This is a genomic window from Algoriphagus sp. UBA3586 (assembly GCF_002376385.1).
Lineage (GTDB): Bacteria > Bacteroidota > Bacteroidia > Cytophagales > Cyclobacteriaceae > Algoriphagus > Algoriphagus ornithinivorans.
On record NZ_DFMT01000042.1, the window covers coordinates 1 to 57,671 of the forward strand.

Genomic DNA, 57,671 nt, shown 5'->3' on the forward strand with positions numbered 1-57,671 from the left:
TTTGCATGTCAACACTAATTTAATTATTCAGCCTAAGGAAGGAAGCCTAGGCTTCCTTCCTTAAACTATTAGTATTGCAATTATTACTTGAATCTGGGAAATAATAAGTTGTGATAGAAAGTTGATTTTCTAAGTTTTGGATATGGAGTGAAACCAAATCTCCAAGGCTGTCATATTCTTGAACAGTTTTTTCTCGATATCCTCCATCAGGATTATATCCGATGGTTTCCTTTTTGATTATTCGGTTTGATAAATCGTAATACCGGATGATTTTCAGACTATCGCTTAACTCGGTGCTGATTTTCAAAAATGCGATGTTAACTGAATCTTCTGGGGCTATATTGATAAAATGCCGATTTAATGGCTCGATTGATCTTGTTTGGGCCTGAACAGCAGGAGCGATTATTAATAAGCTGCTTACTAGGAGAAAAGGCTGAAAATAAATAGAAATTTTAAAAAGCATGAGTAGATTTTGAATACTAAACATCTAAGTAAAGAGGTTTTTCTCTTGAAGCAAAATCCAAGCAGTTCTTTTCCTATCGAGGATAAATCTTAATTTTGTTCCTCATTCCTAAAAACCTATACATGAAGGCAATCAACCCAACCTCCACTTCAGCCTGGAGGAGACTACTTGACTTAGCTACCAAATACAAAACACTGCAGATCCAATCTCTTTTTGAGGAAAAGGGGCGCTTTGATAGATATAGTATTTCTTTGGAAGATATCCTTGTTGATTTTTCAAAAAACCGCGTAAATGACGAAATCAGAAACGCTTTATTGGAATTAGCCAAAGAAACTGAACTTCGTCAAGCTATTGAGGCAATGTTCGGAGGGCAATCTATAAATGAAACTGAAAACAGGGCTGTTTTACACACTGCCTTAAGAAACCGTTCCAATCGGGCTGTGACTGTAGATGGCAAAGATGTTATGCCAGATGTAAATGCTGTTCTGGAAAAAGTGAAATCCTTTGCTGATAAGGTGAATCAGGGCAAATGGCTAGGCTACACAGGTAAACCCATCACAAGCTTGATAAATATAGGTATCGGAGGATCTGATTTAGGTCCTGTGATGGTTACAGAGGCTTTAAAGCCATACCAAGCCGAAAACCTTGAAATCTTTTTTGTGTCCAATGTGGATGGAACTCACATTTCCGAGACTTTGAAGAAAGTTGATCCGGAAACTACCCTATTCTTCATCGCTTCCAAAACCTTCACTACTCAGGAAACCATGACCAATGCGCATTCTGCAAGGAATTGGTTTTTGGATCATGCAAAGGATGAGTCTGCTGTTGCTAAGCATTTTGTGGCTCTATCTACCAATCTCAAAGGAGTTGAGGCCTTCGGAATTGACCCCGCCAATATGTTTGAGTTTTGGGATTGGGTAGGAGGAAGGTACTCACTGTGGTCTGCAATAGGTCTGCCTATTGCCTGCGCTATTGGATTTGAAAATTTTGAAAAGTTACTTTCCGGAGCTTATGCCATGGATGAGCATTTCCGAACATCTGATTTTGATCAAAATATCCCGGTGCTTTTAGCCTTAATAGGCATTTGGAATACCAATTTTTTGGGAGCGGCATCCGAGGCTATTTTGCCTTATGATCAATATTTACATCGCTTTGCAGCGTACTTCCAGCAAGGCAATATGGAAAGCAATGGAAAATATGTGTCAAGATCAGGTGAGAAAGTAAATTATAGCACTGGTCCAATCATTTGGGGAGAGCCAGGAACCAACGGTCAGCATGCTTTCTATCAGCTCATTCATCAAGGAACTCAGTTGATCCCTTGTGACTTCATAGCTCCGGCTATATCGCATAATCCTCTTGGAGATCACCATCCAAAACTTCTGTCTAATTTCTTTGCTCAAACAGAAGCTTTGATGAAAGGGAAGTCTTTGGAAGAGGTAAGAAGTGAAATGAATAAGGCGGGGAAATCTGTGGAGGAAATTGATAAAATTGCCCCTCATAGAGTATTCGAAGGAAATAGGCCTACCAACTCTATCTTGGTTAAGCAAATCACTCCATATACCCTCGGAATGCTGATTGCCATGTACGAGCATAAGATCTTTGTTCAGGGGGCGATTTGGAACATTTTCAGTTTTGATCAATGGGGGGTTGAGCTTGGAAAAGTGCTGGCAAATGGAATTCTTCCGGAATTACAAAATGAAGAAGAAATCAACTCTCACGATGGATCAACCAATGGATTGATCAATGCCTATAAAAAAATGAGGAGTTAAAAAGAATGGCCTCCAGATGGAGGCCATTCTTATTTTAAAATTTTGATTCCTGCAGACTCAATCCCAGGTAAATTTTCCTGACGCATATATTGTAGCAAGACAATTGATTGTGTTCCTTCCTTCAATTGGAAAGGCATGGTGTCAAACTTGGTATAAGTGCTCCCAAATCCGGTTCCCAATGGTTCGCCTGACTTGGAATCAAATAGGGGGATATTGATCAGGCGATTTTCTGTAATCTGACCGGTAGAATCCTTGGAAATTACCCTCATATAAAAGTTAGAAAAAGGGTAGTTTTCTGTAAACCGGATTCCAATGATTGGTTTTTTGTCCTGAATAGGTAAATCACCGATCACAAAACTTAAGCTATCATATTGATTCCAGCCTGAAGTTTCATTGACAGAAATGTAATCTTCATATAGCCTGTCTCCAGAGCAGGAATATAGACAGAGGGATAAACCGAGAAAACAAAGAATTCGCAAGCTATTCATTACCCGAGTTGTTGTTTGGATTTTGATTTTTTCTAGGTGGAAAGCGTCTCTTATTTTCTTTTTTTGCAGGCCCTTGTCCAGTATTAGCTCCCTGATTATCCTGCTTAGCTTGTGGGTTAGCAGGATTTGGAGCCTGATTTTGTGGATTTCTAGGCTTCTTTCTATTCTTATTTCTTCTCTTTCTATTTTCTGGATCTCCTCCATCTTGCTTAGGACCAGCCTCAGGATTTCTAGGTCCTTTGTTCCTGTTCTCCCTGTTTTCCGGAGCTGGTCTTGGACTTGCTGCCTGGGGACTATTGGAAGTTTGCTGTTCTCTGCTTCTATTTCTAGGTTTTTTCTTCTTTTTCTTCTTAGCAAATTTCTTATCCAGCAACTCTAGCTCTCTGGTAGATTGAGCTGCCAAATCTTCCAAATCAGAGGATTCATTGTGTTGCAGGTTGAAAACCTTAACACCTTTCGCATTGAGTTCCTGAATTTCCTTTACCCTTTCACAAGTAATACTGTGCCAATCGTTATCATTGTTGTAACTGAACCACATCAACTTTCTGAAAATATCTGTTTTCTGAAGTTTGGCGATTCCGGCTTCAGTTTGAAGGGGTTTTTCTACCTCGGGGATATCCTTAATGGCATCCATATAGGTATCCAGTTCATAATTTAAGCAGCATTTCAATCTTCCACATTGGCCGCTTAATTTGCCTGGATTCAAAGAGAGATTTTGATATCTGGCAGCAGAGGTACTAACATTTTTGAAGTCAACAAGCCAAGTAGAGCAACAAAGTTCTCTACCACAAACTCCAATTCCTCCCAATCTGCCTGCCTCTTGTCTCAGACTGATCTGTCTCATTTCTACTCGGATTCTGAACTCACCCGCCAGAACCTTGATCAATTCACGGAAATCTACCCGTTCATCAGCGGAATAATAAAAGGTGGCCTTAGAATTATCTGCCTGATATTCTACATCAGACATTTTCATCTTGAGCCCAAGCTCCTCAACAATTTGTCTACATCGGTATAAGGTGGGAATTTCTCGGTTTTTGGCTTCCTCCCATTTTTCAATGTCCTTCTGGTTTGCAATCCGATAAATTCTCAGGATATTATCATCATCCCGAACTTTCCTTTTTTGCATTTGAAGGCGAACCAACTCTCCTTGCAGGGATACATACCCAATATGATGTCCGCTGGGCACATCTACTACCACAGGATCTCCTGTTGTTAAGCTTAAGTAGTCTACATTTCGAAAGTATTCCTTTCTACCGCCTTTAAACTTAACCTCAACAATATCAAAATTATCAACTTGAGGAATTCCCATATGGCTTAGCCAATCAAAGGAATTCATTTTATTACAATCGCTCGTTCCGCAGGTGCCGTTGTTTTGACAGCCTCCGGTACCTCCAGTTGAGGTGGAGCAGCTACTACATCCAGACATATATCTATAAGGGCTTTCGCCCTGAATTTTTGGGTTTATTTAATCAATTTGAGAATATCCTGACCAATATCCTTACGGTGGTAGGACTTATTCCACTTGATTTGATTAACGGCGGCATAAGAGTTTTTTAGAGCCGTTTCCAAATCTTTTCCTCTTCCAGTCACAGCTAATACTCTTCCTCCTTGATTTACTAATTTGCCTTCTGAGTTGCTGGAAGTTCCCGCATGAAAAATCGTAGCCCCTTTTACTGAAGCAGGAAGAGAAATTTCAAATCCTTTTTCGTAAGAACCCGGATATCCTCCGCTTACCATCACAACGGTTGTAGCATAATCAGGAGAAATAGAAAGCTCATAATCCTTCAGGTTACCCGTTCCAATGGCCCAAAGTAACTCAAGAAAATCGCTTTCAATTCGTGGTAAAACCGCTTCGGTCTCTGGGTCACCCATCCGCACATTGTATTCAATCACATATGGATTTCCATTATTATTCATCAAGCCAATGAATAAAAACCCTTTGTAAGGAATATCTTCTGCTGCAAGACCGGCGACAGTTGGCTGAACGATCAGCTCTTCCACCTTATCCATGAAAGCTTTATCTGCGAAAACAACAGGAGTAACAGCTCCCATGCCACCGGTATTCAAACCAGTATCGCCTTCCCCAATTCTCTTGTAATCTTTTGCCTCAGGTAAGATTTTATAACTTTTGCCATCCGTGGCAACAAATACTGAAAGCTCTATTCCTGTCAGGAATTCTTCAATCACTACTTTGGAAGAGGCTTCACCGAATTTTTGATCCTGAAGCATTTCCTTCAAAGAAGCCTTAGCATCTTCTAATGTCTCACAAATCAATACACCTTTACCGGCTGCTAGACCATCGGCTTTGAGTACGATCGGAAGACTTTGCTTTTCTAAATATGCTAAACCTTCTTCCAACTGATGAACGGAGAAGGTTTCATAGGCAGCTGTAGGGATATTATTCCGCTGCATAAAGCGCTTGGAAAAATCCTTACTACCTTCTAAAGTCGCACCTAATTGGGGAGGTCCGACTACAGGAATTGTTTTGGTCTCATCGAAAGAAAGAAGATAATCTACCAAACCCTCCACTAAAGGAGCTTCTGGCCCTACTACCACCAAGTCAATCTTTTTATCAAGGATAGCAGCCTTAATTGCTTCAAAGTCTGTAACGCCTATGGAAAGGTTGATTGCTATTTCAGAAGTCCCGGCATTACCCGGTGCAACATAAAGCTGACTGCATTTTGGGCTTTGTACTATTTTCCAAGCAAAGGCATGTTCGCGACCTCCGCTACCCAATAGAAGTATATTCATTGAATTAATTCAGTTTAATTGGCATGCTCTGAGATAAACTTGATTCGATAAACACGGAGTTCGTCCTCCGCAAAATCCTCATCTTCAAGTTCGTCAAGCGCTGCCTTTATACTATCGTTTTCCGCATTCATAAAGTAATCATGAAGAATATCTTCTCTTTCCTCATCCATGATGTGATGAATGTAGTAATCGATATTTAGTTTAGTTCCGCTGTAGATGATTTGCTCTATTTCCTGAAGCAACTCACCCATACTCATATTCAAATTTTCTGCGATTTCATCCAGATCAATCTTGCGGTCGATTTGCTGGATTATTGAAATCTTCACTTTTGATCTTGTGCCTGAAGATTTGACGACAACATCTGAAGCTGTTTCTATTTCATTTTCCTCCACATAGGAAGCGATCAATTTCAGAAAAGATGACCCAAATTTAGCCACTTTTCCCATTCCTACCCCGTTGATTTGAGCTAATTCCTCTCGGGTGGTTGGATAGACCGTTGCCATTTCCTCCAAAGATGGGTCTTGGAAAATCACATAAGGAGGGAGGTTTTTCTGTCGGGCTACTTTTTTTCGCTCGGCTTTGAGTAACTCAAATAGTTTTTCATCATAAGCTACTCCACCTGAGGAAACCTCAACCTCCGGTTGTTCATTTTCCAGCTCTTTTTCGAAATCGTGATCGTTATGCAGCTGTACTGAGTAAGGCTCATCCAGAAACGCCTGGCCTTTTTTGGTCAGTTTCAGAACACCGTAATTTTCGATGTCTTTTTCCAGTAGATTCATGACCAAAGCCTGACGGAAAACAGATGTCCAAAGCTTTTCTGTTTGGTCTTGTCCTTTTGCGAAGACTTCTAATTTGTCGTGCTTATAGCTTGTGACATAATCTGTTTTTTCGCCTATCAGGACCTTTACCAAGTGCTCCAAACCAAATCGCTGATTGGTAAGCTTGGTAGTTTGTAAGGCCAGGGTTAGAAAATCCATTCCCTCGAAAGTTTCTCTAACGCGCTTACAGTTATCGCAGAAACCACAGTCTTCCTCCATGGTTTCTCCAAAGTAGTTGAGGATAAATTTTCTGCGACAAACTCCCGTTTCTGCATAGGCTGCCATCTCCTGAAGTAGGACTTTGGCATTTTCTCTTTCTGTAACGGCTTTATCTTTATTGAACTTATCCAGTTTCAGGATGTCCTCATATCGGTAAAACATGAGACAATGTCCTTCCAAACCATCTCTACCTGCACGGCCGGTTTCCTGATAATATCCCTCAAGAGACTTCGGTACATCGTAGTGGATAACGTATCGCACATCCGGTTTATCAATACCCATCCCAAAAGCGATTGTAGCTACAATTACATCTAGTTCCTCATTGAGAAAGTCATCCTGATTTTTGATTCTTACTGAAGAATCCAAACCGGCATGATAAGGAGCTGCATTGATTTGATTTACTTTTAGGAGATCAGCTATTTCCTCCACCTTTTTTCGGCTGAGACAATAAATGATACCTGATTTCCCCTTGTGGGATTTGATAAACTTGATTAGCTGTTTTTTGGACTCATTCTTTACTTTTGGCCTAACCTCATAAAATAGGTTGGTCCGGTTGAATGAGGACTTAAACAAATCCGCCTCTTCCATCTGTAAATTTCGCTGAATGTCCTGCTGAACTTTAGGTGTAGCAGTGGCAGTCAATGCGATAATTGGCAGATTAGGAGCAATCTGAGCGACAATAGATTTGATTTTTCTGTATTCCGGGCGGAAATCATGTCCCCACTCAGAAATACAATGCGCCTCATCTATTGCTACAAAACTCAGATGCGCTTCCTTCAAAAAGGCTATGTTCTCTTCTTTGGTCAGTGACTCGGGAGCCACGTAAAGAAGTTTAGTATTTTTCTTTAGTACTTCGGACTTAACCCGATTAGACTCAGACTTACTGAGCGTTGAATTCAGAAAATAGGCATTGATTCCAATTGCATTCAATTGGTCAACCTGATTTTTCATCAAGGCAATCAGAGGAGAAATGACTATCGCGGTTCCTTCCTTCACCACGGCCGGTAACTGGTAGCACAGCGATTTGCCGGCCCCAGTTGGCATGATGACAAAGGTGTTGCGCTGCTTGAGCAGGTTGTCAACTATGAGTTCCTGATTCCCTCGAAAATGACTGAATCCGAATATGTGCTTAAGATCTGCTTTTACTTTTTCTTCCACTTGAACAGGGGCTTTAAGGGTACGTAAAGCTGTAAACAGGAATGATTTATTACTTTTATACCTTTGTACAAAATTAGTGATTAACACAGGTAAAATTGAATTTAGCTAAAAATATTAAAAATACAGCGGCTAGGGTCCTGCAAAATGAATCAGAGGCTATTCTTAGGCTTGTTGATTATTTAGACGGGGATTTTGAGGCCTGTGTGGAAAGGATTCTGACAGGAAAAGGTCGCGTTGTCATCACTGGAATTGGTAAAAGCGCCATTATCGCCAATAAAATTGTAGCAACCTTAAATTCCACCGGAACTCCGGCAGTTTTCATGCATGCCGCAGATGCTATTCATGGGGATTTGGGCATGGTGCTGGAAGAAGATGTAGTCATCTGTATTTCCAAAAGTGGTAATACTCCGGAGATCAAAGTTTTGGTCCCCTTGTTGAAAAAGCTCGGCTCTGTGTTGGTCGCTTTGGTTAGCAATCCCAATAGTTATTTGGCAGATCATGCTGATTATGTGCTGAATGCTTCTATAGGAGAGGAGGCTTGTCCGCATAATCTTGCGCCGACTACGAGCACAACCGCTCATTTGGCTTTGGGAGATGCATTGGCTGTTTGTCTTTTGGAAGCCAGAGGATTCAGCTCCGATGATTTTGCAAAATATCATCCGGGAGGTTCCTTGGGTAAGCAGCTTTACCTGAGAGTTGATGACCTGCTTAGCTCGGAGCAGATTCCTAAAGTAAAAGAAGATGCAAGCCTAGCTGAAGTCATAGTAGAAATTTCTGGAAAAAGATTGGGAGCTACCGCTGTAACCGATCATCTGGATCAACTTTTAGGGATTATTACCGATGGAGATTTGAGAAGGATGCTTCAAAAAACCCTGGATATCCAAAATCTTCAGGCAAAAGATATTATGACTCGAAATCCAAAGACTATTTCAAAGGATGAATACGCCATTCGTGCCTTGAATATGATGCGTAATCATAATATTACTCAATTAGTGGCCATGGATGGGGAAAAAATCGCAGGATTTATCCATATTCATGAATTAATGAAAGAAGGTATAGTTTAACGAATTAATGCAGGAAAAACCCTACATCATCATCATGGCGGGGGGAATTGGCACCCGCTTTTGGCCTCATAGTAGAAGAAAGAGGCCGAAGCAATTTTTGGATATTCTCGGGACTGGGAGGTCACTTCTTCAAATGACCTATGATAGATTTTTGGAAGTTGCGGACAAGGATCGATTCTTCGTGATTACCTATAAAAAGTACGTCAACCTGGTAAAAGAGCAGTTGCCGGAATTGGAAGATCATCAAATCCTCAGTGAGCCGAATAGAAAAAATACAGCTACCTGCATCGCTTATGCATGCTACAAAGTAAACTCTATAGATCCAGGAGCCAGTATGATTGTAACCCCGGCTGATCATTTGATTTTGCAGGAGGGAAAATTCGTTAAAACCATTCAGAAAGCATTAAAAGCAGCGACTATTGAAGGAAGGCTTATTACAGTAGGAATTAAGCCTAACAGACCGGAAACTGGATATGGATATATCCAATATCTGGAATCCAAAAACTCTGAAGAGGCCCTGAAGGTCAAAACCTTTACGGAAAAACCTAATAGCAAACTGGCAAAGACATTTATTGAAAGTGGAGATTTCGTCTGGAACTCCGGAATTTTTGTCTGGAAATGCAGCAGTCTACTGAGTTCATTTCAAAAGCATATGCCTGACGTGGCAGAAATTTTTGACGAAGGTAAAGAGTTCTTCGGCAAGGATGCAGAACCTGATTTTGTGAGCAAGGCATACTTACAGGTGAAAAATATTTCCATTGATTACGGCCTGATGGAAAAATCCAGTGATGTCTATGTGATTTTGGGCGATTTCGGATGGTCAGATCTCGGGTCCTGGTACAGCCTACATGAGTTGAGAGATAAGGATGAGCACAACAATGTGGTGGAGGCCAATGCTATGTTGTATGACACTGAAAACAGCTTTATCAAAGTGGACAGTGAAAAATTGGTTGTAGTGGAAGGACTCAAAAATTACCTAATCAATGAAACAGAGAATGTTCTTTTGATTTGTCCTTTGGATGGGGAGAAGAAGTTTAGGGACTTTGTTTCCAATGCCCGGAAAAAAGGAGAGGACTTCATTTGAAGTCCTCTTTTTTTTATGCTTTTCTCTGTCTTATTGCTTCGTAAATTGCTACACCGGCAGATACTGAGACATTTAAACTTTCAATGTTTCCTGCCATAGGGATTTTGACTTTGTCATCTACAATTCCGAAAATTTCCTGAGAGATTCCATCTTCTTCTGAACCCATTACCATAGCTACAGGGCTTGAAAAATCTGCTTCATACATGGATTTTTCGGTCTTTTCGGTGATGGCGATGAGACTTAAGCCCATTTTTTGTAAATCCCTGCAGGTGTAAAATAGATTTCTTACCCTCACTACGGGAAGGAAGTTTAAAGCTCCAGCAGATGTTTTGATGGCATCTGAGTTGATCTGCGCACTTCCCTTTTCAGGGATAACTATTGCATCTACTCCCGCACATTCTGCTGTTCTGGCGATGGCTCCGAAGTTTCTCACATCAGTGATATGATCCAAGACCAAAATCAGGGGAGACTTTCCAACTGCATAGCAATTGTCAATCACATGGTCCAAAGAAGCATACGCGATGGCAGAGGTTTGTGCTATGACTCCCTGATGATTTTTGCGGGTGATGCGGTTCAATTTAGCTTCAGGAACCCTCACCACAGGTAGGCCTGAGCCTTTGCATAGCTGAAGTAATTCCTTGATCAGGTCATTGTTCAGTTCCTTCTGAACCAATACCTTATCCAGTTCTTTGCCAGCATGGATAGCCTCCATGACTGCACGTGTTCCAAAAATAAAATCTTTGTCTTGAGCTCCTTTTTCTATTAGAAAGCCATCTTTCCGCTTCTCCATTGGGATATGTTTTTAAACCAGATCGGCTGATAGGCCCTGGATCGGTTTAAGGTGTAATAATGTGGGTTGAGAATATTTTTTACGCGGGCAAAGGTAAATCTAATTTTCGAACTCTCGTCCAATCCTTGATAGCTCCACACTTCACGGTCTAGATAAAAGTTGACTTCTTGCGGTGGCCCCATGACTATATACACCATCCCTTTGTCTGTTTTCCAACCTTCTTTGAAGTCTGTGAACAAAATATTGGCAAACTCAACTTGTCTAAAATACTCCCGAATGAGTTCTTTGGCGATCTCTGGGTTTCGGGTCAAATTCAACCAATATTGATCCAGGGCTCTTTTCTTATCCTCCGCTATCAGTAGGGATTCATGCTCTCTTCTAGTAGAAATATATGTCACCATGTCCACCATTTCATCCCAATCTTTCACTTTAGGATAAGCATCATGGGTAGTTCGGATCAAAAGCCCAGTGGACTTACTCGTATCCTGCTGGAAAAAGTAATATCCCTTTTCATCAAGTTCATGAGGAACATTGGATAGAAAATCCCCTTTGTCTTTGACTTCTAATTCCCTTGGAACCGGTGCCGGTTTGGTTTCCATGGGAGGATAAGGTATTTCAAAATCCATAGGATAAAAGAAATTATGGATGCTAGGCCCTGCTAAGCTTTTAAATAACAACGCTTCACCAGCGGGTAGATAGTTTTGATCAAAAGGAACTCCATTTGCATAATATGCGCCAAAACTGGGATGATCAAAAACAAATGGGCTTTTGAGATCTATATGATAATTATATTCATCTCCCTGCCGGGTGTCTAAGGCGGTGAAAAGCAAAATGGCCTGTTCTTGACTCTCAGGAATCTGAATTTCTTTCTCAAATACCCAATGCCTGTCGGTGTCATATTTCAAATCTTCAGCAATCAGGATATTTACTTCCTCAGGTTTGATTGCTGTTTGATAGCCATCAGCCAAGGCATATGAAAAGCTGTAAGTGTTAAAATTCGGCTGATCTTCGATTTTCTCTACTACCAGCTGAGCCAAAAAAGTGGAGGAACTCTTTTTTTGAGGGATGATTTTCAAAGCCAACCTAGAATATCTGGAATATCGAAGCGCTTGATTATAATCAGCTAATCTTTTCTGGGAAAATGAGGGTATGGCACAAAGAAATGCCAGCGCGAAAAAAATTGAAAGTTGAATGGTCTTTTGCTTCATCGGGTGTTATCTCTGGTTTTAAAAATTAACCTTACTTTTGCCAAAATAGTAAAATTTTACATGGCTACCTATACAACGGAAATCGCCTCGGACAAGTTGGTTAGCGATAATCCTATTCACCAACGATTATTGAAGGCATACATTGCAGCAAAACCCTGGATCAGTGGAAATCTCCTAGAAATAGGCTGTGGAGAGGGCAGAGGGGTAGAGACTTTATTGCCTTTGGCGGACAGTTATGTAGGCTTGGACAAGATAGGTGAAGTGATCGCAGACTTGCAAAAGAAATTTCCGGGGGTTGATTTTAGGCAGGCAGTAATTCCCCCTTTCCAAGGTTTTGAGGATGAGTCCTTTGATACGATTGTAAGCTTTCAGGTGATAGAGCATATCCAGAATGACCGATTGTTTTTGCAGGAAATCTACCGAATGCTAAAGTCTGGAGGTAAAGCCATTATTTCAACTCCAAATAATACCCATACACTTTCCAGAAATCCATGGCATATCAGAGAATATGTGCCTCAACAATTGATTGATTTAAGTGCTGGAATATTTGATAAAGTGGAGGCAAAAGGAATTGGTGGCAATGAGAAAGTTTGGACCTATCACGAAGCCAACCGTCAATCTGTACAGAAAATCATGCGTTTTGATATTTTTGACCTTCAATACAAATTACCTGCATGGATACTCCGAATGCCTTATGAAATCCTCAATAGGATGAATCGGAACAAATTGCATCAACAACAAGGTGATTCAGTAGTGCAAATCACTCATGAGGATTATCCTCTGGTAGATGATCCTAAAAAAGGGTTAGATCTCTTCTATATTTTATGGAAAAAATAAAAATGGCCGGGTTTTTCAAGATCCCGGCCATTTTTTTTTAATCTCTTCGCTGCAGTCTGCTAGGACCACGACTTTCGGTTCCCAACAAAGAGTTAAGTCTTAAACTCAATTCCTGAGCTTTTTCCTGATAGCCTCTTTCCTCCAATAAAGGAATAAAGTACTTGACCATCTCAATAGATATCATCATCTCTCTATCGTAATCTCTATTTTCCGCAGTGTAATATTCTATCATGTCCAGAGATCGGTTGGAGATCTTATCGATAATATCCAGAGCTTTCTCTTCTTCTCCTACTTCAAAGAACAAAGGAACAGACTGCCCACTGGACAGATCATAAGGAATAGCTTCATTTGGCATGACTTCCAAACCATAATTCAAAAGATTAGCAGCTTTTTCCATATCATCCTGATCCAATAAGGCCATGACAATACCGTTGATGGCACTTCTATGGTTGGAGGCAAATCTTCTGTACTCTTCATCCAAATAAGCATCTGGATTATTCATGCCACGGAAGGCAAATTCGTTCATGTAATTTTCATAAGCCAAATCAGCGTTGACCAATTCCTCTCTTACATAGCCAGGCTTGCGTATAGGCAGTAGACGATAGGTCAAACCTTCCATCACCACATGCTCTTCCAAGTTAACTCCAATTGTTGCCAAAGAGGTATTGTTGAAATAAATCGGGCGTTCCCAATTATTGGTAACTATCAGATCAATCAACATCATGGTTCCTTTGGTCACATAGTTTCCTTTGACCTGAAGATTAATCTGCGGAGCGAATAAAGGTTCGAATTGCTCTGGAATGATATCCTTGCTGAATACCTTTGCGCTATCTACTTCTAAAATTAAATTTCTGGATGGAACCATGTTGACTTGGCTTTTTCCTCCTGTCTTCATTTTCAGAAGGTCAGAACCTGAGTTCAACAATTTGAGATATTCTCTGGCACTGATAGCATCCAGTCCATCTCTTTCCATGACAAATAGCACATCATTGGTTCCTTTTTGGTATCGCTCTGGAGCGAGAGAGAAAGGAAGCGCCTCGGACTCATTCACTGGACGGTTCATTTGGTCCACATACCAATCCGTATCGAAGTAACTCAATACGATAACTCTGACATCAGTTCTGAATCCTTCTACTTCCTGCACATACCAAAGCGGGAAGGTGTCATTATCTCCCCCAGTAAATAAAATCGCGTTTGGAGCGCAGGAAGCCAAGAAGTTTCTTGCTGCATCCACAGAGAAATAGCGTCCTTGTCGGTTATGGTCATCCCAGTTTTCTACAGCCATTAAGCCCGCAACCGGGAGGGTAATCAATGTTGCGATTATTCCGGCAGTTGCCAGGTTTTTGGTGAATTTACCGATTCCATGAGCAATGGCTAAAACTCCCATTCCCGCCCAAATGGCAAAAGCATAAAAGCTACCCACATAGATATAATCTCTTTCACGAGGCTCAACTGGTGGGGAATTCAGGTAGAGTACCAATACTACCCCCATCATCAGGAATAGCATAAGGTTGACATAGAAGGATTTAGGATCAGCTTTAGCTTGGAAAAATAATCCTATGATTCCCAGTAAGAGCGGGAGCATCAAGTAATTATTATGTGCTTTGTTTTCTGTGATGTATTCCGGGAATTTATCAGAAAATGCATCAGTGATTCCAATCCAAGGAGCATCCGTAAAGTCACTTTCTCTTCCGGAAAAATTCCACATGAAATAACGGAAATACATATGTCCCAGCTGATGGCTGAGCATAAAGTAAATATTGTCTCCGAATGTAGGTTGTTGCCCTTCTCTAAGCCCAAGTTTTTGTCTATAAATTCTTTTGTGGTTTTCCTGTGTAGAGTAAATCCTAGGCAGAATGGTTGTCTTTTCAGGGTTATAAGTGTTTTTCAACTCATAATCAGCAATCTCATATTTGTCTTTGCCTTTTCTGTATACTGGAGCTCCTTCTTCCTGATCGATTAGCTCAGCAGTAAAATATTGTCCGTGAATCAAAGGTCTATAGCCGTATTGCTCTCGCTTGAGGTAAGAAACGTAGCTAATAATATCTTTTGGAGCATTTTCATTAATCACTGGATCCTGATTAGCCCGGATTACAATCAAAGCATAGGAACTATAGCCAATGAGGATAAATATCAATGATAGCAAAATGGTATTTAACCCTGCTAGAGCCTTGTTTCGAGAGTATCGATAAGCCACAAAAAGGATAGCGAAGAAGGCTAAGGAAAAGAAAATGATTCCTGAACCGAAAGGAAGGCCTAGGCTATTGACAAAAAAGATCTCCGTGGAACCTGCCAAGCTAGGAAGCCCGGGTATGATAAAATTATTGATTACTACCAATGCTACACCGCCGAAAAAGAATGCGATGGCAGCCCCTTTCAAGTTGGGCTTTTCGTACTTTTTGAAATAGTAAATCAATGCCAAAGCCGGTAGTGTCACCAAGTTAAGCAAGTGGACCCCGATTGAAAGACCCACTAGATAGGCGATCAAAATCATCCATTTGTTCTCCTCACGAGGATCTTTGACCACATCCCACTTCAATACAGCCCAAATTACAATCGCCGTGAAAAAGGATGACATGGCATAAACTTCTGCTTCTACCGCTGAAAACCAGAAACTGTCCGAAAATGTGTAAATGAGTGACCCTACGATGCCTGCACCCATCAAGCTGATGGTTTCCCCTTTAGACTCTTGACCTTCCTGTATTTTGAAAAGTTTTCTTCCAAATAGCGTAATAGACCAAAACAAGAATAAAATGGTGAAACCTGAGAATACAGCACTTCCCACATTCATCCAGTAAGCAATTTCCAGTTCGTTACCGAATGCCAGAAAGCTGAACATTCTATAAACCAGAAGGAAAAAAGGAGCTCCTGGAGGATGGGGAACCTGAAGCTTGTAGGATACAGCTATAAATTCTCCCGGATCCCAAAAACTTGCCGTCTCCTCGACGGTCAACACGTAAACCAAAGTGGCTACCAAAAAAACCACCCAGCCGGTGACATTATTGATTTGCTTGAAATTGAGCATTAATAAGGTAATTTTGACGGACGAAAATATAAAATTTATTCCCAAGTCAGGGTTTTTTAGCACTTTTTAAAAGTCTGACCTGTTTCTTCTAAGTGATAAACATTACCGACTTTGACAAAGCGGTCATTTTATCTTTGTTTAGAAATTTAAAATAGCGCTGATATGACTAGCAAACCAAAGACATTTCAGGAATTAATCAATGGAGAAACTCCTGTTTTGGTGGATTTTTTCGCTACTTGGTGTGGTCCTTGTAAAATGATGCAACCCATCTTAGAAGATACAGCCAAGCAAGTGGGAGAAAAAGTGAAAATAATCAAAGTAGATGTGGACAAAAATCCTCTTGCAGCCAGTTCTTATCAGGTAAGAGGTGTTCCCACTTTGATCCTATTCCAAAAAGGCCAAATCCTTTGGAGGGAATCCGGAGTAGTTCCTGCTCACCAATTGACTCAAATTATTGAAAAAAATGTCACAAAAACTGCCTAAGCCAGTGTGACAAAAGTCATTTTATACCCATGATTGGATCTCTAATTTTGATCCATCATTTTAAAAAAGAACAAAAATAAAATTATGAAAATAGAACAGATTTATACCGGATGTCTAGCCCAAGGGGCTTACTATATCGAATCTGATGGTGAAGCAGCTGTGATAGATCCATTGAGAGAAGTTCAGCCCTACATCGAAAAAGCCGAGCGCAGAAATGCTAAAATCAAATATGTTTTCGAAACACACTTTCATGCTGATTTTGTGTCGGGACATAAAGATTTAGCTGCTAAAACAGGAGCGAAAATCGTCTATGGTCCAACGCCTATGAAAATGGGTTTTGAGGCTATTATTGCGGAAGACAATCAGGAATTTCAGATTGGGAAGGCAAAAATTAAAGTTATTCATACTCCGGGTCATACATTGGAGTCCTCCTGCTATTTACTATTCAACGAGGAAGGTAAGCCGGAGGCTATTTTTACCGGGGATACCTTGTTTATCGGTGATGTAGGAAGACCAGATCTCGCCCAAAAGGTTGTGGAGGATTTAACTCAGGAAAAGTTGGCAGGACACCTTTATGAATCTTTGAGAAATAAAATCATGCCACTACCGGATGATTTGATTGTTTATCCCGCTCATGGGGCAGGATCTGCTTGTGGCAAGAATATGAGTAAAGAAACATCTGATACCTTGGGAAATCAAAAGAAGACCAATTATGCGCTTCAAGAAATGACCAAAGAGGAATTTATCAAAGAGGTTATTACTGGTTTGACTCCGCCTCCTGCCTATTTCCCTCAAAATGTGATGTTGAATATACAGGGATACGATAGTATTGATGAGGTGTTGGAAAGAGGTATTAAGCCACTTTCTCCAGAGGAGTTTGAGACAGTGGCAAATGAGACAGGAGCATTGATTTTGGATACAAGAGCTCCACAGGTGTTTAACAAAGGATTTATCCCCAATTCCATTAATATTGGAATAGATGGTTCATTTGCTGTATGGGTTGGTGCCATGATTCCTGATGTGAAACAGGAGATTCTGGTAGTTGCGGAAGAGGGCAGAGAAGAAGAAGTAATCACTAGACTGGCAAGAGTAGGCTATGATTATTCTTTAGGATACTTAAATGGCGGATTTGCCAGCTGGAAAAAATCCGGTAAAGAAATAGATAGCATCACTTCCATCAGCGCAGCTGAATTGGCAAAAATCCAAGAAGCTGACCCTAATGTACCTATTCTGGATGTGAGAAAGAATTCCGAATTCCTTTCAGAGCATATCAAAGGTGCTGAAAATACTCCTTTAGATTATATCAATGAGAGCATGTTGAAAGTAGATAAGAATAAAACCTATTATGTACACTGCGCAGGAGGTTATAGATCTATGGTATTCAACTCTATTTTGAGAGCCAGAGGCTATGATAATCTGATTGATGTGGATGGTGGTTTTAAAGCTATCAAGGAATCAGGAAAATTTGAAGTATCAGACTATGTTTGCCCAACTACCTTGTTGTAAACCAGTCTTTCTTCCAAAGAAAATGGCAAGCCTTCGAGCTTGCCATTTTTCATTTAAAGGAAACCCATGTGATCAAAGTCACTGATATATGTTGAGGATACTTAGCAAATTTGTACTGGTTTTATTCTTGGGTCTTCACGCATTTGAGTTAAAGGCTCAACATGAAATCCCATCGGTTGAAACTGAAAAAACAGATCAAAAGCTATTTGGGCAAATCCTGAAGAGTGGCTCTTTTGAATTTCATTTGAGGTCTTTTTACATGACCACAATCAATCAAGGGGCATTGACAGACTATTCAACCTGGGGTACTGGAGCTGGGCTGGGTTATTTCTCGCCTCGATGGAAAGGATTTGGAATTGGATTTAGCGGGTTTTTCGTCTTTAGACATTTCGAAAATAATATCATTGCCAAAGACCCCTTAACAGGAAAGTCAAATCGATATGAACTGCTCCTCTATGATGTGCACCATCCAGAAAACCACAAGGATATGGATAGATTGGAAGAGTTCTACCTTTCTTTCGAAAAAGAAAATATCTCTGCATGGTTTGGAAGACATCACTTTGAAAGTCCATTATTAAATGCTTCAGATAATAGAATGAGACCCAATTTGTTCAGTGGGCTTTCAGTGGATTGGAAAGTAAATAATTGGAAAGTCAGTGGAGCTTGGTTCTCTCATGTGATATCGAGAGGATCTTTGGAATGGCTGCCAGTAGAAGAGTCCTTTGGATTTTTCGATTCAGGTAGGCATCCATTGGAGTCTGTGAAAGAGTATGACCAAGAGGTGGATTCAAAAGGAATTGGTGTTTTGGGGGTTGAATATGAGGGAAGAACCTGGTCCTTAGAGTCTTGGAATTATCTTTCTGAGAATGTGTTTGGGCTCACTATGTTACAATTGAATGGAAAATCCCCTTCTCATCATGGATGGAACTGGATTTGGGGTGTTCAAGCCTTTTATCAGGAAGCGATCAATGATGGGGGGAACCCTGATCCCGATCTTACATACATATTGCCAAATGAAAATTCTTCAGGATTTGGGGCGAGAGCGGGAATGAATTGGCCAAATACAAGTGTTTCCATTAATTATCTGGGAATCTCTAATTCTGGAAGATTTCTTTTCCCTAGAGAATGGGGAAGGGAACAATTCTTTGTTACGCTTCAAAGAGAAAGATTTGAAGGTCTGGGAGGTGCAAATGCAGTAATGTTACAGCTTGATCAGGAAGTGGTGAAAGATAAATTTAAAATGAGCTTTGGGGCATCACATGTCAAAACTCCCGAGATTGACAACCTTGCTTTAAACAAATATGGAATCCCAAATTACATCCATTTCACAGGCTTATTGGACTATAAGTTTGACGGCTTCTTTCAAGGTTTGGACTTACAGTTTCTAGTTGCTTTGAAGAAGGAAAATTCTGAAAAGGAAATCCCCTTAGAATATGTGATCAATCGGATTAATATGGCGAATTTGAACTTGATTTTGGATTATAGGTTTTAATAAAAAATAGATAAAATGAATGAATTTATAGAATGGGTTTCACAACCTTGGCCTTGGTACGTGGCAGGTCCTTTAATCGGATTGACAGTGCCCGCCTTACTTATTTTGGGGAATAAAACCTTTGGGATTTCTTCCTCCTTGCGTCACGTCTGCGCAATGTGTGTGCCTGCGGGAATTCCCTTCTTTACCTACAATTGGAAGAAAGAAATCTGGAATTTACTCTTTGTGATTGGGATATTAATAGGAGGCTTTGTAGCCACTTCTTATTTATCCAATCCGGAAATCATCAAAATCTCTGAAGCTACACAGTCAGACTTGGCTGCTTTGGGTATTACAGATTATTCCAGCCTCTTGCCTGTGGAGATCTTTTCTTGGGAGAATCTCTTTACGGCCAAAGGCTTGGTGTTCTTTGTTATCGGAGGGTTTCTAGTAGGTTTTGGAACTCGCTATGCGGGTGGATGCACCTCCGGACATGCAATTATGGGAATCAGTTCCCTGCAATGGCCTTCATTGGTAGCTACTATTTTCTTTATGATTGGTGGATTTTTAATGACTCATTTGTTACTGGAGCCATTGATGAAAATTGTAGGATTTTAATTGAAAAAAGACATGAAATGCCATGAGGAAAAATCTCACACAACTTGTCCCGTCCGCCGCGGCGGATAGGGAGGGGGATGCCCCGATAAATCGGGGTAGGGCATTCCATCTTACCTTTAAAAAACAAAAAATAAACAGATGAAATCGAGCACGAGGGAAAACCTCACACACAGGCATGCCCCGATGTATCGGGGAACCGGTGCGACCTGCCTGCAGCAGGCAGGGATTCCATCTGGCCACTGAAAAACTAATTATAAACAGATGAAAGTTATAGATAAGAAAACTGTAGTAGAGGATCCCAATTGTGTAGCACCAAATCTACGAGAGGATCATGATAAGGGGTTAGAATTACTGAAATATGTGATTTTAGGAGTGTTATTTGGGATTGTTTTTGTCAAGGCTGAAATCATTTCTTGGTTTAGAATTCAGGAAATGTTTAGGCTTCAGTCCTTTCATATGTATGGAGTGATTGGCTCAGCGATTGTTACTGGAATCATATCTATCCAGCTTATCAAGCGATTTGGGATCAAAACCATTCATGGAGAAAAAATCAATATTCCAACCAAGGAGTTTAGAAAAGGGCAAATTATCGGAGGTTTTATCTTCGGTTTAGGCTGGGCTATTACAGGAGCATGTCCAGGGCCTTTATTCGCACAGATTGGTAGTGGATTTACAGTAGTAGGTATTACCCTTATTTCTGCAATTGCAGGAACTTGGGTTTATGGAAAGTTTGCTGATAAGCTACCTAACTAAGCCCTATATAAATATTAAAAGCCGTGGGAACTGATGTCTCCACGGCTTTTTTATGTCCTATAAATTTCAAATAGTTCTCTCTATAAGACCTTTAATAACTTTATGTTTTAGACTAATATATTTCTGATAGCCGGCGAAATTTTCAATCGAATACTTTTTTAATAATAAACCGAATCATCAATATTATACAGGCTAGGATCGATCCCACTATTACAAATTCCATACAACAGATTTTCACTTTAAACCAAGCAAGTCCTAAATAGTTTTTCCGCTTCTAGGGTTTCCACAAGTTTATTTCTTTGAAACTTCTTTACTTTGGGATGCCTATTCAACTTATTTCAACTCATGAACCCATTGGTTAAACGTAGAATCGCCCTGGGAAGCCTTTTCTTTTTTATAGGGCTTTGCTTTGCTAGTTGGGCGGCAAGGATTCCCGACATCCAAGCAAAATTTGATCTTTCTGAAGGACAGTTAGGGACTTTGTTGTTGTTTTTGCCCATAGGTTCCATTTTGGGATTACCCATTGCTGGATGGTCAGTCCATGAGTTTGGAAGCAGAAGAGTGATTTTAACCGGAAGTTTTATTTACGCTATTTCTCTTCCATTAATAGGATTAAGTCCCACCACTTGGATTTTAGTAATTGTTTTGATTCTGTTTGGTCTAATGGGAAATATCATGAATATAGCTTTGAATACTCAGGCTTTAGACTTGGAAGATCAGATGGGAAAAAGTATCCTGGCTTCTTTTCATGGACTTTGGAGCTTGGCTGGATTTACCGGTGCAGGAATTGGAGCTGCCATGATATTTCTTGATTTCAATCCTACTCAACATTACCTGCTGGTAATGATTCTATCATTTGTCATCATTTTCTTGGCTCATAGTTATGTGGTCAAAGAGAAAAAACGGGATGATTCAGGCGGATTAGTTTTAAAAAAGCCAGATAACCTATTATTAAGAATTGGCTTGATAGCCTTCCTCGGAATGATGACTGAGGGCTGTATGTTTGACTGGAGTGGAGTTTATTTCAAAAAAGTACTGGTTGCGAATCCGAGTTTGGTGAGCTTGGGATATGTGGCTTTTATGGGGACTATGGCATCTGGTAGATTTATTTCAGATAGGCTGGTTCAACGCTTTGGAAAGGTGCCTGTAATTAGAGTTAGTGGCTTGTTGATATTTCTAGGTTTACTACTTTCCGTCTTGATCCCGACATTGCCTTTTGCTACGCTTGGATTCTTTATAGTTGGATTCGGAGTTTCCTCTATCATTCCTGTTTCCTATAGCATAGCAGGAAGGTCCAAGCAGTTTGCTCCCAGTGTCGCTTTGGCCTTGGTTTCTACGATTTCGTTTTTCGGATTTTTGATAGGGCCTCCAATGATTGGATTTATTGCGGATTTATTCAGCCTGAAAATCTCATTTGCTCTCATAGCAATGAATGGATTAGGAATCGCGCTCTTGGCATCCATTAGAAAAGAGGTTTTTTACCCTTCTCAAGTAAACTAGACGTTATGAGTTACCCCGAGAATTTCCAATTCAGAAAGATATTTGAAATCAACTCCTTCATGGTCAGCCCCAATGGTACGCTTCGTGTTAAATCCTTGGCAGACTTACTTCAGGAGATTGCTTGGAAGCACGCTGATTCTGAAGATTTTGGCAGGAATCTCATGGAGAGTCAGCAAATGTGGGCCTTATCCAGGTTTGAATTTAAAATTTTCAAGCTTCCTAAGTGGGGAGATGAAATTGAAGTATTCACAGGTGGAAGAGGGGTTGAAAAGTTTTTTGCCTTTCGGGAATTCTTAGTAAGAGATAAATCCGGGAATATTTTGGTTCGAGCTATGAGTTCCTGGCTGCTTTTAGATCTGCGAACCAAAAGGATACAAAGGCCCGATCAGGTTTTGCCAGCTCAAGTATTTGATCCGCAGTTAAAGCCGGATTGGCAGCCTCCAAAAATACTAGTGGAAGGAGAGGAGATTTTCTCTTGCTCTCTTCAGGTAAAGCACTCTGATTTAGACTTATACAACCATGTGAATAATACCAGCTATATCCGTTGGGTGGAGGATTGTTGTCTGGAATTAGGGATGCAAATTATCGAGGAGCTTAGCATCAATTATCAATCGGAGTGTAAACTTGGGGATCAGTTGAATCTCATGGTTTACGAATTTTCAGGAGAGTTTTTATTGAAAGCCGTACTAGAAGATAAAGTCTGTTTCACAGCGAAGTGTAAGGGAAAGAGAAAATGAGAGGTGTTTTTCAATTCCTTTGCTTAACTTGATTTAGATGTGATGCAAGTCACAGGAATTCAGTGTATAAATCCTGCATTTTTGTAAAGAATCAAGCATCTTATGAATCAGTTAGGAAAACCTTTTTTACAAATCATTTCTCTGTTGTTAGGCTTATTGGCATTGGCTACTGCTTTAGTAGCAATGGTTGGAGGTGTTGTTTTAATTTCTTCAGCAGGAATTCAACTGCCATCTCTGAAAAACTCAAATCCTGAAACTTCCTTGCAGACTGAAGTTGCTGAAGTCAAACCCAAGTATTTAGAAGATCCAGCAGGAATGTGGATGGCTCCTGATTGGTCTAAAGTAGAATTAGAGCCAAATGCTGAAGAAATCAAGTACGGCAGGGATTTGATCGCAAATACTGCTGAGTATTTAGGGCCAAACGGGAAGGTGAGAAAAATGTCCAATGGACTCAATTGTCAAAACTGCCACCTACAGGCAGGAACGGTTCCCTTAGGAAATAACTATTCAGCCGTGGCATCTACTTATCCAAAAGTCAGATCACGCTCCGGAAAATCAGAGGATATTCCCAAGAGGATCAATGATTGTTTTGAGCGCAGTTTGAATGGAGGCACATTGGAATCAGACTCCAAGGAAATGATTGCTATGGTAGCATATATGAATTGGGTAGGGAAGGATGTTCCAAAAGGAGAGAAGCCCAAAGGGGTAGGTTTGTATGAGGTTCCTTTGTTGGATAGAGCAGCAGATCCGGAAAAAGGGAAAAGTATTTACATCAATCAATGTCAAAGCTGCCATGGTCCAGAGGGTCAAGGTTTGGCAAAGCAAGATGGCAGTGGATATATCTATCCTCCTTTATGGGGTTCGAATAGCTACAATCAGGGAGCAGGATTATTTCGACTCTCTAGGTTTGCGGGTTATGTCAGAGCCAATATGCCCTTGGGAGCAACTTTTGAAAACCCGCTTATATCAGATGAAGAAGCCTGGGATGTGGCAGCCTATGTCAATAGCATGGAAAGGCCATCCAAAGATTTAAGTCAAGATTGGCCTGATATTTCCAAAAAACCGATGGATCATCCATTTGGGCCATATAGTGACAGTTTCCCTGAAGTGCAACATAAATTTGGTCCGTTCAAACCTATCACTGAAGCAAAGTCCAAGTCGGAATGAAACTGACCACATTGGTTTTATTTTGGATTCTTCCATTAGGACTGAATGCCCAAGGTTCTGCCCAAAAGCTGAGTTTTCAGCCAACTATTCATGCTCGAAGTTTTTGGATGAGTACTTCTTACCAAAAAGACTTTAAAGATGATTTTGCATGGGGTAATTCTCTGAGTCTGGGCATAAAGTCCAATTATCTTCAAAAATGGTATTTCCGAGCATCTATCAGAGGTTTTTTGAATACATGGAGCTCGGATATATATGCCAATGATCCCTTGACCAATAGAGATAACCGATATGAAACTGGATTATTTGATCTATTAAATAGGGGAGATAAAGCCTTTTTATCTTTTGAAAATCTATCCTTAGCTTATAAGTCTACCAAATGGGAGATTGAAATTGGAAGGATGGGAGTCAATACTCCATGGATCAACCCTCAAGATGGTCGATTGGCACCTACTCTGATAGAAGGTTTAAGGCTTGGTTTCAATCCAAGTTCCGATTGGAAAGTTTCTGGCTGGTTTATTCATAGATTGAGAGTTCGTGGAACTAAGGACTGGTTAAGGCCGGGAGAAACTGTCGGTATTTTCCCAGTTGCCCGAGATGTGAATGGTCTTCCGTCTCAATATTTCAATAACACGGAGAGCCGGTCTATACTCATCTCAGAGGTAGAAAAAGAATCCGAATGGGGTACTTTTAATTTTTCGAATACCTGGGCTGCTCATTTATTCTCTACTTATTGGTTCCAATGGGAAAGGGATTGGAATCGAGAGGAAAAGACTTCCTTTTTTTTCACTGGCTTACAGCTAGGTTTCCAACATGGAATCCGAAATGGGGGGAATGATAATCCCTTATTGGCATTCAAAGATCCTTCTGACCAAAATTGGGTAGTTTCTACGAGAGTTGGATGGAAGAATTCCAAAGTAGAAGCACATTTGAATACAAGCATCCTGAGAGGTAAAGGGAGGTGGCTTAGTCCAAGAGAGTGGGGGAAGGATGCCTGGTATACATTTATACCCAGAGAAAGAAATGAAGGCTATGAGAGTTTGGAGGCATTGACAGCTTATTTTTCATTTCAATATCGAAGAAATATCCAACTATTTGGCCATATGGGCTTTCACTGGCTTCCAGATATTGGTGATCCATTAGCTAATAAATACGCTTTTCCTTCCTATAGGCAAGTGAACTTGGGAGTCAAATTCCATCCTAAAAATTACCAAAAATTGGATTTTCAGGTATTGGTCATGAATAAAGAAGCTTTGGGGTCACAAAACCTCAGCCCTACCCAACGCTATAATAAGGTTGAAATGATTCACCTAAATATCATAGCAAATTGGAGTTTAAACTGAATTAAGGTCTGTTCCGGTCAAAAAAACTGAATATCAATATTTTGGATGAATCTACCCAATTGGATGTTTTTCTAATAAATTAGGAAATACCGAAACTTCTCCTCACCTTTGATGCGGATTCAAAAAAGGGACAAGCCCTTTAGAATTCAAAAAAATAATTTAGCGTTGATATTCAACCTGCTTAAGTAGCAAATTTCAGAGTTCCTCCCTTGCAAAGGTTTTAATTCTCTTCTTTCTACTTTTTTAATGGACGGTCATAGGACCGATAAATTAAAACCTGCAGCGAAATTCCCCCGGGAACAACTTTACCTTCTTAATTAACAGTTTATTAAAACAGTAAGATTCTCAGAGTCAGTTTTATCTGAATTCTCCAAAACCCTTCGAAAAAGAGTTTATAACCATTTTGAAACTACCCAGCAGTCCAAATACGGAAATGCTGAGATGGTATTTAAAACCGTTTTTTTACTCTCTCTCTACATTGTGCCCATCGCATTAGTGATTTTGGGCATTGCTCAAACCACCTTTCAACTTTACGCTTGCTTTGTTTTAGCAGGATTAGGGATGGCAGGTGTAGGAATGGGAGTGATGCATGATGCCAATCATGGTTCTTATTCCAAAAACCCTACTGTCAATAAATGGGTAGGTTATACTTTAAACTTGGTAGGAGCTAGCTCCACAGTTTGGAAAATCCAGCATAATGTTTTGCATCATAGCTTTACCAATATTGACGAGCATGATGACGACATTAATGCACCCTTTTTCCTAAGGTTTTCTCCAAGCGCGAAGAAAAATTTCCTGCATAAATTCCAGCATTTGTATGCTTGGATCTTTTATTCTCTTTCCACCATATCTTGGGTTACCGCCAAAGATTTCATTAGACTGACTCGTTATCACAAAATGGGATTGGTTAAGGGAGAGAATGCGTATAGAAACAATATATTCAAATTGATCGCCTGGAAATTGGGCTATTTCATTGTAGCCTTGGGATTACCCTTGCTATTTGCTCCGTTCTCTGCAGGTCAAATCATATTAGCATACATCGTAATGCACGCTGTAACAGGTTTTGTAATTACCATGGTATTTCAAACTGCTCACATTGTGCCTGAAGTTGAATTCCCTCTTCCTAATAGTGAAGGAATCGTGGAAGGTGAGCGTATGCTACATCAATTGGCTACTACCTGTAATTTCGCCCCAAATTCCAGAGTTTTGGAATGGTTTATAGGTGGACTCAATTATCAAGTCGAACATCATTTATTCCCTGATATCTGCCATGTGCATTATCGGGATATTTCAAAAATTGTAAAAGCAACGGCTGAGGAATACCAGATTCCTTACTATTCAAAGCCTAATTTTTTTGGGGCAGTATATGATCATTTTAGAATGCTTTATCTCTTGGGGAATAGCCCTGAGTTAGAGCCAGTAAAAGCCTAACATTATGAATCCGAATAACAGACCAAAACCAAATAGGGACAAGAGCAGAAATGCACGTCCCGTCGGTAGAACATCGCCTAAACAAGGCAAGCAGGCCAAAGTGTCCAAATTGGATCCAAGGCTATTGGTGAAGACAGCTTCACCGAGCAGTAAAACAGATTTTAAATCTGAAACCACTTTCTCTGATCTACCTATCGGTGCTCAGTTGAAGAAAAACCTGACCTTGAAAGGGTATACAACCTTGACAAAAATTCAGGATCAGTCTCTACTTCCACTTTTGGAAAAAAGAGATTTGATGGGAATATCTAATACAGGGTCAGGTAAAACCTGCGCTTTCTTAATACCTATCATTGAGCATGCTTTAGCAAACCCTCATGATTTCAAGGCATTGATCGTGACTCCGACTAGAGAGTTGGCGCTTCAGATTGAGGAAGAGTTTAAGAGCCTGACCAAAGGCATGAATTTGAGATCTGCCACCTTCATTGGAGGCACAAATATTAATTCTGACGAAAAATCCTTGCATAGACATCCGCAGATTATTGTGGGTACTCCTGGAAGATTGTTGGATTTATATGGTAGAAGATTACTCAAACTCAACATGGTCAAAACACTCGTCTTGGATGAGTTTGACAGAATGTTGGATATGGGTTTCGTAAACGATGTGAAGAAGTTGGTAGCGCCTATGAATCAAAGGAGCCAGACTATGCTTTTCAGTGCGACGCTAGACCCGGATCAATCAGTATTGATCAAAAGCCTTTTGAATAATCCAGTTGAAGTAAAAGTAAATAGTGGAGGCAACTCCAGCGAGAATGTAGATCAGGAGATTGTCCATTTGAAAGATGGTCAGGATAAGTTTACTGTTTTGCAAAATATGTTTCAAAGTGCAGAGTTGGAGCGGGTGATCATTTTCACCGAAACCAAAAGATTGGCTGATAGACTGAGTAAAAAATTAAATCAGGCAGGGATTCAATCCGGTCTGATCCACGGCAATAAATCCCAGAACTTCCGCAATAGGACTATTGAGGAATTCAAAAACGGAACCACCAGAGTATTGGTAGCCACCGACGTGGCGGCCAGAGGTATAGACGTGGCTGATGTGACCCATGTGATCAATTATCAGCTTCCCATGTCTATGGATAGTTATATCCACAGAATAGGCCGGACAGGGCGCGCCGGAAAAGCCGGTCGTGCCATCACATTTGTCAACTAAAAATTCTATATGTCAAAAAATCAAAATGCATTCATCAAAAAACAAAAAGCAGAACTTAAAAGAAGAAAACAAAAAGAAAAATTAGAGAAAAAATTAGCCCGCAAAGAACAGCCTAAAAGCGGCGATTTAGAAGACATGATGGCTTATGTCGATGAGTTTGGAAACATATCCGAAACTCCTCCGGAACCGGAGCCACCAAAAAAAGAAAGACCTAAAAATCAATATTTCAATAACAAACAACAAAGTAAAAATTAGTAATCATGAATGAAGGAACAGTAAAATTCTTTAACACAACCAAAGGTTTTGGTTTCATTACACCAGCAGACAACAGTGAAGATGTATTCGTACACCACTCCGGTCTAGTACACGAAATCCGTGAAAATGACAAAGTTACTTTTGACGTAGTTCAAGGTAAAAAAGGTGTTAACGCAGTGAACGTTAAAGTAGTAGGTTAATTCCTCCTGCTTTCAAAATAGAATCCCTGGGGCTATGCTACAGGGATTTTTTTTTGGAAAAATCGATCAGAAAAGGAAACTGGGAGTTTACTTCAAAGCAATCTGATTGCCTAGCCTTTCTCCTTTTTCAAATTGAGTAATATTGTCTAGGGTAGTTTTGGCTATTTGTGCCAAAGCTTCATGAGTCAAGAAAGCCTGATGGCCTGTAATCAAGACATTGGGAAACGTCATCAACCTGGAGATTTGCTCATCTTCCAAAATTTGTTCAGAAAGATTTCTGAAAAATAAGTCTTCCTCCTGCTCATATACATCTATGCCCAAATAGCCTAGTTCCCGGGATTTTAAAGCCTGAATTACCGCCTTGGTTTCGATCAAAGCTCCTCTCGAGGTATTGATTAGCATGCAGTTGTTTTTCATCTGAGAGAGAGCAGCTTTGTTGATCAAGTGCTTTGTGTCCAGAGTTAAGGGGCAGTGAAGGGAAATGATATCAGACTGGGAGAATAAATCCTCTAAATTGACATAATTTACCCCTATGTCCTTCATTTCTTCATTTTTAAATACATCAAAGGCTACAACTTCACATCCAAAACCCAATGCTATCTTACAGAAAGCCCTACCAATGGCCCCGGTACCTATGACCCCGATAGTTTTTTGGTATAAATTAAATCCAGTGAGCCCCTCCAGAGAAAAGTTGGATTCCCTGATCCTGTTGTATGCTTTATGTGTCTTTCTACTTAGTGTCAGAATCAAGGCAAAGGAGTGTTCAGCAACTGCCTCAGGGCTATAGACTGGCACTCTGACTACAGGAAGGTCTAAAGAACTCGCAGCTTCTAAATCTACCTGATTGTAACCGGCACAACGAAGAGCTATTAACTGAACTCCATTTTCTTTGAGGAGAGTAAGAGTATTTTGATCCAAACTATCATTTACAAACGCACAGACAGCTTCATATCCTTTTGCTAAAGGAGCTGAAAATTGGTCAAGCTTCGTCTCAAAATAGGTGATCTCGTGATCATAGTTTGGCAAAATGGAGCCAAAGCTATCTTCATCATATGACTTAGTACTAAAAAATGCAATTTTCATGTGTTTATAATTTGTTTTCAAAGGTCACTACCTGTCCCGAAAATCGGGATGGAATCCCTGCCTGCGGCACATAGGTCGCACAGTTTCCCCGATATATTGGGGCATGCCAATGTGTTTCGTTCTCCTCGTGCTCGATTTCATGCTTTTATATTTTTACCTGATAAATTGAAAAACGCGTAACTTCTTCCTCAATTTCTGAATTTTCAGGCTCTTGAACCAAAAATTTTCCATTTCCCATTCCAAATAAAATAGTTCCGGGCACAGATGGAAGTTCTTGATTCAATTGCTTCTTATTTTTAATAAGGATCAATCTCTTCTCATTAAGGTCTGAAATAGGACTATAAAGAGGATCTTCCGCTTTTCGATTATCATATTCAGATGGTGTAATTCCCGTGAAATAAGAAATCAAATAAAGGTCCTCATCGATTTGAATCAGGGAGATATTCCTCCCAGCCATCATTCTAAGCTGGGTGATCCTTTCATCGTTTTGTGCAATTTCAATAGGGACCGAGTTATAAGTTAAAAACTCCTCATGTTTCAGGGGAATACTTCCTTTGTAATTCAAACCCGGAAGATCATAAACTTCAATTTCATCCTCTAGACCGTGTAAAACCAATAATTCGGAAGTCTTCCGATTAATTTGAAAGGATTTGGTCATCAATTCAGGATAAAAACCTTCCGTTTGTCTGTAAACAGATTGCGCTCTATATGGGACCACAGATTTCATCTCTCCCGACTCCAGATGCAGTTTGTAGAAATTCTTTAATGTATCCCTGCCTTCCTCGTTTCTGATCAGATAATGGGCAGATAAATAATTGCTGGGGCCCACTAAAAAAAAGGTACTGTCATTTGACTCGAAATATTGAGTTTTTCCGAGAGGACCGAATGCACGGATAGGTAATGGAGACTGGATTCGTTGCTGAAATTGGGTTTGATAAGTGGAATCAAAGGCAAATAATGCAAAGGGCAATTCAGCAATCCTTAATCCATCCGGACCAAAACTCATTCCGATAGGATTCCAATTACCATAATTACCCGGACCATCTCCTTTCTTTTTAGCTCTTTGAATAATATTTCCATCCAAATCTATTTCCAGAATTTCATCTTCTGCCGTTGCGTAGCCCAAATACGTTTTTTCCTGCTCGGAATAATCACTGATAATTACCCTTGTGAGATTGTTGACTTCAAAGGAGTCTATTTTCTCTATTTGAAAATCATTTTCTGAAGATTTTTCCTGTTGATTATCAGACGAACAAGCCTGCAAACCCAGTAAAACAAGAAAAATCCATAAGATGTATTTGGGAGATAGAGTGGGATATTTCATTATTTAAAATATAGTTTTTCTACTTATTTATCGTTGAATTTACAATCAATTCTTGACTTTCCCAGCTAATCTTCTTTTTTCCTAATTCTGTCAAGAGTTGCTAACTTAAGCATTCCAAACTCAATCCTAATTCTATGAGAAAAAATCTGCTGTTTTGCTTGTTTATCCTAGTGTTTTCCTGTACGGAAAAGAAAGAGGAAGTAAAAGAAATTGAAAAAGAAGTTTATAAAGAAATTACCATGGACCCTCAACCCGACTCTGTTTTAAGGCATGTTGTTTTGTTTGCTTTCAAGGAGAGTAGCAGTCCGGCCGATATCAATCAAATCATCGAGGCATTTGAAAACCTTCAGAATGAAATTCCTGAAATCAAGTCATTTGAATGGGGGCTCAACAATAGTCCGGAAAATTTGAATAAAGGCCTTACTCATGCCTTTTTTCTGACATTTCATTCAGAAGCAGACCGAGAGACCTACTTGCCTCATCCTGCCCATCAGAAATTCGGGGAATTGATCGGCCCTCATCTCAAAGATGTAACGGTGGTGGATTATTGGACCAAATAAGATAATCTTAATTGTAGGGGAGGCCGGATGAATTCCCCATCTTGCTTTCTCCTACAGTTAGAACCTCGGTAACCACAAAATTACTGGCTCCTCTCCAAGGGAGCATCCCATTATATTCTTTATAGCGTAGCTCCACAAATTTGCCTGAGGCTCTTTCCAATTTTTCAGCAACTTCGGGGTCAGTTACACTAAACCTAAACTCATTGCTTTGGAGTCCGCCTGCAGTTGGACTTTGGAATCCTTCCTGTACCACACGTCCTTCGTAGGTTTTAAACAGGACTCCCTTTTTCACAAAATAATTCAAAGAGCCAGCTTTTACACCTTCACCGAAGACAAATAAAAACTTGTACCAAAAGATAGCTCCTAATATGAGAACAAGGATTAATCCGAAAATCCACCCGAATTTTTTCATAATATTTAATTTTCAACTTCTAATATAAGCAGTGATTTTATCTAAAAAATAGAAAGACAAAATAAAACCTAGCAAGTGTTTTCGTGTTTTTAAATCATGCAGGAGGATTTATTTCAAAAAAGCGGACAAAATTTATTACCCTTTCAAGGTGAGGTAAGGTACTATCCTGACTTTATTCAATGGGAGAAGGCTTCTGAATTGTACCAGCGCTTGGAAAAAGAAATCGAATGGAAACAGGAGCCTATTCGCCTTTTTGGGAAAACAATCCTGCAACCAAGATTAACTGCCTTGTATGGAGATCCCGAAAAATCATATAGTTATTCTGGGATTACCATGAATCCGATTCCGTGGAACGATACCCTTCGTGAAATTAAGTTTCAGATTGAAAAATTAAGTATGGAATCTTTCACACATGTGCTGCTTAATTTTTATCGGGATGGAAAAGACAGCATGGGTTGGCATAGGGATAATGAGGGCAGTTTGGGACGAAATCCGACCATAGCCTCAATCAGTTTGGGGGAAACCAGAAATTTTCAGCTGAGGCATTACGAGGATAAAAAAATAAAATTGAATATCCCTTTAAATTCCGGAAGCTTATTGATCATGGGAGGGGAGAGTCAACATTTTTGGGAGCATCAAATTCCCAAAAGTAAAAAAGTAAGTAAAGGAAGAATTAACCTGACCTTTCGAAAATTAATTTAAAATATTACTTGTTCTTTCAACATGTTGAGATATTCAAACGGAAGTGGCTTTTCGATATAATCTATCACGCTTGAATATTCCATGGCTTTATTTTTATCAGCTACATTGACAGATGAGCTAATCAAAATCACCTTTATTTTTTCGGGAATATTTTTGTTTTCAATGAAATCCAAAACACCCCATCCATCAATTGTTTTCATGTAAATATCCAAGAACAGAAGGTGGTTTTTATCCATGTTCTCTTCCAAGAAACGGATTGCGTCATATCCATCTTCAAATTTCAAAGGAGTTTGATGGAAGTCGGATTTCTTTGCCAAGACATCATGGATGAACAAGAAATTAGGGTCGTCATCTACGATTATTAAGTTAAAATTGGCCATCAAATGGGTAAGTAGTGAAAGGTCGGAGTTGGGTTCCGTGGTGATATTAATAAGATTTATTTATTCAAATAATAAATTATGAAAAATAATTCCGAATTATTCATCAAAAATATAAAAAAAAAGCCCCGATTTGAACGGGGCTGAAGATTAATTAACTAGCCAAATAAACTCGCCGTATCCTTCTTTTTCCATTTGTGACTTGGGGATAAACTTCATCGCTGCAGAATTCATACAGTATCTCAATCCGGTAGGCTCTGGTCCATCATAGAAAACATGTCCTAAATGGCTATTGCCTAATTTGCTTCGAACTTCCACCCGAATCATTCCCAAGGTCTTATCAACTGGTTTATCTATTATCCTAGCATCGATTGGTTTGGTGAAACTTGGCCATCCTGAACCTGACTCATATTTGTCCTTAGAACTGAATAAAGGAGCTCCTGATACTATGCATACATAAATCCCAGCCTCCTTATTTCCATTGTACTCATTTTGGAAAGCATATTCAGTTGCATCTTCCATAGTCACCTCATACTGTAAATCAGTTAATGTAGCTTTCAGCTCTTCTTTTGATTTAGCTGGGTATTCTTCTTGGCTTAATTCTGGCCAATGCTTTTTGATAAAAGCATCCCTGCCACTTCCTGTTCTGTAGGAATAATAATCCTGAGGCTTTTTCTTATAATAATCTTGATGATATTCTTCTGCTTCGTAGAAGTTGGTGTATTTGATAATGGGAGTTGCGATAGGCTTGTCAAATTTCCCGGACTGATCCAACAGCTTTTTGGATTCTTCGGCTACCTTTTTTTGCTCAGCATCATGAAAGAAGATTGCAGACTCATATTGGGAGCCTCTATCATAAAAGGATCCACCTACATCTGTGGGGTCAAAAGTTTGCCAAAAAATATCAACCAACTCTGAGTAACTGATCACTTCCGGGTCAAAAGTAATTTGAACTGACTCACGGTGAGAGGTTTTTCCTGAACTTACCTCCCCGTAGGTTGGATTTTTTTCTTTTCCTCCAGCATATCCGGATACAACGGATAATACACCGTCAATTCCTTCAAATGGGGCTTCTACGCACCAGAAGCATCCTCCTGCAAAAGTTGCAAGCTCTGTTTTACCGGAGAATGAAGTGACTGGATCTGCCTGTTTTTCTGTTTCTTGGTTAGCTGAACCTTGCTCGGATGGAGCACTACAGGCCATCAGTAGGCCTAGTATAAAGCTGAACATAATTGTAAATGATTTTTTAGGTGAAGACATATTGGATGTTTTTTTCACAGCTAAGTGATTTTGGTCTCGTATTTGAAACTGATTTATAAACACTTCAGTTCGCGATCTGTTTGAGTTCCATTCCAATTACGTACTCAGATCCAAAAAAAGATGATTTGTGATTACAACTGAAGCGGCAGGATCGACCAAAACTTAAAAGAGAGAGTTATGAAAAGTTTTCAGCAGCTATTTTACCTGGGTTTTTTCTTTCTGATTTCTTACCCGATGGCTTTGGCACAACAGGGATCTGGTTTAGGAGTCAAGTTTGGAACAAATTATAATACCTCTGGCAAATATTTTAAAGATGCCGAATCAGTTTGGAAAGATCCATTAGGAGGTGTAGGGTATCATGCAGGGATATTTTACAAAATGAGCTCTTATGATATTTATCTTCGTCCTGAGCTGGTATTTACTGAAAGCAGGTTTCAAACCTCCTTTGGAGAGGCGAATGCACAAAGAATTGACGCTCCTATTTTGGGTGGAATACAGCTTTTCAAAATAATCAATGTCTTCGCCGGGCCTTCATTCCATTATACCCTCAATGATAATTATCTGACGGGAAGTTCTTCCGATTTCAACAAACGGCTTAGAATGGGTTACCAGTTCGGGATGGGAGTTTCTATAGGTCCATTGGGACTGGATCTTCGCTATGAACGAGAGTTCAATGATCAGAAATTCACGATGGATCGTGTGTTAGGAGGGAATCAGGATTTTCGCCATCAGCAGATTTTGCTAGCGCTTTCTTTGAGAATTTTCGGGCCCTAAAAAAAAATAATATAATAAAAATCTATTTTTCTAGTTAATTGAAAAATCAACTAGAACTATATGAAAAAGACACTTTTCATTTTTGGATTTTTATTTCTTAATTTTTTGACATTCGCGCAAGAAAAAACTGCATTTGAAATTTATACCGGTCCATCAAAAGCCATTTTGCCATTTGAGGTAATTCCTACAAATTTTAATATTTCTACATCGAATCCACTGAGCTATCACCTTGGATTGAGTTTTATAACTGAAATAGCCCCGACATGGCAACTCAGTACTCAGGTGGAATTTTTTAAGCGTCATCTAGGTACTTTTGCTTTTTCTTCTCAGGCGGACACTATTAGAATTACGGGGTATTCAACGGATGTTATCCCTTTAATTGCTCTGGGGATTCGCAAAAATTGGTTGGGTTTTTCTCACTCATATTATTTCCAGCCAAGTTTGAGTTTGATGAAAAGTCCTGCTTTCTTGGATGTATATGAACCTGAGCCTGGTGACGAATTTAATGGAATTCCTTTAGGTCTAGTTTCAGCTTCCAATTTAGGGTTAGGAATTAGGTTAGAAGGGGGAGTTAAGAGGTACCTAACGGGCGGAAATTACCTCACTTTAGGATTAAGATATCAGCAGGGGCTACGTTTAATGGATCAAATGAATGCACCTATTTTCTACAGAGGCAACCTTGAGCATGTCTTAGTTGCGAAAAGTAAAGGCAGTTATTTAGGAGCGTATATAGGGTTTGGAATAAGTGGTCAAAAATTCAAAAAATCTCCTAGTCATAGTAATAAACATATTCCTGATGAATTAAACCTCCAAAAGGAAAAAGCAGCAGGAGAAGACGGGGTTTATTTTTTTATGTTAGGAGGGATTAGGTTAAGAGAGCAACTTCTGCAAAACCCCTACACGTACTCCAATATTAGCGGTCAGTTCCAATTGGGTATTGGCTATTATTTCAAAGATTTTTCAATTGAAACTGGTTACGGAAATTATAGTTATAACAATAATTATCAATTGGACTGGGATGGTCAAAAAGCTGTTTTTATGACCTTTGAGCATTTTTCTGCAGGAGGTATCCCTCTAACTTTGAAGTATCATTTGCCTCTTGATGAAAGGAAAAATTGGAAAATCGGCCCTAGCTTTTCTGGTTTTTTGATTTTGTCTAACACGGCAGATAGCCCCTATTACTATGGAGGGGGGCAAAGAACAACTACAATAGGAGATCAAACTTATGAGGCGACTAGTTCATTTGAAGCTTTATCAACAAATTGGCGAAGTATGTTCAGTTACAGGGCTGGATTATTTACTGAACGAAGATTTTTGAATTCTTCCTTTTTGTCTCTTCAGTTTTCAAGGAATTTTGGTAGCCCGGTTTTATCCAGGTTAGTCGTTGATTATCAAATTGAGGGTCAAAATATAAATCAAATCCATGAAGGGGGATTGAATGGCTATAGTTTAGAATTATCGTTAAGGTTCCCGATTAAAGTTTTAATGGCAGTCAATTGATCAAAATCAATTTTTCATAAAAGGTCTAAATGCCCCAGACCAGAGTTTGTATCCTTCAGCATTGAGATGGAGTTGATCTTGGATATAGAGTTCTGGTCGAGGGTTTCCATTTTCGTCCAAGAGGACATCCCAAACAGACAAAAATTCCACTTGCTCTTTGCTTTGGGCATATTGCGCCATCATTTGATTTAAAATGACATAGTTTTCCTTTTTGGACCAGCGACTTGGGCTGGGTTTGGCACTGATCAATACCACCTCTGTATAAGGATTAATCACCTGAATTCTGGAAACAATATTGTCCAATGACTCCATGATTTGCGATACATTAACGTCTGCCCAGATATCATTATCACCTTCATAAATGAAGACTTTTTTGGGTTCAAAACGGATGACAAGAGGAAATAGATGTTTCTCCAAATCTGAAGCCTTAGATCCGCCAAATCCGGTATTGATGATGTTTCGATTTGGAAATTCCTCTTTTAAACTTTGCCAAAAACGAATACTGGAACTTCCGGTGAAAACAATTCCTCCCGGTTCCCAACCTGCATTGTCTATTCTTTCTGAGATTGCCTTTACTTCTTGCTCAAAAGGAACAACTTGGGCAAAAAGCACTTCGGCTTTTACAAAGAATACCAAAAAGAATAGGAAGAGAATCTGGCTAATTTTCATGGGTTTTAAAATTGTGGGTGGGAATGAATTGTGAAATCTTTCAAATCTGAAATAAACACCTCAAAATTGATCTTTTTTACAGAATAAACATACGGGGAAAATTCACATGCTCAAAACCGTTCACCAAGTGGACGATTCCGCACAGAGCGAACGAACCCGAGTTCTGTCCTGTAATTTTGTACAGAGGATTAAAATATGGCTTTCTATCCCATTTTAGGGGATTTCTGTCACAGGTAAGCCTTTGACCATCCCTGATTTTCCTATTCACTTACTTTTGGAGTGGTTTCTGCGTTTAAAAAGAGAACTCAAGCAATCATTCCTATCATGCAGCAACTCACCCGTTTTTTCTGGTTTTGTAGCGGAGCTAATTTCTCCATTCTCAAACGAACTCCCACTGAATCAAATAAATATGTAGGAATTGGCGCCACAGTCTTTTTTACAGGAGTGTTGGCGGCCTTGGCTGCAGGCTATGCTTTGTTCACGGTTTTTCAGTCCATTTGGCCTGCCATCGGGTTCGGATTCCTTTGGGGTTTGATGATTTTTAATTTGGATAGGTTTATCGTGTCCAGTATGCGTAAAAAACAAAATGCCTGGGCTGAATGGAAGTTGGCGATTCCCCGATTAGTATTAGCAGTATTATTGGCCTTAGTCATTTCCAAACCTCTTGAACTGAAGATGTTTGAAAGGGAAATAAACCGGAAATTGGATGAGAAAAAAACTGAGTTTATCGCTGAGTCCAAAGCCAATTTGGCTAAAGGTTTTCCGGAGATTCAGGAATTGGAAGCAAAAATTGATACATTAAAGTCTGAGGTTGCTTCAGCTGAGTCTTTTAGGGATCAGTTGCAAAAAGAGTACGATGCTGAGCGCTTTGGTGAAAAAACAAGCGGTACCAGTGGGATAGTAGGACTGGGAACCAATGCCAAGAAAAAAGAGCAGCAGTTGGATGCAGCCCAGGAGGCTTTAAATAGTTTGAGGGCAAGGAATCAAATTCGCATCGATACTATCGAAGCTCAAATTCGAGAATTTATGGCTTTGCGACAGCAGGAATTTGAAAAGCAACAACCTGGAATTGAGAATTTTGATGGTTTGGCTGCCCGAATGGATGCTTTATCCCAACTGACTGAAGAAAGTCAAGCCATGGCCACTGCCAATATCTTTATTATGCTATTGTTCATTGCAATCGAGACTGCTCCGATTTTTGTGAAATTGATTTCCAATAGAGGCCCATATGATGAAATTCTGGAATTGCACGAGGATAAGGTGATCCTGTTTAAAGGGGAGAAATGGACCTTTGCCAAAGGAGAATCAGATGCCAGAGTAGATTACTTTCAGGGCACTCATACCTTTGCAAATGAGTTAAGAAAAGAACAAACTAACAGGAAAAATAAAGCACTCCTGGATACTGATTGATTACGACTTAAAAGGCACTTCTACAGGAAAAACTTTTCCAACACATCCCCTACATAAAAAGCAACTACAGCTGCTAAAAGACCCAACGACAGGGTTTCGCTAATACTTCGCAAGGCTGATGTTTGATTCACTATGCCTTTTAACCAACCCACTATGACAAAGGCTAAGCCTGTCAAAATGCTGGTCCAGAGAAAGATGTCTTGATCTATGGGTATGAAAAAATCCCACAGATAAACCATCAATGGAATAAAACCCACCAGTATAAATGATAGTAGGGTAGCCAGACCTATTTTGAAAGGGCTTTTACTTTCTTTCATCATGCCCAGCTCATCTTTCATCATCTCTGCCACCCAAAGGTCTTTATCAGAGCAGATATGGTTCACAATTTTGTCCAAAAGCTCTCCTTTGAATCCTTTTTCCCGATAAATCTCAGCAATTTCCTCTCGTTCTAAATCAGGGAGATTTTCTATTTCCCAATATTCGATTTTCTCGTGTTTGTTAAAATTATCTCTCTCACTTTTCGCTGAGAGATAAGCGCCCACAGACATGGAAAAGCCGTCTGCAAACAAATTTGCGAAGCCAAGAATAATCAAGATTCCCGCATCCAAATTCGCTCCGTATCCACCGGCCACGACGGCAAAAGTGGTGACTGCACCATCGATTCCTCCGTAGACAAATTCCCTTAAATACTCCTGTAGTTTGCCGAATTTTCTGTTTTGATGATGGATTACTTTTTCCATATTATCTGAGATTCTTTAAGAAAAACTCTTTGACATTTTCGCCCATAACTGCCCTAATCTCAGTTTTGGTAAATCCTTCTTTCAACAGGCCCTCTACTATCAAGGGCAAGCCTGTAATATCAAAAGGAACCGCAACAGAACCATCATAATCAGAGCCTAAGGCCACATATTCAATGCCCACCAAATCTCTAATATGCTTGATAGAGGCAATAATATTAGGGAGCTCAGGCTCTCCAACTGCCATGTCAAAAAATGCAACGCCTATAATCCCTCCCTTTTCCGCTATTTTTTTGATTTGTTCGTCACTGAGATTTCGTTGTGAGTCTAAGACGGCCCGTACACCGGTGTGGGATACAATAACCGGCTGTGTGCTAATAGCCAATACGTCATCAACGATGGCAGGAGAGGAGTGAGCCAGATCGACAAATATTCCCAAGTCATTCATCCTTCTAACAGCCGCCTTTCCAAACTCGGTTAAACCGTCCCCGCTCTCACCGTGGGCAGAGCCTCCTAATTCATTGTCAAAGAAATGAGTTGGTCCTATCATGCGAACTCCTGCTTCAAATACCCGATCGATATTTAAAAGATCGCCTTCCAAAGCATGAGCCCCTTCTATCCCTAGCATGGCTCCAATGGTGTTTTTATCCTCAGCTCTAAGGGTTAAGAGTTTTTGTAAATCAGCTTTTGACTGGATGAAAATTGTCCTTCCGTCTTTACTGATAAAATCATTTAAATCACTGCTTTGAGATAAAGTCCTATTGATTAAGCTAAACCAATTGAATGGGCTTTCACCTTTGACAATGGTTAATGGAGTAATATTATCAAAAGTCTCAGCACTGTTTTGCTGCATATTTTGACCTGATGGGGATTTGGAGACTATAGTAAACATTTCGAAGGCCACATTAGCCTCTCGCATTCTTGGGAAATCCACGTGCCCTCTGTCGCCTCTTTCGGTAAGATCTCTTCCCCAAAGCAAAGCATCACAATGGAGGTCTGCGATGAAATCCAAGCTATCATAGAATGCCTGAGCTTCATCTGAAACTAGATAAGGCCCACTGGATTTTACCGGGTTTCTTTCATTTTCTATGTAGGAAGGGATAGTGGAGATTGCGATTACATACAGTAAAAAGAGAGCAAGTAGGGCGATCAGTATTTTTTTCATAGTTGTTGGGGAATCCTTTTTTTAAGATACTAAAAATTAATCCTTTGAAAGAAGCGAATGAAATCCATTAATTCTACTTTTCTTATTTCAATTCAAATTCATTTCAATTTTTCTTCACATGGGATCAGAAAAATAATTTATGGAGGAGCAACCAAGTATATTCAAAAAAAAAATGAAAAATTTTTTACTGATTTTGTGCCAAATATTTAAATTTTATTAAGTTTAAGAAATTTTGGTATTCATAAAAGTTACTCAACCCAGCTGTTTACCAAAGTTTATTTGGTTTTACTTAATCAACAATAGACCCTGATTGAGAGCTTGTTTTCGAACAAGCTCTCTTTTTTTTAACTAGTTCTAAACCACATTTTGTTGAGATTTAAAAAACAGGTTTAAAAATTAAGCTTAGCCTCTTGTTTTTTTGTAAAAGTTGAAAAAATCGGTTTCTCACCCTAAGGTTTCGTCAAGAAATATATTCTTTTGTTTTTGATCGGTTAAAAAGAAAAACCTTCTCAAATATTTCGAGAAGGTCTTTACATAGATAACCCTTTAATCCAATGAATTTTGAAAAATTCCTCTGAAGAGTTAAAAATCTCAATTCATTGTTGAATTTGTATAATCTTCAATTCACTATCAGTGATTCAAGTCATTAGAGTTTGTGTCAAATAAGGCCATGGTAAGGTTTTCTTGACGAAGTTGATAGCTGAAAAAATCTAGAATTCTTTTACGCGCAAGAATAGATTTTTCTTTCGGGTTTTCCAGCAAAAATTGAGAAAGTAAGTCTTGCAGTAAGGCTAAGTCTTTTTGGGGCAAAATCAAGCCCGTAGAATCAATAATTTCTGGAATTGCACCTACTGCGCTGCCTATAGGTATGCAGCCACATGCCATAGCTTCTCCCAGCGAGTTGGGAAATCCTTCCGAAGTGGATAATTGAAGGTAATATCGATGGGTGTTGAAGGCTTCTACCAGGTCTTGAGCTTTCATTTTGCCAAAGACTTTGATATTGGGCAATGAACTATTGTATTTTGAGTCTCCAATGAAAGTGAAGCTCCATTCTGGATGATTTTTGGCCAGTTTTTCTATCAAATCATAGCCTTTGACGATTGCTCGAGAAGGATTGGAAGTGCCTGTAGCTACTGAAATAAAACTCAGAGGTTTTCTTGTTTTCCCAAAGTCCTTCCAAAATTCGGTATTGAAACCATTCGGGATCACTTGAATGGGGGTCTGAAGGTCTGAAATCAGGTTCAGCAATCCTTGTTTGGGGCTAATTTTAGAATCATAGGAATAGTCTTGCCTAACCAATGCATCTGCCACTGGCAATATCAAGGAGCAGTTTTTAAAGGAATAAGTGGTAGCCTTTCTCAACCACTTTTTTCTAAAATTGCCATAACCTATTTCGGGCATGTTAATACAATCCATGCCTCCTGCCTGAATGATGCAACGTATCTTAAATATTTTTCCAAACCATACAGGTAGTACAGAATGATATCCTCCAAAAAAGCATAAATACTGACTGGTTTTAGGTAAAAACCATAACAATTGAAAAAACTGAATGAAGAAGTAGAAGGGGAGTTTAATTGGGCTTTGGGTAAACTCTAGGCTTTTGATATTTGCGACCGGGCGGATCATTTCCAGATCTCGGTCGGTAAATGCTGTGCGGATAGGGTAGGTAAAGAGGATCATTTTTCCTCCAAAAGTTTTTTGCCTTCTTTCTTTAAGATTGGAAAGTTCTCATTGATGACCTTGACTATAGTCTCATAAGTTATTGCTCCATATTCATGGGCAATATAATTTCTAGCACTGATTATTTTCCTTGTATCCGAAATGGCAATTGAAGGCGATGTTTTAATAAGTTTTTTCGTCGCTTCACCGATAATTTCCAACTCTCGCTCTACTGCGCGAATAGTTTTTATATCTTCTAACAAGGATTCTAAAGTCACTACTTTTCCTTCAAAAAATTGTTCTACCTCCTCAATATAAGTAAGAATGTCAAAAAGGTAGGTTTTTATTTTTCTATCCATAGATCAATTCTTTGGTTTCATCCACCTCATCTCTAAAATATGGATTACGGATAGCGTCATATTCAATTAAATCAACTTCTCTCCCAAGAAGGTCTTCTAATGCAAATTGCAATTCGAAATAGTTGCTGGCAAAATCCGAAATATCATGTCTTTCAAAGTCTACCAAAAAATCGACATCGCTTTCTTCATTGAAAACCGAATTAAGAGCCGAACCAAAAGCATAAAGCTTTGCTACTTTGTGTTTTTGACAAAGGTTTATAATGGCTTCGATATTTGCTTCTAAAAGCTCCATTAATCAAATATAGTCTTATTACATTTAAACAAAAAAAGACTCAAATTTAGATTTTGAGTCCTTTTATTTAGCGTTTATAGCGACTTAGATTACCAAATTCACAATCTTACCCGGTACAACAATGATCTTTTTCGGGGTTTTCCCTTCCAGCCATTTTTGAACTGTTTCATCTGCCAAAGCCTCTTTTTCAATAGCTTCTTTGCTAAGGTCTAAAGATAGGTTGATCTTGGCACGCATCTTTCCATTGATCATTACAGGATACTCAAAGCTGCTTTCAACCAAAAACTCCTCTTTAAACTCAGGGAATTTAGCTTCGGTAATCGATCCAACATGACCTAGTAATGACCAGAGTTCCTCGGCAATGTGAGGAGCGTACGGCGAAACCAAAATAGCCAAAGGTTCTAATATTTCACGCTTATTGCATTTCAGTGATGTCAATTCATTGACACAGATCATAAAGCTAGAAACGGAGGTGTTAAAAGAGAAATTAGCCATATCCTCTTCCATCTTCTTGATGGTTTTGTGCAAGGTTTTCAGCTCTTCCTTGCTTGCTTTTGCATCAGAAACTTCAAATTCTCCTTTTCCATTGTGGTAAAGGTTCCAGAGCTTTCTCAAAAACTTGAACACCCCGTCAATACCGTTGGTATTCCAAGGCTTGAACTGCTCCAAAGGCCCTAAGAACATCTCATACAGCCTTAAGGTATCAGCTCCATAACGCTCAATGATATCATCCGGATTGACTACATTGTACTTGGATTTAGACATTTTCTCTACTTCTGCTCCGCAGAGATATTTGCCGTCTTCCAGGATAAACTCAGCATCTGCCAAATCTGGTCTCCAGGCTTTGAATTTATCCAGGTTCAATTGGTCATTATGAACAATATTGACATCCACATGCATGGCTGATGTGTCATATTGATCTTTTAATCCATGAGAGACAAAGGTGTTGCTTCCTTTCAACCTGTAAACAAAATTGGATCTACCCTGAATCATCCCTTGATTGATCATTTTTTGGAAAGGCTCGTCAATACTCACCACTCCTAAATCATACAAGAATTTGGTCCAGAATCTGGAATATAATAGGTGTCCCGTGGCATGTTCTGACCCTCCTATATACAGGTCAACAGAACCCCAATAGTCAGTTTTGCTTTTATCAGCAAAAACTGCATCGTTTTTCGGATCCATGTATCGGAAAAAATACCAGCTCGAGCCCGCCCAACCAGGCATGGTAGAAAGCTCCAGCGGATATTCTCCATCTGCAGTTTTATAAGTCCAATCTTTGGCTCTTCCCAAAGGCGGCTCTCCATCTTCTGTTGGTAAATACTTATCTACTTCAGGCAGTACTAAAGGAAGGTCCTTTTCATCAATTAAGTAGGGAAGTCCGTCTTTGAAATAAACTGGAAGTGGCTCTCCCCAATAGCGTTGACGGGTAAAAATTGCATCCCGCATTCTGTATTGGATTTTTCCTTTTCCAATTCCTTTTTCTTCCAAAAAGGCGATGGCTTTTTCCATAGCATCTTTCATATACAATCCAGAAATGAATCCAGAATTGATAATCAAGCCTCCTTTTCCGGGGAAAGATCCGTTTTCCATGGAACCCTCAATTACTTGACGAATTTCCAAGCCAAAATGCTTAGCGAAGTTGTAATCTCGCTCATCATGAGCAGGTACTGCCATGACAGCGCCCGTTCCATAACCTGCCAAAACATAGTCCGCCACCCAAATTTGGATTTCTTCTCCATTGAAAGGGTTGATAGCGTAGGAACCCGTAAAGGCTCCGGATATAGTTTTGACATCACTCATTCGCTCTCGCTCGGAGCGATTTTTTGCTACTTGAATATAGGCTTCAGCAGTTTCGCGCTGATCTTCAGTAATCAGCTCAGCCGCCAAATCAGATTCAGGTGCCAAAGCCAAATAAGTTACCCCATAGATGGTGTCTACGCGGGTTGTAAAAACCTTGATTTGATGATCAGATCCTTTGACTTGAAAAAGCACTTCCGCACCGATGGATTTTCCAATCCAATTTCGTTGCATTTCTTTGATGGGTTCTGCCCAGTCTACTTTCTCCAATCCCTGCAATAACCTATCCGCATAAGCAGTGATTCGCATGGACCACTGCATCATCTTTTTTCGCTCTACGGGGTGACCGCCTCTTTCAGAAAAACCATCCTTCACTTCATCATTTGAAAGTACGGTTCCTAGAGCAGGACACCAGTTGACGGTAGTTTCTGCCAAGAATGTCAATCTATATTTAAGTAGAACTTCTTGTTTCTCTTTTTCTGAAAAACCTGCCCAATCGGAAGCTGAAAAAGTAGGAGTATCCTCATCGCATACAGCAGATATCCGGGTGTTTCCTTCTTTTTCAAATTGGGATACCAAAGAATCTATAGAAAGTGCTTTGTCAGCTTTCAGATCATAATAGCTATTGAATAGCTGCATAAAAATCCACTGAGTCCATTTGTAATAGGATGGATCAGAAGTACGAACTTCTCTTTCCCAGTCAAATGCAAAGCCTATGTTTTTTAGCTGCTCGGTGTAACGAGCGATGTTCTGCTCGGTTGTGATAGCCGGATGTTGTCCAGTCTGGATTGCATATTGTTCGGCTGGTAATCCGAAAGAATCATAGCCCATAGGATGCAGGACATTGAATCCTTTCAGTATCTTAAATCTGCTGACGATGTCTGAAGCGATATAACCCAGTGGATGGCCTACATGCAAGCCCGCACCTGAAGGGTAGGGAAACATGTCCAGAGAATAGAATTTGGGACGATTGGGATCGACTTCTGCATGAAAGGTTCCTTTTTCTTTCCAGAAGCCTTGCCACTTCTGCTCTATTTCCCTGAAATTATACTCCGCCATGATTAATTATTTCTTGATTTTTTAGCTAAACGCCTGCAAAAATAGAAAATTCAGGCGGGTTTGGTAATCAATTTTCTAATTCCTCTTGCACTTATCATTTTCCATCCGTCAATTTTTTGATAGAGAGTTTCCTGTTTTTATTAATTTCAGCAAGCTAACCATCAACCTTATGAAATGCACATGAGGAAAAATCTCACACAGGGAGATGATTATCCTGGGCATTCCATCTGACCTCTAAAAAACAAATTAAAAACAGATGAAAAGTAAATTATTGATAATGTCCGCTGCATTGATCTTTTGCAGCCAGATAACTTTTGCACAAAAGAAATATTCTCAAAAACAAATTGATGCCCTTAAAGCTGAAGTAAGCCAATTGGTACAGGAAAATCATAAAATGAGCCAAGTAATGGTGGATAAAATTTTCAGTTTTGCCGAATTAGGCTTTCATGAAGTGGAATCGTCCAAATACTTAACCAGTATTCTGGAAGAAAATGGATTTACCATAGAAAAAGGAGTGAGTGGGATACCTACTGCTTGGTTTGCAACATGGAAAAATGGGGAAGGCCCGGTTATCGCCTTGGGTTCAGACGTAGACTGTATTCCAAAAGCCTCTCAATACCCCGGAGTAGCTTATCATAAGCCCATGGTGGAGGGGGCTCCAGGCCATGGAGAGGGACACAATGCAGGAATTCCTTTAAATATTACTGCTGCTCTGGCGGTGAAGAAAATCATGGAGCGTGAAAAAATTGGAGGTACATTAATCTTATGGCCCGGAATTGCTGAAGAGTTGGTCGCAGCCAAAGCTTGGTATACGAGAGATGGCCTATTTGATAATGTTGACCTATGTATTTTCACACACGTTGGCAACAATCTTGGGGTAAGTTGGGGACAATCCTCAGGTACTGGATTAATCTCTGTGGAGTATACTTTTTCAGGTGAAGCAGCTCATTCTGCCGGCTCTCCTTGGAGAGGCAGAAGTGCCTTGGATGCAGCCGAATTGATGAATATTGGTTGGAATTACAAAAGAGAGCATTTACATCCTTTAAAAAGATCTCATTCCATTTTTACGGATGGAGGAGATCAACCTAATGTAGTGCCTTCCAAGGCTTCCATTTGGTATTATTTCCGCGATGTGACTTATGAAGGAATTATGGAAATGTATGAAACGGCTAACAAAATGGCTGAAGGTGCTGCATTGATGACTGAAACGGAAGTTAGCAGTAAAATACTGGGTACTGCTTGGCCGAGGCATTTCAATAAGGTGATTGCAGAACAGATGTACCAAAATATATTGAAAGTTGGATTGCCAGAGTGGTCAGAGGAGGATCAAATGCTGGCTAAAGCTGTTCAGGAAGAGGTAGGATCCTCCAGAGAAAATGGATTACCTACAAAACTGGATACATTGGGTTTACCTGTGACCCAACCTGTTTCTGGTGGTTCAGATGATATTGGGGATGTATCATGGGTCGTGCCTACTGTTACATTGAGATTTCCTTCTAATATCCCTGGGCTTCAAGGACATCATTGGAGTAATGCCATAGCTATGGCTACGCCGATTGCTCACAAAGGAGTAACTCAAGGAGCAAAAGCTGAGGCAATGACTATTTTGGATTTCCTTCTTAAGCCAGAGTTGGTGGACCAAGCTTGGGATTATTTTAAAAATGTTCAGACAAAGGAGACCCAATACAAGCCGATGATTATTGCTGATGATGCTCCTCCGATTTATTTAAATACCGACATCATGAATCGTTTTAAGCCTGAGTTGCAAAAGTTTTACTACGATGAGACCAAGTTTGATACTTATCTGGAACAATTAGGCGTAAAGTATCCAACAGTGAAGAAAGACTAGGAATTTCTTGTCTAAAGAAAAACAAATCAGAACCGTTAACTGAATCAATGTTTTGAAAAAATGCTAATTTAATAGTATGAATATCCGCTTTCTTATCAGTAAGAAGAAGAATATGGCTTAGTATTAACTGGAAGGGTCAGAACCCCGAAGCTTCGGACATCGGTCATCGGTCTTCCATTCGGCCAAGCAAAGAATATATGGTAACTGGCTAATTTGCGGATAATCAGATTTAAAAGTGTAATTAACTGATAATCAATGGATTCAGAACATCATTCAATAATAATTCGTGAGGCCTCATTGGAAGAGATTCTTTCGATTCATCGCGAGATACCAGAATTTCAAGGTGAGGTCTCATTGGATTTTTATAAAAACAGATTGGGTACTAAGTCTTATTTAGCCTTGGTAGCAGAATTGGAAGGCGAACTATTAGGGTTCAAAATTGGCTACGAGGGGGAGACTCCGAAAATATTTTATTCTTGGATGGGAGGAGTGAAGCCAGAGTTTAGAAAAATGAGAATTGCTGAATCTTTGGCAGATTATCAGGAAAAATGGGCTCTGGAAAAAGGGTTTGATACCGTGTATTTCAAAACAAGGAACCGCTTTTCAGACATGATTAATTTCGCTTTTAAAAGAGGTTTTCAGGTAGTAGATTTTTTTAGAAAAGGGGAAGTGGAAGATTTCAGGATTGTGATGATGAAAAAACTGGATGGTTCAAAGATTGAATTTTAGTAGTCTTCTCCATCATATTCAAAACTTAGCTTTACCTTTGTGAGATAATTCACCAGCGGTCGAATCACCCGCTTTACCAAAAATTCAAATGACTACACAAGAATTAGTGGCCTCAGGCCTACAGCTTCCAGTCATGGAAGCTTTCTATACTATCCAAGGAGAAGGACGATTTACAGGAACACCCGCATATTTTATCAGACTGGGAGGTTGTGATGTGGGCTGCGTTTGGTGTGATGTTAAGGAATCATGGGAAGCAGGGAAATGGCCTGTATTAGCTATTGAAGAAATAGTAGAAGAGGCAATAAAATATCCTGGCAGATTAGTGGTGATTACCGGAGGAGAGCCATTGATGTATGACTTGGCACCTTTGACCCGTCTTTTGAAAGAAAATGGCTTCACTACCAATATTGAGACATCAGGGGCGCATCCTTTTTCAGGAGACTTTGATTGGGTATGTTTTTCTCCAAAAAAATTCAAGAAGCCTCACGCGTCCATTTATTCAGAGGCTGATGAACTGAAAGTGGTAATTTTTCATCAAAGTGATTTCAAATTTGCAGAAGAACATGCTGCATTGGTGAATAAAAGTTGCGAGTTAAGGCTACAACCAGAGTGGGGTAAGGCTGAAAAATTCACTTCTGAGATCATAAACTATGTGAAAAATCATCCAACTTGGAATATTTCCCTACAAACTCATAAATTTATGGATATTCCATAAGTTCATGCGCCCTGTTTTAGTAGGAATTCTTCTTTTGTTATTGACTTCCCATGCATTTGCACAGGATTTTTCCATTATTGATGGGCGGGCAATTCGTTTTTACAAGGAAGGAGAGCAGCTAATTTTGGAAAGGAGATATGATGCTGCCTTAGAAAAATTCAAGGATGCGATCAATCGAGAGGCATCTTTTTTGGAAGCCTACGTCAAAATGTCTCAGCTCTTGATTACCATGGGGAATTTGGAAGAGGCCGAAAGAGTAGCTGAGTCTGGAAGATCCAGATTGAGTGGGAAAAATGCAACGCCTAAGCACAGTGCTGACATTGGCTGGGTTTTCTCCAACATTTATTTGCAAAAAGGAGAATTCGAAAAAGCCTACAAGCAGTTTGAAGCCATAGATCCTTTATTGGATGATTCCTTTCGCTCTCATGTTTATTATAAAGAGATGAAAACCCAGATGGAATTTCTCAAAACTCAATTGGGAAAATCCATGTCCATAGAAAAGGAAAAACTCGAGGCTCCTCTAAACCAATTTCAATTGCAATACTTTCCTGTCTTAACTGCGGATGGGAAGCAGATTCTTTTTACCAAAAGAGATGGTACGGGCAATTATGATAAAGAAGATATTTTTACCTCCTTTTTAAGCGAGTCAGACGAATGGTCTGTTCCCAGAAGTATAGCATCGACGATCAACTCACAATACAATGAGGGAACTTGCTCGGTAACCGCAGACGGAAATATTCTTATTTACACTTCATGTGATGCGCCTGATTCTGAAGGCAGCTGTGATTTATATGTAGCCTATAAGGTCAACGGAACTTGGCAGAGGCCCAGAAATATGGGTAAAAAGGTGAATTCAAGGTCCTGGGATTCCCAGCCATCCTTGTCGGCCGATGGTCGAATCCTGTTTTTCTCTTCTAATAGAAAAGGTGGCTATGGAGGAAATGATATATGGTATTCAGTCAGATTAGCTGATGGGAGTTGGGCTGAAGCCAAAAATCTTGGGGAAACTGTCAATACACCTAAGGATGAGATTTCACCTTTTATGTTTTTTAATAATGAAATCTTGTTTTTTGCTTCAGACGGTCATCAGGGTTTCGGAGGGATGGACATATTCTTATCCCGAGTAAAGGATGGAAAGTTTACCAAACCCGAAAATCTAGGTCTACCTATCAATGATCAACTAGATCAAGTTGCCTTGTTTATTACAGCTCAAAAAGACTATGCATATTTCACGGAGCTAGCGAGTTCAGAAAATGGTAGAGATAGGTCCTTATTGTATAGATTCAAATTCCCGAAGGATATATATCTAGGCGAAAACCTGACTGTTACAGGCGGGAGAGTTTTTAATTCTAAAACAGGAGATCCGATAGATGCTACTCTTTCCTTGGTTTCGCTAACGAATGACAGTACGCTTTATGAATTTAAAGCTGATGGTAAAACGGGTGAATTTATGATGCTTTATCCTGAAAAGTCAATTTCAGGTCTATATGTGGAGAAGAAAGGGTACCTGCCGAAGATTTATAATGTAGAAAGAGACAAGCTTCAAAATGTAAAGGATTTGGAGGTACAATTGACTCCGGTTGCTTCAGGTGAGGAGTTTGTTTTTGAAAATGTATTTTTTGATTTCGATAAATATAATCTGAAGCAAGAGTCCATGTCTTCTCTGAAGCGATTGGTGAAGTTTCTCAATGAAAACCCCAATGTTAATATCATGGTTACCGGCCACACTGACAACGTGGGTTCTTCCGCATATAATCAAACACTCAGCTTGCAAAGAGCTAAGAGTGTTCAGGATTATTTGATCCAAAATGGAATGCATCCGGGTAGGGTTTTGGTGGAAGGAAAAGGAGATAAAGAACCGATGGTTCCAAATACCAATGCTCAAAATCAAGCCTTAAACAGGAGGATTACTATACGAGTTTTGTGATTTTTTGAATCGTATAGCCCTAAGTTGATTTGCTCGTAATTGCAGAATAAAATTCTGTATTAGCGAGAAAAAACAAATACTATTTATCAGCTTTAAAATACTGTATTAGCTATATTTTTCATTTATTATAATATGCAATTTTTAATATTTAATAAACCTTATTTCATATCTAAATAATTTTGCGAAAAATTAAAAAAGGGCAATAAAAATTGGAATTGTATTTTTTTTCTTAAATTTTTTAGACAAATTTAAGATTTAGTATTAAAAATTAACTTTTGTTAACATTGAGATAATGTATCTAATTCAGAATTAAATATCACATATGATATTTATTCCAAAATTAATTCTGAAATTATCTTTTTTATCAAATTCTGAACGTACTTTTTATTATAAACAATTCTAAATTTTATGGGTAGTGCTCTTGGGATATTCAAAGATATCGGATATCATTGAACTTATTTTAAACCATAATCAAACCAAATATGAGGAAAGTTTTACTTCTAGGACTCATGCTGTTTTTGGGAAGTGCGGTAGCATTTGCCCAAAATCGTGTGATTACTGGTACTGTTACCTCAACCGAGGATAACTTGGGAGTACCAGGAGCGACTGTTCTGGTAAAGGGAACTACGATTGGTACTGCCACCGACTTGGATGGTAATTATTCAATCAGTGTTCCAGCCGGAAGCAATGTTTTGGTCTTTAGCTTTGTAGGCTTAAGACAGCAGGAAGTGAGCATCGGAAACAGAACTACCATCAATGTAGCTTTGGAGCCAGATGTTCAAGCTCTTTCTGAATTCGTGATCACATCATACGGTGATCAGTCGAAAAGAGAAATTACAGGTGCGATTGCGTCTGTGAAAGGTGAGGTTTTCGAAAACCTGCCTGTTCAATCATTTGACCGTGCAATGCAAGGTCGAATTGCGGGTGTTCAGGTGACTTCGACTTCTGGAGCTCCAGGAGGTACTTTGAACGTTCGAATTCGAGGCGTAGGTTCGATCAACGCAGGAAATGATCCACTTTATATCGTTGACGGTGTGCAGGTGGCTTCAGGATCCTTGTCTGGTCAGGGACCTCAAAATGCCTTGGCATCTATCAATCCAAATGACATTGAGTCAATTGAAGTATTGAAGGATGCTGCAGCTGCTTCCATTTACGGTGCTCAGGCAGCCAATGGTGTTGTATTGATCACTACTAAAAAAGGGAAAAAGGGTGTAACTAAAACAAAAATCACTGCTCAGGAAGGTATAGTACAACCTTTGAATCTATATGAGGTGATGAATGCTACTCAGTTGGCTACAATCAAGCGTGATGCTTACATTAACGCCGGATTGAATCCAGCAAACGCAGCTGCTACTTATGGAAACCCTGAGGATCCAAACTTACAGTCTTATGATTGGGTAGATGAGTTGTACAGACAAGGAAGACTTTCTGTTTATGACGTTTCAGTTTCTGGAGGTGATGAGAAGACTAACTTCTATCTTTCTGGATCTTACACTAACCAAGAAGGTCAAATTGTTCAGTCTAGTTATGAGAGAGCAACTGGTCGTTTGAATGTGACTCACAGGCCAAATAAAAAGTTGACTGTCGCTGCCAACCTTTCTTTGGCATACCAAAGAACATTGGGAACCATTGCAAATGGTAACTTCGTGAATGGTCCTTTCTCTGCTGGTTTTACCATGAGACCTAATGTACCTATCTACAATGAAGATGGTTCATTCAAAGCAGATTATCCTTCTAACCATAACTTCGGTTACAACATCGTGCAAGGTGTTTATGAAGAATTGAGGAGAGGTACTTCAGTTCAGACTGTTTCTAACTTGCAAGCGAATTATCAGATCACTCCTTGGTTGAGCTGGACATCTTATTTTGGTTTGGACTTCTCTGACAATAGAGATGAAAACAACAGACCATCTACAATTCCAGTATTCTCTTCTTTTGGTGGTCAGTCTTTTTATGCCGATAGAAGAAACAATAACTTCAACACCAACCATAACTTGAATTTCAACAAGAAATTCGGTGATGTACATACTATTACCGGTTTGGCTGGTTATGAATATAAAGGATTCCAATCTGAAGAGACTACAGCAACTGGTCGTGGATTTGCTAATCCAACTTTGAGATATCTTCAAAATGCTGCGACTCCTTTCGCAGTAGGAGGTTTCTTTACTGAATTCAAAAGAATCGGTGTATTTGGAAACGTGAAATATAACTACGATGACAGATACGATGCTGAATTCACAATCAGAAGAGACGGTCACTCAAGATTTGGTGCTCAAAACCAGTGGGGTACATTTGGAGCTGCTTCAGTAGGATGGAGAGTTTCTTCTGAATCTTTTATGCAAGATTTGACTTGGTTGGACAACTTAAGAGTTAGAGCATCTTTCGGTATCACAGGTAACTCTGATATCGCAAACTTCGCTTCAAGAACCCTTGTAGGAAACACTGGACAATATTTAGGTTCAGGTTCCTTAGGTCTTTCTCAGTTGGGTAACGATCTATTGACTTGGGAAGAGTCTAAGACTATCAACTTAGGTGTTGACTGGACTATTTTCAATGGTAGATTGATCGGTACAGTTGATTTCTGGAGAAAGGACTCTGAATCATTGTTATTTGACACACCTCTTCCAATTGATTCAGGATTTGGAAGTATTACGAGAAATACAGGCTCCGTAAGAAATCAAGGGATTGATATTGATTTGCAGACTGTGAACGTTGTATCTGGAAAATTCCAGTGGAATACAGGATTCAACATCACATTCTTGGAGAATGAATTAAGAGAGTTATATGATGGACGAGATAGAATTGGAAATGATCTTATTGTAGGTAGACCAATTTCATTCTGGTATACTCATAGATTCTTGGGTGTTAACCCAGCAAATGGTAGAGCAATGTACGATGATGCGAATGGAGGATATACCTACATCGTAGGTGAATCAACTCTTCAATACATCGGAAGTGGATTGCCAACTAGCTATGGTGGTTTATCAAACACTTTCTCTTATGGTCCTGTGTCTTTGGAGGTATTCTTCCAAGGTCAATTTGGAAACTTAGCTGGAAACCAGGATATGTTTAACCTTGAAGATTGGGGAGCATCTACTGGTAACTTAAGAACTAACCAGTTGAGCTATTGGAAGCAGCCAGGTGATATCACTACTGTAGGTCGTCCTTACGAAGGTGGTCAGGCTCCAGGAACTTCAAATATTGATACTTTCTCTACTCGATTCTTAAGTGATGGTGGATATATAAGATTGAAGCAAGTGACATTGAACTATGTACTTCCAAGTGCTGCTGCACAGAAAATTGGAATGCAAGGACTGAGCGCTTTCGTTCAAGGCTTGAACTTGGCCACATTTACGAAGTATACTGGTCAGGATCCAGAAGTTGTGGGTATTAGAGAATTTGTATCAATTGGACGTTTCCCGAATGCGAGACAGTTCTCAGCAGGTTTAACCTTAACCTTCTAATTTGAATATAGCTATGAAAAATATATTTAGAATAATGGTATTTGGTGGTGCTCTAGTAGCAGCATCTTGTACTGATCTAGAAACAACTCCTAGACAAAGCTTAACTCCAGGCACTGCTCTAGCAGATGCAAATGGATACGAATCATTGGCTTTGTCAATGTATGGAAGAGCAAGAGCTTTTGGTTATTACGGTCAAAATATGATGATAGAGCCTGAAATTTTAGCAGATAATTTAAGGATAATAGCTAATACAGGCAGATATATTGGCGAAGAGGCTAATGCAGATAGAGCCCATTTTAATCTATGGGATTTTAATCCTAACAACAACTCATTCAGAGGTGTTTATGCTGGGATCAATGATGCAAATATTGTTTTAGCCGGAATTGAAAATGTGCCAGGGCAGGAGTCCTTAAAAAATAGAGTGAAAGGCGAAGCCCACTTTATGAGAGCTTTGTTCTATTTCGATTTGGCAAGGGTGTATGGTTATGAGCCAGGTAAAGAAGTGAATGGCTGGGATAAATCAGTTATATTGAGAACTGAGCCTACTTTAGGTTTCTCTAATGCTGATTTCAGAGCTAGAGCTACAAACCGTCAGGTTTATGATCAAATTATCTCTGATTTGCAAGCGGCTGTTAACTTGTTGCCAACAGCTACTCTAAGAAATGCTTCAGTTTATAGAGCAAGTAGAGGTGCTGCACAGGCATTGCTAGCTAGAGTTTACTTATATGACTCTAAGTTTGCTGAGGCTGCTGCTTCTGCATCAGCTGCAATGGCTTCTTTCGGAATCACTGATGACGGAACAGGCTTAGCGACACCAGCTAATTATATTTCTGGATTCTCTACTGCCCCTAACCCTGAATCTTTATTCGAAATTGAGATTCGTTCTAATGACTGGTCTACTGTTGACGGTGTAAACAACTCTGTATGTTCTTTGACTGCGAATGTTTTTGCAAGTGCTCAGTTTATTGTTACGGCTACTGATGAATTAATTAATTCTTATGAAACTGGTGATGTAAGAAGAAATGCATGGGTGGCCACTACTAGATCAGGTGCTTCTGGTACTGTATATAGATCTGCTAAGTGGTTAGGACATAAAGGTGATTTCTTGGAGAACCTTCCTATTATCCGTGCTGCTGAATTGTTCTTAATCCGTGCCGAAGCAAGATATAGAACCAATGATGCTGCAGGTGCCAGAGCTGACTTGAATGCTTTGAGATCCAAAAGAGGATTGGGAGCTGTAGATGCCGCACTTTCCGGTCAGGCATTGTTTAATCAAATCATGTTGGAAAGAAGACAAGAGTTCGCGTTGGAAGGTCATAGATGGTTTGATTTGAAAAGAAATGGAATGCCAATTACAAAGGCTGGCAGGTTTGAAACCGTTCCTTACAATGATTATAGATTGCTTGCTCCACTTCCAACTGGCGAGCTTCAGTTGAATGATCAGTTGGAGCAAAACCCTGGTTATAACTAAAAAACAGAAAACTAATTATGAAAAAGTTATATATCTTATTCGCAGTAGCATTTGCCTCTTTGGCAATGACTTCCTGCTTTGATGATCCGGGGCGAGAAGTGTTCTTTGACGGAAACGTTGTTGAGTTTCATGACGGAAATCTTCCTAATGGATTCACAACAACTAAAGTCAGAAGAAACGCAACTCAAACTGATCAGGTTGATATTCAGGTGAATAGAGTATCAACAAATGCAAGTGGTGCTATCACCGTTAATATTGGGGTAGATCCAGCATCAACTGCCATTCAAGGTGTTCATGTGAATTTCACAGGAACTACAGTGACGATTCCTGCTGGACAATTTGTTGCAACATTCCCTGTTACTATCCTTACAGGAAATATTAATCCAGGAGAGCGACCAGTTCTTAAATTGATAATGCAATCTGCAACTGGTGCTGATATTTCTACCAATTATGGAGATCTAGATTTGAACATTAACGTTATATGCGAATCTAAAATTTCAACTGAGGCAGATACTTGGACAGCAACCAGTAATTCCAGATTTGGAACATTTACAGCAGACGTAAAAGTTGTTCCAGTTGCAGGAGTGGCTGGCCAATATACAATTTCAGATATTTCTGCTGGATTGTATGCTGCATTTGGTTTCAGTACTACTCAATCAGCGATTTATGCAGATAACTGTAATAAACTGACATTCGTTAGGGTAGTACAATCTCAATTTGGTGGCTTGGGTGGCCCAAGAATAGATCCAAAAGTGGGTTCTTTTGACCCTGCTACAAATACCATGATTATCTACTGGAGTGATTCCGGAAATAACATTGATGGAAGAACTACTTTAGTTAAAAAGTAATAGAATTTGATTCAAATTAAAAAAGGAGGGTTTCCCTCCTTTTTTTTGCTTTTATTTATATAAACGGGATTATTAATAGTTAGGCTTGAATTAAATTGAACCTAATTTGAATTATTTCCTGTTAAAATTTATAAACCCAAGCAGTTGTATAACAGTTTGTTGTTATAATGAGGCGCGATATGAGATTATTAGTAATAATTGCTTTTGTAATAATGGGGGGAACACTCCATGCACAAGAGACCGAGGACAAAAAAGGACTTTTAAGACAAGCAAGGATTGAAGTTAAATCCGATCTTCAAAAGCATTTGGATAAACTTAGTTTTTCAGGAAGTTTGTCCAATAAGAAATATGATTTTTTGAATTCCGAGGGCAAAATAAACCTAGAGGGTGGATTTCAGTCTAAGGTACAATACTTAGATGAATCAGGATTTCCTGTGTTTTATGCCCCGATGAACTTAAACGCAGCCAAGACAACAGGTGCAAATACACTTCAGCCTGGTGGGAGTTTGGGGCTAAATTTAACTGGGAAGGGATTAACTGTCGGGATTTTTGATCAAACCCGTCCAAAACCAGATCATGTTGAGTTTGGGAATAGACTTACTCAAATAGATGGATCTTCGGAGCAATTAAGCACACATGCTACACACGTTACTGGTACAGTGTTAGGTTCAGGTGTAAATGCTCAAGCAAAAGGCATGGCCTATGAAGCTACCGGATGGTCTTTTAACTGGGAATCTGATATTTCTAAAATGAATGCCAATGCTTATGATGCAGACACCAAGCCCAATGGCATGCTGATTTCTAACCATTCTTATGGAATTGTTCTAGGGTGGAGGTTTAGTAATGGTACTTGGACTTGGTTTGGTAACCCTAGTGTTGATCCCAAAAGAGATTGGAGATTTGGATTTTACTCTACCAAAAGCCAGGCTATAGATGAATTATTATTTACCAAACCTTACTACAGTGTGGTTTGGTCAGCGGGTAATGATAGAGATGACGTAGGGGACGGAACTAGGGATCCAGATGGACCTGACGATACAATTGGTCCGGAAGGTGTTGCAAAAAATAATTTTACCATAGGTGCTGTCGAGCAGGTTTTGAATTATACTGTTCCTGAAGATGTCAAAATGAGTAATTTTTCTTCTTGGGGTCCTGTTGACGATGGCCGAATCAAGCCGGAC

At 39.6% G+C, this 57,671-nt stretch carries 50 protein-coding genes (1 of these 50 running past the window's edge); 30 read left to right on the forward strand and 20 right to left on the reverse strand.

Annotated elements, in window-relative coordinates; translation table 11 throughout:
* Positions 1 to 46: 46 nt before the first annotated feature.
* On the reverse strand, positions 47 to 463 hold the full coding sequence (locus tag B2906_RS14630; protein ID WP_286940722.1) for a hypothetical protein: 417 nt from the start codon (positions 461 to 463) through the stop codon (positions 47 to 49).
* 122 nt (positions 464 to 585) lie between these two features.
* Between B2906_RS14630 and pgi the strand changes: the two genes are divergently transcribed.
* Positions 586 to 2,232 carry a glucose-6-phosphate isomerase gene (gene pgi / locus B2906_RS14635; protein ID WP_286940723.1) on the forward strand — a complete coding sequence of 549 codons (1,647 nt, stop codon included), beginning with the start codon at positions 586 to 588 and terminating at the stop codon, positions 2,230 to 2,232.
* A gap of 29 nt (positions 2,233 to 2,261) precedes the next feature.
* Here pgi and B2906_RS14640 read toward each other — a convergent pair whose 3' ends face one another.
* From B2906_RS14640 to recQ, 4 genes are read right to left on the reverse strand one after another with little or no spacing between them, the layout of a single operon-like run.
* On the reverse strand, positions 2,262 to 2,720 hold the full coding sequence (locus B2906_RS14640; protein WP_091649021.1) for a gliding motility lipoprotein GldH: 459 nt from the start codon (positions 2,718 to 2,720) through the stop codon (positions 2,262 to 2,264).
* On the reverse strand, positions 2,713 to 4,146 hold the full coding sequence (locus tag B2906_RS14645; protein ID WP_219956703.1) for a PSP1 domain-containing protein: 1,434 nt from the start codon (positions 4,144 to 4,146) through the stop codon (positions 2,713 to 2,715). Before B2906_RS14645 ends, B2906_RS14640 begins: the two co-directional genes overlap by 8 nt.
* Positions 4,147 to 4,181: 35 nt before the next feature.
* A complete protein-coding gene (gene purD / locus B2906_RS14650) occupies positions 4,182 to 5,471 on the reverse strand; it encodes a phosphoribosylamine--glycine ligase (protein ID WP_219956702.1) in 1,290 nt (429 codons plus the stop codon).
* Between the two features lie 14 nt (positions 5,472 to 5,485).
* Complete coding sequence (gene recQ / locus B2906_RS14655; RefSeq protein ID WP_219956701.1) at positions 5,486 to 7,666, reverse strand: DNA helicase RecQ; 2,181 nt, start codon at positions 7,664 to 7,666, stop codon at positions 5,486 to 5,488.
* 95 nt (positions 7,667 to 7,761) lie between these two features.
* Here recQ and B2906_RS14660 point away from each other — a divergent pair, with 95 nt between their 5' ends.
* Positions 7,762 to 8,730: a KpsF/GutQ family sugar-phosphate isomerase gene (locus B2906_RS14660; protein WP_219956700.1), complete on the forward strand. Its 969-nt coding sequence runs from the start codon at positions 7,762 to 7,764 to the stop codon at positions 8,728 to 8,730.
* A 7-nt stretch (positions 8,731 to 8,737) separates the two neighbouring features.
* A complete protein-coding gene (locus tag B2906_RS14665; protein ID WP_219956699.1) occupies positions 8,738 to 9,814 on the forward strand; it encodes a mannose-1-phosphate guanylyltransferase in 1,077 nt (358 codons plus the stop codon).
* Positions 9,815 to 9,827: 13 nt separating this feature from the next.
* Here B2906_RS14665 and rlmB read toward each other — a convergent pair whose 3' ends face one another.
* Positions 9,828 to 10,604 carry a 23S rRNA (guanosine(2251)-2'-O)-methyltransferase RlmB gene (rlmB, locus tag B2906_RS14670; RefSeq protein ID WP_091649035.1) on the reverse strand — a complete coding sequence of 259 codons (777 nt, stop codon included), beginning with the start codon at positions 10,602 to 10,604 and terminating at the stop codon, positions 9,828 to 9,830.
* The gene (locus B2906_RS14675) at positions 10,577 to 11,812 is read right to left on the reverse strand and encodes a GWxTD domain-containing protein (protein ID WP_219956698.1); all 1,236 of its coding nucleotides are present in this window, start codon (positions 11,810 to 11,812) and stop codon (positions 10,577 to 10,579) included. The genes rlmB and B2906_RS14675 overlap by 28 nt, the downstream gene beginning before the upstream one ends.
* Positions 11,813 to 11,872: 60 nt before the next feature.
* Here B2906_RS14675 and B2906_RS14680 point away from each other — a divergent pair, with 60 nt between their 5' ends.
* Entirely contained in the window at positions 11,873 to 12,649 is a 777-nt protein-coding gene (locus B2906_RS14680; RefSeq protein WP_219956697.1) for a class I SAM-dependent methyltransferase, read from the forward strand.
* A gap of 37 nt (positions 12,650 to 12,686) precedes the next feature.
* Here B2906_RS14680 and B2906_RS14685 read toward each other — a convergent pair whose 3' ends face one another.
* Entirely contained in the window at positions 12,687 to 15,674 is a 2,988-nt protein-coding gene (locus B2906_RS14685) for a DUF2723 domain-containing protein (protein ID WP_286940724.1), read from the reverse strand.
* 162 nt (positions 15,675 to 15,836) lie between these two features.
* Between B2906_RS14685 and trxA the strand changes: the two genes are divergently transcribed.
* The 13 genes from trxA (at position 15,837) to B2906_RS14750 (ending at position 28,345) form a co-directional block, all read left to right on the forward strand.
* Entirely contained in the window at positions 15,837 to 16,157 is a 321-nt protein-coding gene (trxA, locus tag B2906_RS14690) for a thioredoxin (protein WP_144606531.1), read from the forward strand.
* An 84-nt stretch (positions 16,158 to 16,241) separates the two neighbouring features.
* On the forward strand, positions 16,242 to 17,663 hold the full coding sequence (locus tag B2906_RS14695) for an MBL fold metallo-hydrolase (protein WP_286940725.1): 1,422 nt from the start codon (positions 16,242 to 16,244) through the stop codon (positions 17,661 to 17,663).
* Between the two features lie 88 nt (positions 17,664 to 17,751).
* Positions 17,752 to 19,155 (forward strand): hypothetical protein, encoded by a 1,404-nt coding sequence (locus tag B2906_RS14700; protein WP_286940726.1) that lies wholly within the window; start codon positions 17,752 to 17,754, stop codon positions 19,153 to 19,155.
* A gap of 15 nt (positions 19,156 to 19,170) precedes the next feature.
* Positions 19,171 to 19,752, forward strand: coding sequence for a YeeE/YedE family protein (locus B2906_RS14705; RefSeq protein ID WP_286940727.1), 582 nt, complete (start codon positions 19,171 to 19,173; stop codon positions 19,750 to 19,752).
* 261 nt (positions 19,753 to 20,013) lie between these two features.
* Positions 20,014 to 20,505, forward strand: a complete 492-nt coding sequence (locus B2906_RS14710) for a DUF6691 family protein (protein ID WP_286940728.1) — start codon at positions 20,014 to 20,016, stop codon at positions 20,503 to 20,505.
* A gap of 345 nt (positions 20,506 to 20,850) precedes the next feature.
* Positions 20,851 to 22,005, forward strand: a complete 1,155-nt coding sequence (locus B2906_RS14715) for an MFS transporter (RefSeq protein ID WP_286940729.1) — start codon at positions 20,851 to 20,853, stop codon at positions 22,003 to 22,005.
* A 5-nt stretch (positions 22,006 to 22,010) separates the two neighbouring features.
* Positions 22,011 to 22,742, forward strand: coding sequence for an acyl-[acyl-carrier-protein] thioesterase (locus tag B2906_RS14720; protein WP_219956691.1), 732 nt, complete (start codon positions 22,011 to 22,013; stop codon positions 22,740 to 22,742).
* Positions 22,743 to 22,844: 102 nt separating this feature from the next.
* Positions 22,845 to 23,909: a c-type cytochrome gene (locus B2906_RS14725; protein WP_219956690.1), complete on the forward strand. Its 1,065-nt coding sequence runs from the start codon at positions 22,845 to 22,847 to the stop codon at positions 23,907 to 23,909.
* Complete coding sequence (locus B2906_RS14730) at positions 23,906 to 25,249, forward strand: hypothetical protein (protein WP_219956689.1); 1,344 nt, start codon at positions 23,906 to 23,908, stop codon at positions 25,247 to 25,249. The genes B2906_RS14725 and B2906_RS14730 overlap by 4 nt, the downstream gene beginning before the upstream one ends.
* A 441-nt stretch (positions 25,250 to 25,690) precedes the next feature.
* Complete coding sequence (locus B2906_RS14735; RefSeq protein ID WP_219956688.1) at positions 25,691 to 26,680, forward strand: fatty acid desaturase family protein; 990 nt, start codon at positions 25,691 to 25,693, stop codon at positions 26,678 to 26,680.
* Positions 26,681 to 26,684: 4 nt separating this feature from the next.
* Positions 26,685 to 27,890: a DEAD/DEAH box helicase gene (locus B2906_RS14740; RefSeq protein ID WP_091649066.1), complete on the forward strand. Its 1,206-nt coding sequence runs from the start codon at positions 26,685 to 26,687 to the stop codon at positions 27,888 to 27,890.
* A gap of 9 nt (positions 27,891 to 27,899) precedes the next feature.
* Entirely contained in the window at positions 27,900 to 28,145 is a 246-nt protein-coding gene (locus tag B2906_RS14745; RefSeq protein WP_091649069.1) for a cold-shock protein, read from the forward strand.
* A gap of 5 nt (positions 28,146 to 28,150) precedes the next feature.
* A complete protein-coding gene (locus B2906_RS14750) occupies positions 28,151 to 28,345 on the forward strand; it encodes a cold-shock protein (RefSeq protein ID WP_091649072.1) in 195 nt (64 codons plus the stop codon).
* A gap of 87 nt (positions 28,346 to 28,432) precedes the next feature.
* Here the strand turns inward: B2906_RS14750 and B2906_RS14755 are convergent, their stop codons facing one another.
* Positions 28,433 to 29,428, reverse strand: coding sequence for a 2-hydroxyacid dehydrogenase (locus B2906_RS14755; RefSeq protein WP_286940730.1), 996 nt, complete (start codon positions 29,426 to 29,428; stop codon positions 28,433 to 28,435).
* A 145-nt stretch (positions 29,429 to 29,573) separates the two neighbouring features.
* Entirely contained in the window at positions 29,574 to 30,752 is a 1,179-nt protein-coding gene (locus B2906_RS14760; RefSeq protein WP_219956686.1) for a hypothetical protein, read from the reverse strand.
* Between the two features lie 134 nt (positions 30,753 to 30,886).
* Between B2906_RS14760 and B2906_RS14765 the strand changes: the two genes are divergently transcribed.
* Positions 30,887 to 31,312 carry a Dabb family protein gene (locus tag B2906_RS14765; RefSeq protein ID WP_219956685.1) on the forward strand — a complete coding sequence of 142 codons (426 nt, stop codon included), beginning with the start codon at positions 30,887 to 30,889 and terminating at the stop codon, positions 31,310 to 31,312.
* A gap of 7 nt (positions 31,313 to 31,319) precedes the next feature.
* On the opposite strand, the gene B2906_RS14770 is transcribed toward B2906_RS14765, so the two are convergent.
* On the reverse strand, positions 31,320 to 31,724 hold the full coding sequence (locus B2906_RS14770; RefSeq protein ID WP_091649083.1) for a hypothetical protein: 405 nt from the start codon (positions 31,722 to 31,724) through the stop codon (positions 31,320 to 31,322).
* A 96-nt stretch (positions 31,725 to 31,820) separates the two neighbouring features.
* Between B2906_RS14770 and B2906_RS14775 the strand changes: the two genes are divergently transcribed.
* The gene (locus B2906_RS14775; RefSeq protein WP_219956684.1) at positions 31,821 to 32,426 is read left to right on the forward strand and encodes an alpha-ketoglutarate-dependent dioxygenase AlkB family protein; all 606 of its coding nucleotides are present in this window, start codon (positions 31,821 to 31,823) and stop codon (positions 32,424 to 32,426) included.
* Here the strand turns inward: B2906_RS14775 and B2906_RS14780 are convergent.
* Together B2906_RS14780 and msrA are read right to left on the reverse strand one after the other, a co-directional pair.
* Complete coding sequence (locus B2906_RS14780; RefSeq protein ID WP_091649089.1) at positions 32,423 to 32,806, reverse strand: response regulator; 384 nt, start codon at positions 32,804 to 32,806, stop codon at positions 32,423 to 32,425. The two genes, B2906_RS14775 and B2906_RS14780, sit on opposite strands and share 4 nt — an antisense overlap.
* Positions 32,807 to 32,953: 147 nt before the next feature.
* The gene (msrA, locus tag B2906_RS14785; protein ID WP_414631668.1) at positions 32,954 to 34,063 is read right to left on the reverse strand and encodes a peptide-methionine (S)-S-oxide reductase MsrA; all 1,110 of its coding nucleotides are present in this window, start codon (positions 34,061 to 34,063) and stop codon (positions 32,954 to 32,956) included.
* Between the two features lie 177 nt (positions 34,064 to 34,240).
* Here msrA and B2906_RS14790 point away from each other — a divergent pair, with 177 nt between their 5' ends.
* Both B2906_RS14790 and B2906_RS14795 read left to right on the forward strand, forming a co-directional pair.
* Positions 34,241 to 34,837 carry an outer membrane beta-barrel protein gene (locus B2906_RS14790; protein ID WP_219956683.1) on the forward strand — a complete coding sequence of 199 codons (597 nt, stop codon included), beginning with the start codon at positions 34,241 to 34,243 and terminating at the stop codon, positions 34,835 to 34,837.
* Between the two features lie 60 nt (positions 34,838 to 34,897).
* Positions 34,898 to 36,337 (forward strand): hypothetical protein, encoded by a 1,440-nt coding sequence (locus B2906_RS14795; RefSeq protein WP_219956682.1) that lies wholly within the window; start codon positions 34,898 to 34,900, stop codon positions 36,335 to 36,337.
* A 6-nt stretch (positions 36,338 to 36,343) separates the two neighbouring features.
* On the opposite strand, the gene B2906_RS14800 is transcribed toward B2906_RS14795, so the two are convergent.
* On the reverse strand, positions 36,344 to 37,006 hold the full coding sequence (locus tag B2906_RS14800) for a GDSL-type esterase/lipase family protein (RefSeq protein ID WP_219956681.1): 663 nt from the start codon (positions 37,004 to 37,006) through the stop codon (positions 36,344 to 36,346).
* 324 nt (positions 37,007 to 37,330) lie between these two features.
* On the opposite strand from B2906_RS14800, the gene B2906_RS14805 reads away from it, so the two are divergent.
* Positions 37,331 to 38,416: a DUF4407 domain-containing protein gene (locus B2906_RS14805; RefSeq protein WP_286940731.1), complete on the forward strand. Its 1,086-nt coding sequence runs from the start codon at positions 37,331 to 37,333 to the stop codon at positions 38,414 to 38,416.
* 20 nt (positions 38,417 to 38,436) lie between these two features.
* Here the strand turns inward: B2906_RS14805 and B2906_RS14810 are convergent, their stop codons facing one another.
* The 6 genes from B2906_RS14810 to leuS all read right to left on the reverse strand — a co-directional run bounded on the left by B2906_RS14810 (position 38,437) and on the right by leuS (position 45,487).
* Positions 38,437 to 39,156, reverse strand: coding sequence for a VIT1/CCC1 transporter family protein (locus tag B2906_RS14810; protein ID WP_144606495.1), 720 nt, complete (start codon positions 39,154 to 39,156; stop codon positions 38,437 to 38,439).
* 1 nt (position 39,157) lies between these two features.
* The gene (locus B2906_RS14815) at positions 39,158 to 40,318 is read right to left on the reverse strand and encodes a dipeptidase (protein ID WP_219956679.1); all 1,161 of its coding nucleotides are present in this window, start codon (positions 40,316 to 40,318) and stop codon (positions 39,158 to 39,160) included.
* 630 nt (positions 40,319 to 40,948) lie between these two features.
* Entirely contained in the window at positions 40,949 to 41,998 is a 1,050-nt protein-coding gene (locus B2906_RS14820) for a glycosyltransferase family 4 protein (RefSeq protein ID WP_286940732.1), read from the reverse strand.
* On the reverse strand, positions 41,995 to 42,336 hold the full coding sequence (locus B2906_RS14825) for a DUF86 domain-containing protein (RefSeq protein WP_219956677.1): 342 nt from the start codon (positions 42,334 to 42,336) through the stop codon (positions 41,995 to 41,997). The genes B2906_RS14820 and B2906_RS14825 overlap by 4 nt, the downstream gene beginning before the upstream one ends.
* Complete coding sequence (locus B2906_RS14830; protein WP_219956676.1) at positions 42,329 to 42,628, reverse strand: nucleotidyltransferase family protein; 300 nt, start codon at positions 42,626 to 42,628, stop codon at positions 42,329 to 42,331. Before B2906_RS14830 ends, B2906_RS14825 begins: the two co-directional genes overlap by 8 nt.
* A gap of 84 nt (positions 42,629 to 42,712) precedes the next feature.
* Positions 42,713 to 45,487, reverse strand: a complete 2,775-nt coding sequence (gene leuS / locus B2906_RS14835; protein WP_219956675.1) for a leucine--tRNA ligase — start codon at positions 45,485 to 45,487, stop codon at positions 42,713 to 42,715.
* Between the two features lie 256 nt (positions 45,488 to 45,743).
* Between leuS and B2906_RS14840 the strand changes: the two genes are divergently transcribed.
* The 8 genes from B2906_RS14840 to B2906_RS14875 all read left to right on the forward strand — a co-directional run.
* Positions 45,744 to 47,336 (forward strand): amidohydrolase, encoded by a 1,593-nt coding sequence (locus B2906_RS14840; RefSeq protein WP_286940737.1) that lies wholly within the window; start codon positions 45,744 to 45,746, stop codon positions 47,334 to 47,336.
* Between the two features lie 255 nt (positions 47,337 to 47,591).
* Positions 47,592 to 48,065, forward strand: coding sequence for a GNAT family N-acetyltransferase (locus B2906_RS14845; RefSeq protein WP_286940739.1), 474 nt, complete (start codon positions 47,592 to 47,594; stop codon positions 48,063 to 48,065).
* A gap of 88 nt (positions 48,066 to 48,153) precedes the next feature.
* Positions 48,154 to 48,780, forward strand: a complete 627-nt coding sequence (locus tag B2906_RS14850; protein ID WP_286940741.1) for a 7-carboxy-7-deazaguanine synthase QueE — start codon at positions 48,154 to 48,156, stop codon at positions 48,778 to 48,780.
* A 4-nt stretch (positions 48,781 to 48,784) separates the two neighbouring features.
* Positions 48,785 to 50,707 (forward strand): OmpA family protein, encoded by a 1,923-nt coding sequence (locus B2906_RS14855; protein ID WP_219956671.1) that lies wholly within the window; start codon positions 48,785 to 48,787, stop codon positions 50,705 to 50,707.
* Between the two features lie 482 nt (positions 50,708 to 51,189).
* Positions 51,190 to 54,171 (forward strand): SusC/RagA family TonB-linked outer membrane protein, encoded by a 2,982-nt coding sequence (locus B2906_RS14860; RefSeq protein ID WP_286940743.1) that lies wholly within the window; start codon positions 51,190 to 51,192, stop codon positions 54,169 to 54,171.
* A gap of 13 nt (positions 54,172 to 54,184) precedes the next feature.
* Entirely contained in the window at positions 54,185 to 55,642 is a 1,458-nt protein-coding gene (locus B2906_RS14865; RefSeq protein ID WP_219956669.1) for a RagB/SusD family nutrient uptake outer membrane protein, read from the forward strand.
* Positions 55,643 to 55,659: 17 nt separating this feature from the next.
* Positions 55,660 to 56,490 carry a hypothetical protein gene (locus tag B2906_RS14870; RefSeq protein ID WP_219956668.1) on the forward strand — a complete coding sequence of 277 codons (831 nt, stop codon included), beginning with the start codon at positions 55,660 to 55,662 and terminating at the stop codon, positions 56,488 to 56,490.
* A 179-nt stretch (positions 56,491 to 56,669) separates the two neighbouring features.
* Positions 56,670 to 57,671, forward strand: the 5' end (the start) of a protein-coding gene (locus B2906_RS14875; RefSeq protein ID WP_219956667.1) for a S8 family serine peptidase. It continues 2,445 nt past the right edge of the window; the window shows 1,002 of its 3,447 coding nt (coding positions 1-1,002); the start codon lies at positions 56,670 to 56,672; its stop codon lies beyond the right edge, outside the window.

Excerpts from the sequence above, each read along its gene's own strand:
- B2906_RS14760 (WP_219956686.1), bottom strand. The coding sequence starts at position 30,752 with ATGAAATATCCCACTCTATCTCCCAAATACATCTTATGGATTTTTCTT.
- B2906_RS14825 (WP_219956677.1), bottom strand. The coding sequence starts at position 42,336 with ATGGATAGAAAAATAAAAACCTACCTTTTTGACATTCTTACTTATATT.
- B2906_RS14735 (WP_219956688.1), top strand. The coding sequence starts at position 25,691 with ATGGTATTTAAAACCGTTTTTTTACTCTCTCTCTACATTGTGCCCATC.
- B2906_RS14870 (WP_219956668.1), top strand. The coding sequence starts at position 55,660 with ATGAAAAAGTTATATATCTTATTCGCAGTAGCATTTGCCTCTTTGGCA.
- B2906_RS14675 (WP_219956698.1), bottom strand. The coding sequence starts at position 11,812 with ATGAAGCAAAAGACCATTCAACTTTCAATTTTTTTCGCGCTGGCATTT.
- B2906_RS14810 (WP_144606495.1), bottom strand. The coding sequence starts at position 39,156 with ATGGAAAAAGTAATCCATCATCAAAACAGAAAATTCGGCAAACTACAG.
- B2906_RS14700 (WP_286940726.1), top strand. The coding sequence starts at position 17,752 with ATGTTGAGGATACTTAGCAAATTTGTACTGGTTTTATTCTTGGGTCTT.
- B2906_RS14715 (WP_286940729.1), top strand. The coding sequence starts at position 20,851 with ATGAACCCATTGGTTAAACGTAGAATCGCCCTGGGAAGCCTTTTCTTT.
- B2906_RS14750 (WP_091649072.1), top strand. The coding sequence starts at position 28,151 with ATGAATGAAGGAACAGTAAAATTCTTTAACACAACCAAAGGTTTTGGT.
- trxA (WP_144606531.1), top strand. The coding sequence starts at position 15,837 with ATGACTAGCAAACCAAAGACATTTCAGGAATTAATCAATGGAGAAACT.
- B2906_RS14705 (WP_286940727.1), top strand. The coding sequence starts at position 19,171 with ATGAATGAATTTATAGAATGGGTTTCACAACCTTGGCCTTGGTACGTG.
- B2906_RS14770 (WP_091649083.1), bottom strand. The coding sequence starts at position 31,724 with ATGAAAAAATTCGGGTGGATTTTCGGATTAATCCTTGTTCTCATATTA.
- B2906_RS14765 (WP_219956685.1), top strand. The coding sequence starts at position 30,887 with ATGAGAAAAAATCTGCTGTTTTGCTTGTTTATCCTAGTGTTTTCCTGT.
- B2906_RS14640 (WP_091649021.1), bottom strand. The coding sequence starts at position 2,720 with ATGAATAGCTTGCGAATTCTTTGTTTTCTCGGTTTATCCCTCTGTCTA.
- B2906_RS14840 (WP_286940737.1), top strand. The coding sequence starts at position 45,744 with ATGAAAAGTAAATTATTGATAATGTCCGCTGCATTGATCTTTTGCAGC.
- B2906_RS14725 (WP_219956690.1), top strand. The coding sequence starts at position 22,845 with ATGAATCAGTTAGGAAAACCTTTTTTACAAATCATTTCTCTGTTGTTA.
- B2906_RS14665 (WP_219956699.1), top strand. The coding sequence starts at position 8,738 with ATGCAGGAAAAACCCTACATCATCATCATGGCGGGGGGAATTGGCACC.
- B2906_RS14845 (WP_286940739.1), top strand. The coding sequence starts at position 47,592 with ATGGATTCAGAACATCATTCAATAATAATTCGTGAGGCCTCATTGGAA.
- B2906_RS14780 (WP_091649089.1), bottom strand. The coding sequence starts at position 32,806 with ATGGCCAATTTTAACTTAATAATCGTAGATGACGACCCTAATTTCTTG.
- B2906_RS14830 (WP_219956676.1), bottom strand. The coding sequence starts at position 42,628 with ATGGAGCTTTTAGAAGCAAATATCGAAGCCATTATAAACCTTTGTCAA.
- B2906_RS14805 (WP_286940731.1), top strand. The coding sequence starts at position 37,331 with ATGCAGCAACTCACCCGTTTTTTCTGGTTTTGTAGCGGAGCTAATTTC.
- B2906_RS14800 (WP_219956681.1), bottom strand. The coding sequence starts at position 37,006 with ATGAAAATTAGCCAGATTCTCTTCCTATTCTTTTTGGTATTCTTTGTA.
- B2906_RS14695 (WP_286940725.1), top strand. The coding sequence starts at position 16,242 with ATGAAAATAGAACAGATTTATACCGGATGTCTAGCCCAAGGGGCTTAC.
- B2906_RS14820 (WP_286940732.1), bottom strand. The coding sequence starts at position 41,998 with ATGATCCTCTTTACCTACCCTATCCGCACAGCATTTACCGACCGAGAT.
- purD (WP_219956702.1), bottom strand. The coding sequence starts at position 5,471 with ATGAATATACTTCTATTGGGTAGCGGAGGTCGCGAACATGCCTTTGCT.
- B2906_RS14850 (WP_286940741.1), top strand. The coding sequence starts at position 48,154 with ATGACTACACAAGAATTAGTGGCCTCAGGCCTACAGCTTCCAGTCATG.
- rlmB (WP_091649035.1), bottom strand. The coding sequence starts at position 10,604 with ATGGAGAAGCGGAAAGATGGCTTTCTAATAGAAAAAGGAGCTCAAGAC.
- B2906_RS14710 (WP_286940728.1), top strand. The coding sequence starts at position 20,014 with ATGAAAGTTATAGATAAGAAAACTGTAGTAGAGGATCCCAATTGTGTA.
- leuS (WP_219956675.1), bottom strand. The coding sequence starts at position 45,487 with ATGGCGGAGTATAATTTCAGGGAAATAGAGCAGAAGTGGCAAGGCTTC.
- B2906_RS14815 (WP_219956679.1), bottom strand. The coding sequence starts at position 40,318 with ATGAAAAAAATACTGATCGCCCTACTTGCTCTCTTTTTACTGTATGTA.
- B2906_RS14795 (WP_219956682.1), top strand. The coding sequence starts at position 34,898 with ATGAAAAAGACACTTTTCATTTTTGGATTTTTATTTCTTAATTTTTTG.
- B2906_RS14685 (WP_286940724.1), bottom strand. The coding sequence starts at position 15,674 with ATGCTCAATTTCAAGCAAATCAATAATGTCACCGGCTGGGTGGTTTTT.
- B2906_RS14775 (WP_219956684.1), top strand. The coding sequence starts at position 31,821 with ATGCAGGAGGATTTATTTCAAAAAAGCGGACAAAATTTATTACCCTTT.
- B2906_RS14865 (WP_219956669.1), top strand. The coding sequence starts at position 54,185 with ATGAAAAATATATTTAGAATAATGGTATTTGGTGGTGCTCTAGTAGCA.
- B2906_RS14745 (WP_091649069.1), top strand. The coding sequence starts at position 27,900 with ATGTCAAAAAATCAAAATGCATTCATCAAAAAACAAAAAGCAGAACTT.
- B2906_RS14720 (WP_219956691.1), top strand. The coding sequence starts at position 22,011 with ATGAGTTACCCCGAGAATTTCCAATTCAGAAAGATATTTGAAATCAAC.
- B2906_RS14860 (WP_286940743.1), top strand. The coding sequence starts at position 51,190 with ATGAGGAAAGTTTTACTTCTAGGACTCATGCTGTTTTTGGGAAGTGCG.
- B2906_RS14790 (WP_219956683.1), top strand. The coding sequence starts at position 34,241 with ATGAAAAGTTTTCAGCAGCTATTTTACCTGGGTTTTTTCTTTCTGATT.
- B2906_RS14730 (WP_219956689.1), top strand. The coding sequence starts at position 23,906 with ATGAAACTGACCACATTGGTTTTATTTTGGATTCTTCCATTAGGACTG.
- B2906_RS14680 (WP_219956697.1), top strand. The coding sequence starts at position 11,873 with ATGGCTACCTATACAACGGAAATCGCCTCGGACAAGTTGGTTAGCGAT.
- B2906_RS14740 (WP_091649066.1), top strand. The coding sequence starts at position 26,685 with ATGAATCCGAATAACAGACCAAAACCAAATAGGGACAAGAGCAGAAAT.
- msrA (WP_414631668.1), bottom strand. The coding sequence starts at position 34,063 with ATGTCTTCACCTAAAAAATCATTTACAATTATGTTCAGCTTTATACTA.
- B2906_RS14645 (WP_219956703.1), bottom strand. The coding sequence starts at position 4,146 with ATGTCTGGATGTAGTAGCTGCTCCACCTCAACTGGAGGTACCGGAGGC.
- pgi (WP_286940723.1), top strand. The coding sequence starts at position 586 with ATGAAGGCAATCAACCCAACCTCCACTTCAGCCTGGAGGAGACTACTT.
- B2906_RS14755 (WP_286940730.1), bottom strand. The coding sequence starts at position 29,428 with ATGAAAATTGCATTTTTTAGTACTAAGTCATATGATGAAGATAGCTTT.
- B2906_RS14630 (WP_286940722.1), bottom strand. The coding sequence starts at position 463 with ATGCTTTTTAAAATTTCTATTTATTTTCAGCCTTTTCTCCTAGTAAGC.
- B2906_RS14855 (WP_219956671.1), top strand. The coding sequence starts at position 48,785 with ATGCGCCCTGTTTTAGTAGGAATTCTTCTTTTGTTATTGACTTCCCAT.